Raw genomic sequence first — 57,671 nt, forward strand, 5'->3', positions numbered from 1 at the left:
CTCGCGGACGGGCTGCCTTCCCTGGTCGGTGCCGTGGTCGGCGCCGCTGTGCTCTACGTACTGATCGGCAGGCTCACCGCACGGCGCCGCCCGGATGCTTCGCCGGGCGCCGACAACGGGTGGGACCGGCGAGGATTCCTGATCGCCGCCTCGCCCGCCCAGGTGGCCCTCCCCTGGCCGCTTCACCCGCACCGCCCGTGCCCTCCGGCGCGCAGCTGCGGATTCCGGGCATCAGCTCCTTCACCACGCCGAGCAAGACCTTCCACCGCGTCGACACCGCTCTCGTGGTGCCCAAGGGCGATGCCATGTACTGATCCGCGAGGTGGGGGACGCGGCTTGCGGGTGGTTGGTCCTGGAGCGCGGTGTCCGCGGTGGTGATTGCAGGTGTGGGGCCAGGCGGGGCATGCCTCGCATCGCTCGGTCTCGGTCTCGGTCTCGGTCTCGGTGCGGTATGGCTTGGCGTAGGCCCGTTCGTCCAGCAGTGCGCGGTTGAACCGCTCCACCTTCCCGTTCGTCCGGGGCCGGTAGGGGCGAGTGCACTCGCGTGAAATCTCCTGCCGTGCAAGGGAGTTGAGCCAGAGATGTGATTCTTGACAGGCACCGTTGCCGGTCAGGGCCCGCTGGACGGTGATTCCGGCAGTGGTGAGGCAGCCGTGCGCGCTGCCGGAATCCGACGGCGGTTTCCTTCTTCCCGCCTGCGTGGATCTCGCTCCAGGCGAGGCGGGAGTGGGCGTCGACCGCGTTGGGCGGATGGCCCATGCATGCCTTGGCCCGGTCTTGCGGCCCGCCTGCCGACCGAGGGCCTTGTGGCCGCCGTCGGGGATGTCGCCGAGCCTTTCGATGTCGACGTGGACCAGATCGGGTCTCGGTTCCTGAGGCGGAGCTGAAACTCCCATCGGGCATCGGGCCGATGGAGGACGACGGGTGCCGGATCAGCCCCGGCCCCTTCGAGACCTTCGTCAATGCCCTGCTGACGGCACACCGAGGAACGAGCCACGCCATCCGGCTCGCGCTCTCCGAAGGCTTCACTGCCACAGCCGCGCTGGGTGCCCGCGTCATCGGCACCGCGAGCGAGGGCAACCATGACTTCCTCCGTCCGCTGGGCGCCGAACCGGTCACCTACCGCGGAGACTTCGCGGAACGCGTGCGCGCCCTCGCGCCCGACGCCCTGGACGCCGTCCTCGACGCGGCGGGCAAACGCACTCGGCGGGCGTCACCGGGCCTCCTACGGGCCGGCGGACGCCTGGCGTCGGTTGCCGATCCGCAGGACAAGGCGTCCGGTGGGGACTACGTCTTCGCGCGCCCCGGTTCCGGCGACCTGGCAGAGCTCGGCCGCATGGCCGAAGCGGGCCTGGTGAGGGTGGAGATCGCGCAGGCTTTCCCCCTGGAGAAGGCCGCCGAAGCGCAGCAGCTCGTACGCGAGGGACACACACGAGGCAAGCTCGTGGTGGTGGCTGACTGAACGTCCTGGACGGTCCGCTGTTGCACATATGCGGCTTGGGGGGACGGCCGTCCCCATGGCGAGTTGCCCGTCAAGCGCCCAGGAGAGGCGGGCGGCGGCTGCGGCCGGTCGCTTTGCGCCTCATGAGCGGCGCGCCGGCTCCGGCCCGCGGCAGCTGCCCGGTCCCTGCGGTTCAAACATCCCGACCGCGACGTCCACGTGGTGGTCGACGCCACTGCGCGCCACGACGTGGCCGCCGGAGAACGGCCCCGGGTGGAGACGGCCATCGCCGCGGGAACCGTCGTTCAGCCTCCGGCCGGGACCGAGGGCCGGGGTGACGCGCTGGTGATCGGCATCGCCGAGGAGGTCGGCGGGGTCATCGTCTCGGACGACGGCTTCACGCCGTTCCAGCGGGCGAACCCCTGGCTTCGGGAGTCGGGACGCGTCATGGGGCCACGCACTCCCAGGGCGTGCGGGTCTTCAGCCGGCGCGTTCTCCCTGCGCCGACGCCTGCTCAGCGGAGATGAGGCGCCCGCCCCGGGAGGTGGGCGGTCCAGGAGGCACCCGCCCCGGGAAGCGCCCGCCCCGGGAGGTGGCGGTCCAGGAGGCACCCGCCCCGGGAAGCGCGCGGCCCAGGAGGCCCGCGTCGGTCAGCCCTGTGGCTCCGGCGGCTTGGCCTCGGCCTCGCGCACGGCCCGTTCCGTGGACTCGGCCCGTGCCTCCGTGCGGTGGCCGCGGGCGATGTAGTCGCGTACGACCGCCTCGACGGCGTCCTGGGGCGAGCCGATCCCGGCCAGGACCATCACTTCCACCACCAGTTCCGCGTCGAGACTGATGTTGACCTTGGCCACAGCGCCCCCCTTGTCGGTCTTCCGTCGGGCCGGAACTCTAGCCGCTCAAGGCCGGCGCGTACCCGCACCGTCGAGGAGGCAGCCGGCCCTTCCGGCGCCGGGCCACGGCCGAGCGGGTCGTGGGGGACGCGGGCCACCCGGTACAGTCACCACGCTGCGGCGGCCCGCGCCGGACCGGGATCGCAGTTCCCGCCCCCCGTCTGCGCCGGCCAGGTGACGCCATGACCAGCACACAGGACCGGCCGGAAACGAATCCCGGCACCGCCCTCCCGCAGGCCGCCCGGACCCTCGAGGACCGCGCCGCGCGGATACGGCGACGTCTGGAGAGACTGATCGGCATCGCCGCCACCGAGGGCAACATGCTGGTCCCGCTCCGTAACGGGGACGAGATCTTCGCGGCGATGCTGGCCGGGATCCGCTCCGCGCAGCACACCGTGGACATGATGACGTTCGTGTACTGGAAGGGCGACATAGCCCGCGAGTTCGCCCAGGCGCTGGCCGAGCGTGCCCGCCAGGGGATACGGGTGCGGCTGCTGCTGGACGGCTTCGGCAGCCGGCTGATCGAGAAGGACCAGCTGGAGGCGATGGAGCGGGCCGGGGTCCAGGTCGCGTGGTTCCGCAAGCCCCTGCACCTCTCGCCGTTCAAACAGAACCACCGCTGCCACCGCAAGGTCCTCGTCGTCGACGAGGACACGGCCTTCACCGGCGGTGTGGGGATCGCCCAGGAATGGTGCGGCGACGCCCGCAACGAGAACGAGTGGCGCGACACCCACGTGCAGGTCCGGGGCCCGGCGGTGGACGGCATCGCCGCGGCCTTCTCCCAGAACTGGGCCGAATGTCACGACAACCTCTTCGACGACCGCGACCGGTTCGTCGAGCACCGCTCGCAGGGCGACGCGGTCGTCCAGGTGGTACGCGGATCGGCCAGTTTCGGCTGGCAGGACATGCAGACCCTGATCCGGGTCGGGCTGGAGTCCGCCGAGGAAAGATTCCGTCTGGCCACCGCCTACTTCTCCCCCGACGCGTACTTCATCGAGTTGCTCTGCGCCGCCGCACGCCGCGGGGTCGAGGTGGAGATCCTGCTGCCGGGCCCGCACACCGACAAGCGCGTCTGCCAGCTGGCCGGGCAGCACTACTACGAGGACCTCACCGCCTGCGGCGTGAAGATCTTCCAGTACCAGCCGACGATGATGCACGCCAAGGTCATCACCGTCGATCACGTGCTCTCCCTGATCGGGTCCACCAACTTCAACCGGCGCTCTCTCGACCACGACGAAGAGGTCATGCTCGCCGTTCTGGAGGAGGGGTTCACCGCCTCCCTGGACCGTCACTTCGACGAGGACCTCGCCGTGAGCGAGCCCATCAGCGCGGCGCGGTGGAAGAAGCGTTCACTCGTCCAGCGCGCGCAGGAGGCGGTCGTCATACCGATCCGCCGGTACCTGTGACCCCGCTCGCGCTTCCCGTGGGGCCCCGGTCGCCCGTACGGGCCGGTTCAGGTCTTTGCCTCGTCCCAGGAGGATGGTTCGAAGCTGCGGACCAGCAGCGGCAGCGCGGCGGCGAGCCGTCGGCCGACCCCTCCTCGTGCACCCGCACTCCGTCGTCACTGGACCGGGACTCCAGCGGCGTGTCCTGTCCGGCGCAGCGGTCTGCGCGACCGTCCAGCGGGTGCGCAGACCGCTGCCCGAAAGGACCTTCTCGCGTGTGAGCGTGCCGATGGTCTCGCCCTGCTCGCCCAGGAATCGGCAGGTGGTGACGCCGCCGGAAGCGGTCATGGTGATGATGGTGGCGGTCCGGCGTTGGCGGTACCGGTCGGCCCACAGGACGAAGGAGCGTATGCCGTTCCTGCGCGCCGCGAGGGAGACCGGGACGCCCCCGGGCGGCAGTTCACGTTCCGCATGGGCCACCACGCGCGGGGCTCCGGTCCCGGCTCCGGTCCCGGCATCCGCGTACCTCACCTCGTGTTCCACCTCGTGCGGGTCGGCCCTGGGCGCGGTCCCCAGGCGTAGCGTCGCGCTCACCGGCGCTCCCCTCATGTCCGTTCGTACGGGCGCGGGGCCGTCCCCCGGCCGGGAGAGGAAAGTCGCCGGATTCAAGCGCTGCCCCGGTGGCGAACCAGACTGTGAGGTGGAGGCCGAAGGGCAGGAGTGGCAGCAACGGAGACCACGGGGACGGGGCATACCGGCAGAGGGGAACTGCCTCACGTGGACGTTGCCGGTCAGGACCCCGGGCCTGGACTCCGTACGCGGGTACGGGCCGCGGGGCCCGCGTCGCCGGCCCCTCCTGCTCCCGGTTCTGCTCCTGGTCCTGCTCGGGTGCGGCGGCTCGCCGGACAGCGATGCCGAGCAGTACCGGAAGGGCTACCGCTACGCTCAAGGAGCGCCCGCTGCCCATGTCGGGATCCCCGCAGCCGGCGAGTCCACCGCCGGGGCGGAGGCCGAATGCGGTGAGCACGCGGAAACCGACGGGGCGGAGCCCTTCCCGCCCTCCCGGGCGTGGAGGGCGGGCCGCGTGGACTCAGCGAGGGGACGGCCGGCCGCACCACCGGAGGATCAGCGGCGCTGACCGGCAGAGCTGGGCAGGCCGGAGGAGTGTTCGAGGCCCGGCGAAGACGCTCGGTCCGCGTCCGGCGTCCGGCTCATCGGGCCTCGACCGCGGCGAGTGCCAGAGCGGTCGTCCGCCCGGGCGTTCCGTCGATGGGAACGGCCGCGCCGGGCTCGTCGGGCTCCAGCGGTTCCAGGGCGTCGATCTGGGACCGCAGGAGGCTCGTCGGCATGAAGTGGTCCTCGCGCCGCGCGAGCCGGCCGGCGATGAGTTCCGCCGAACCGTCGAGGTGGAGGAAGAAGACTTCGGACGACACGGCGGCGAGCCGGTCGCGATAACGCCGCTTGAGGGCCGAGCAGGTGACCACGCCTCCCCGTCCGGCGTGCTCGGCGAGCCAGGTGGCGATCGCGTCGAGCCACGGGCGGCGGTCCTCGTCGTCCAAGGGGACGCCGGCCCGCATCTTGGCCACGTTCTGCGGCGAATGGAAGTCGTCGGCTTCGGCATAGGGCACAGCGAGCCGCTGGGCGATCGCCTGGCCGACTGTTGTCTTTCCCGATCCTGAGACACCCATGACGACGATCAGGGGAGCAGCGTTGTCAGACATCGGGTCAGGCTAGTACAGCTTCGACGGCTCTCGCGGAAGTACCGCATGGGTCCGCCCGGGGCGGGACTACCCTGAGAACAAGGGGTCCTTCGCCGCTGGAGGCGTCGATGCGCGACCACAGTCCCGAGCCGGGCGAGCTGCGCCATGAGGACGGCGCGGGCCCTCCCCCGCCCCGGGGTGGTCCCCCGCCCCAGGGCCGGCACGACGCCGGGGCGGCGGTGGCCGCACGCCGTGCGTACAGGCTGAGGCACGTGCTCGCGAAGATCCACACGCCGCTGTTCCTGGCTCTCGCCGTGCTGTTCGGGGTGTGGGCGTCGCGCTCGCACGGGGGCAGTGCTCCGAATCCGTGGGCGCTGGGAGCCGTCGCGATACTCTTCGCCGTCCTGGCTCTGCTGGCGCTCGCGGACAGCGCGATGCTGCGGGAGCACCGTCGTCGCGAGAGGACGCGCCGCTGACCGCCCGGCCGGTGCGCAGGCGCCGCGAGGCCGGGGGCGGGTTCTGGCCCTGCCTCGGGGCCTGGCCGTACCTCGGGGCCTGGCGGAGTCCCGCGTCCGCGCTCAGGATCATTCGGCCCCTGGACCGAGGTCCACGACGACCTTGATGTCGTCGGACCGTGCCGTGAACGCCTCCTCGGCACGGTCCAGCGGAACCCTGCGGGTGATGAGCCTCTCCAGCCACGGAAGGTCCGCCCCGGCCAGCGCGTCCGCGGCCTGCCGGTAGTGGCGCAGGTTGGCGTTGACCGAGCCCACCACCACGTCGTTCTCCAGCACGATCTCCCGGTTGATGGTGCCGCCCTCCACGTTCAGGCTGCGGCCGGTGGGCGACACACCGGTCAGGCAGACGATCCCGTAGGGCGCGGTGCCGGACATCGACGCGAACACCACCTCGGCCGCTCCGGTGGCTTCGATGATGACGTCCGGGCCGAGGGCGGGGATCAGCTTCTCGGCGCTCTCCGCGTGGTACGTCGCGCCCAGAGCCTCCACCAGCGCCGGCTTGGGACCTCCGGTGACGCGGTCCAGCACGTGTACGTCCAGACCGCGCTGCACGCCCAGCAGAGCGGCCAGCGCCCCGATCGGACCGGCGCCCGTCACCAGCACGCGCCGCGGCTCGAACCAGGACCTGCCGCCGACCCGTTCCACCTGCTCCCACGCCTTGGCCACCACGCTCGTCGGCTCCAGCAGCGTCCCCACCCGTTCGAGGCGTGCGTCGAGCCTGACCGCGTACTCCGCTTCCACGCACCACACCTGCGAGCCGTAGCCGTCGATCTGCTTGATGCCCCGCTCGGTGTACCGGCCGTTGCGGCACATGTCGAACTCACCGCGCGCGCAGGCGCCGCACGGCTCCGGATCGGGCCGGCGGACCACCCCGACGACCAGGTCACCGGCCGAGAACCCGCTGCCCGGTGGCGCATGGCGGACCCGGCCGAGCGACTCGTGCCCCAGCACCAGCCAGTCACGGCCCGGAGGCGCCCAGCCGTAACCGCCTTCGACGATTTCCTTGTCCGTCCCGCAGACCCCCACCGCGAGGCCGTCCACCAGCAGCTGCCCCTCCTGGGGCACCGGCGCGGGCAGGTCGCGGACTTCCAGCGATTCCTTTGCATGCGGGCGGACGGTCAGTGCGCGCATCGGCTTCCCTTTTCCGTCGGACAGAGCGGAAGATCACCGCGAACGGGTATCCCGCACCAGGCGTCGAAAACTCCGGACGAGCCGGAGACCGGAGGAGAGGGCCTCCGCCGGAGTGTGCCTGCCCGCCCCGAAGGCCGGCACGCCACGGGCGGGCTCAGGAACCGGCCCCGTGGCCGCCCTGGAGGCGTTCCAGGTCGGACGGGCGCACCTGAATGGCGAACAGCGCGATGACCGCGGCCACCACGGTGAACACCGCGGCGGCGACGAAGGCGGCGGAGACCCCCGAGGTGAGCACCTCGTCGCCCCACGGCGGCGGGAGCTGCCCGGTCCGTTCGAATCGCGCGCGTTCGGCGGGGCCCGCCCGGGCGAGGAACCGCGGTATCTGGCGGTCGGCCTCGTCGCCGCCGGCCGTACCGAACACCGTGACGAGGATGGACAGGCCCAGGGAGCCGCCCACCTGCTGCGTGACGTTGAGCAGGCCCGAGGCCGCGCCCGACTCGTGCGGGGGCACACCGGAGACCGCCATCAGCGTCAGCGCCACGAAGTTCATGCCCATGCCGAGGCTGAAGACGAGCATCGGTCCCAGGACGCTGCCCAGGTACGTCGAGTGGACATCCGTCAGGGTCAGCCAGGACAGCCCCGCCGCGGCCAGGACCGAGCCGGTCACCATGAAGGGCTTCGGGCCGTACCTCGGCAGGAGCCGGGAGGCCAGCCCGGCGCCCACCGCGATGACCGCGCTGACCGGCAGGAAGGCCACACCCGCCCGGAGCGGGCCGAAGCCCAGCACGTTCTGGACGAACAGCGTGAGGAAGAAGAACATGCTGAACATCGCGGCGGCGAGGGTGAGCATGATGCCGTACGTGCCCGCCCGGTTGCGGTCGGCGAACATGCGCAGCGGTGTGATCGGCTGCTTCGAGCGCCGCTCCACCAGGACGAAGGCCGCGAGGAGCACCACCGCGGCGGCGAACGACGTCGGTGTGAGGCCGTCGCTCCAGCCTTCCTGCGCGGCCCGGATGAAGCCGTAGACCAGGCACACCATGCCGAGGGTGGAGGTCAGCGCCCCGGTGAGGTCGAAGTGGCCGGGGCGGCGGGGGGACTCCCTGATGACGCGGGGCGTGGCGAGGGCGATGAGCAGCCCGATCGGTACGTTGACGAACAGCACCCAGCGCCAGTCGAGCCATGCGACGAGCATGCCGCCGGCCAGCAGGCCGATCGCGCCACCGCCCGCGGAGACCGCGGCGAAGACGCCGAACGCCCGGTTGCGGGCCGGGCCTTCGGTGAAGGTGGTGGCGATCAGCGCGAGCGACGTCGGGGAGGCGATGGCGCCGCCGACCCCCTGGAGGGCGCGGGCGGCGAGGAGTTGGCCGGAGTTCTGGGCGAGACCGCCGAGCAGGGAGGCGAGCACGAACAGCAGGACGCCGAAGACGAAGACCTTCCGGCGTCCGAGGATGTCACCGGCGCGGCCGCCGAGGAGCAGCAGCCCGCCGAAGGTCAGGGTGTAGGCGTTGACCACCCACGAAAGGCTCGTGGTGGAGAATCCGAGATCGCTCTGGATGTGCGGCAGAGCGATGTTCACGATGGTGATGTCGAGGACCACCATCAACTGGCACGAGGCGATGACCAGCAGGGCGAGGCCGTTCCTGTCGCCCCGGCCCGGAGCGGACGCCGCCTGTGCCGACGGCGGTTTCGGTGTCGGCTGCGAGGTCGTCATGGTGGATGGCCCTCACGGGAGGGGGCGGTGGGGCGGCTGTGCCCACCATTCGACCGTAAGCCCGGAGTCTGCGGGGCACCAGTCGATCCGCCCCCCTGCCGTCAGGGACGTACGAGGCGGGCGGTCAGCGCCTCGCGCGCGGGCGGCCACTCGTCGCACAGCATCGAGTAGACGACGGTGTCGCGCACGGTCCCGTCGGGCCTCGTCCGATGGCCGCGCAGGACGCCCTCGCGCCGTGCGCCGAGGCGCTCGATGGCCCGCTGCGAGCGCTCGTTGCGGTGGTCGGTGTGCCAGGTGACGCGCCGCGCGCCGAGGCCGTCGAAGGCCCGGCCCAGCAGGAGCAGTTTGGCCTCGGTGTTGATGCCGGTGCGCTGGAAGCGGCTGCCGAGCCAGGTCGAACCGATCGCGATGCCGCGGTGGGCGGGCTCTATCTCGTAGTACGAGGTGGAGCCCGCCACTTCACCGGTGGCGACGTCGATCTGCGCGAGCGCGACGCTGTCGCCCTTCTCCTGCTTGGCCAGCAGCCCCTCGACGATCTTCCGCATCCCCGCGGCGCCGGCGGGCTGCTTCTTGGACAGCCAGGTCCAGACGGCGGGGTCCTTGAGCGCCTCGAAGAGCCCCTCGGCGTGGCCGGTGGTCAACGGCTCAAGACGTACGTAACGGCCCGTCAGGGTGGGCCGTTCGAACCAGGCACTGCTACTACTCATGGGGGGTGTCCTCGTTTCCGTCCATGGACCCGGCCGCGTACGGAGGGTGGGTGCGGCCTTCTGTGCGCACAGCCTCCCATCCGGGGCGGGACGGGGCGGGACGGGGCGGGGTTTACCGCGTTCCGGCGACGGACGGGCAAGGGGGCCGAGGAGCCGAAGCCGTACGAGGAGTTGTCGCCGTCAGGGCAGTACGGCCACCCCGTCCAGCTCCACCAGGCACTGCTCGTCCCAGAGGCGGACCGCGCCGATCACCGCCATGGCGGGGTAGTCGCGGCCCGCCAGCCGGCTCCAGATGCGGCCCAGTTCGCGGGCGTGGGCGCGGTAGTCGGCGACATCCGTGGTGTAGACGGTGACGCGGGCCAGGTCGCCGGGGGCGCCCCCGGCGGCGCGCAGGGCGGTGAGGAGGTTGCCGAGGGCCGTCCCGAACTGGGCGGGGAGCGTGTCGCCGACGGGCTTGCCGTCCGTGTCGAGGGCCGTCTGGCCCGCCAGGAAGACCAGCCGGGAGCCGGTGGCGGTGACGGCGTGCGAGAAGCCGGTGGGCGGGGAGAGTTCGGCCGGGTTGACGCGGTGCAGGTGGTGCGGGGGGTGCGAAGGGCGCAGGTGGTGCGGAGGGCGCAGGTGGTGCGGGAGATCCGCGGGGACCGGGGAGCCCGGGGAGCCCGGGGAGCCCGGGGAGTGCGGGGAGTGCGGGGAGTGCGGGGAGTGCGGGGTCATCGGTACAGCTCCTTCGCGATGATCGTGTGCTGGACCTCGGTCGCGCCTTCGTAGATACGGGGGGCGCGGACCTCGCGGTAGAGGTGTTCGAGGAGGTGGCCGCGCTGGAGGGCGCGGGCGCCGTGCAGCTGGACGGCCGCGTCGACGACGTACTGGGCGGTCTCGGTGGCGAACAGCTTGGCCATGGCGGCGCTTCGCGGGACGCCGGGTGCGCCCGCGTCGTAGGCCGAGGCGGCGGCGTACACGAGCAGGCGCGCGGCCTCCGTGCGGGTCGCCATCTCGGCGACCCGGTGAGCCACCGACTGGAGGTCCTTGAGGGGGCCGCCGAAGGCGGTGCGGCTCGCGGTGTGCGCGAGAGCCGCGTCGAGGGCGGCCTGGGCCATGCCGACGGCGAAGGCGCCGACGCTGGGGCGGAAGAGGTTGAGGGTGTCCATGGCGACGCGGAAGCCGCGGTCCACCTCGCCGATCACATCGGCGCGGGTGACCGGGACGCCGTCGAAGGCCAGGGCCCCGATGGGGTGCGGCGCGAGCATGTCGAGCGGGGTGCCGGTCAGACCGGGACGGTCGGCGGGGACCAGGAAGGCGGTGACGCCGCGGGCTCCCGCGCCTTCGGTGGTCAGGGCGAAGACGGTGTAGAAGTCGGCCTCCGGAGCGTTGGAGATCCAGCACTTCTCACCGGACAGGCGCCATCCGTCACCCTCCGGTGCGGTCATGAGCGAGAGCGCCGCGGCGTCCGATCCCGCGCCCGGCTCGCTGAGCGCGAAGGCGGCGACCGCCCGCCCCGCGGTCACTTCGGGCAGCCAGCGCGCTCGTTGTCCGTCCGTGCCGGACCTGGCCACCGGGCTCGCTCCGAGCCCCTGCAGGGCGAGGGCGGTCTCGGCCTCGGTGCAGACCCGGGCGAGGGATTCACGCATCAGGCAGAGGTCGAGCGCGCCGGAGCCGAACAGGCGCCGCAGCAGGCCGTGTTCCCCGAGGGCGGCGACCAACGGGCGGTTCACCCTGCCCGGTTCGCCTTTCTCCGCGAGAGGGCGCAGATGGTCGGCGGCCAGCGTGCGCAGTCGCTCGCACCACTCCTGCTGCTGAGGTTCCAGCGCGAATCCCGGCATGTCCTCGCACCCCACTTTTATCGCGGACCGTTGACTGTCGTCATCCAAACGATACGCTCCAGAGGCGACAAGGGGGCGATCCCGTCATGGAGCTGAAGACCTCAGCGCACGTCGACACCTTTCCCCGCGACCGGCTGCCGCCCGCCCATCAGTGGCCGCGGCTGCTGCTCGACCGTCCTGAGCTGCGCTATCCCGATCGCCTCAACTGCGGGGCGGAGCTCCTGGACCGTACGGTCGAGCGCTTCGGCCCGGACCGGCCCGTATTCCGTACCGGCGCGGGCGAGGTCTGGACGTACGGCGAACTGCTCGGCCGCGTCGACCGGATCGCGCACGTCCTCACCACCGACCTGGGTGTCGTGCCCGGCAATCGCGTCCTGCTGCGCGGGCCCACCACGCCGTGGCTGGCGGCCTGCTGGCTCGCGGTGATGAAGGCGGGCGCGGTGGCGGTGACGGTGCTGGCACAGCAGCGGGCGGCCGAGCTGGCGACCCTGTGCGAGATCGCGCGGGTCAGCCACGCCCTGTGCGACGTACGGGCCCTCGACGACCTCGTGAAGGCCGGGGTGCCGGGGATGCGCATCACGGCGTACGGCGGCGGCGCGCCCGACGACCTGCTGCGGGTGGCGGACGGCAAGCCGTCGCGGTACGCCGCCGTTCGGACGTCCGCCGACGATGTCGCGCTGATCGCCTTCACCTCGGGGACCACCGGGCGGCCCAAGGGCTGCATGCACTTCCACCGCGATGTGCTGGCCGTCGCCGACACCTTCTCGCGCCACGTGCTGAAGCCGGAACCCGACGACGTCTTCACGGGCAGTCCACCGCTCGGTTTCACGTTCGGGCTCGGCGGGCTGGTGATCTTCCCGATGCGGGCGGGCGCGTCGGCGCTGCTGCTCGAACAGGCGGGGCCCGGGCAGCTGCTGCCCGCCCTCGCCGAGCACCGGGTGTCGGTGCTGTTCACCGCACCGACGGCGTACCGGGCGATGCTGGACGACGTGGGCGCGTACGACCTGCGCGCCCTGCGCCGCTGCGTCTCGGCCGGCGAGAACCTGCCCGCCGCCACCTGGCACGCCTGGCACGAACGCACCGGACTGCGCATCATCAACGGCATCGGCGCGACCGAGCTGCTGCACATCTTCATCTCGGCGGCGGACGAGGCGGTCAGGCCGGGCACGACGGGCGTGCCCGTGCCGGGCTGGGAGGCGCGGGTGGTCGACGGATCGGGCCTGCCCGTGCCCGACGGCGAACCCGGGCTGCTGGCGGTGCGCGGGCCCGTGGGCTGCCGCTACCTCGCGGACGACCGCCAGACGCAGTACGCGCGAAACGGCTGGAACCTCACCGGCGACACCTACGTCCGCGACGGCGACGGCTACTTCCGCTACGTCGCCCGCGCCGACGACATGATCATCTCGGCCGGGTACAACATCGCGGGCCCGGAGGTCGAGGACACGCTGCTGCGCCATCCCGACGTGGTGGAGGCGGCGGTGGTGGGACGGGCCGACGAGCTGCGCGGCCAGGTGGTGGTGGCGTACGCCGTGCTGCGCGGCGGGGCCGTGCGCGGGGAGGCGACGGCGGCGCGGCTGCGCGACTTCGTCAAGGCCGAGCTGGCGCCGTACAAGTGCCCGCGCGACATCGTCTTCCTGGACGCGCTCCCCCGCACCCCGACCGGCAAGCTCCAGCGCTTCCGGCTGCGGGCGGCCGTAGAGTGATCACGTGGCCGAGCAGCACACCCCCCGTTCCCTGATCGTCTCCCTCTACGGCGCGTACGGACGCACTCCCGGCGCGGGCGCGGAGTCCGCGCCGGTGGAGTCCGTGCCGGTGGAGCCCATGCCGGTGGCCGAGCTGATCCGGCTGCTGGCCGCCGTCGGGGTCGACGCGCCGTCGGTGCGCTCGTCGGTCTCCCGGCTCAAGCGCCGCGGGCTGCTCGTGGCCGCCCGCACGCCGGAGGGCGCCGCCGGTTACGCGCTGTCCGGCGACGCCCACCAGCTCCTCGACGACGGCGACCGCCGCATCTACGACCGCCCCGCGCCACGGCTGTCCGACGGCTGGGTGCTCGCCGTCTTCTCGGTCCCCGAGGCCGAGCGCGCCAAGCGGCACGTGCTGCGCTCCCGCCTCGCCCGGCTGGGCTTCGGGGCGGCGGCGCCGGGTGTGTGGATCGCGCCGGCGGGGCTGTACGAGGAGACCCGGCACACGCTGGAGCGCCTCCAGCTCGCCCCGTACGTCGATCTGTTCCGCGGGGAGCACCTCGGCTTCGCCGTGACGGAGGATGCGGTGGCGCGCTGGTGGGACCTGGCGGCGATCGCCAAGCAGCACGAGCAGTTCCTCGATCTGCACGAGCCGGTGCTGCGGTCGTGGACGGGGCGGGGTGACACGGCGCCGGATCCGCGGGAGGCCTACCGGGACTACCTCCTGGCCCTCGACTCCTGGCGCCGCCTTCCGTACGCCGATCCCGGCCTTCCGGCCGAGCTGCTGCCGGCGGACTGGCCGGGGGTGCGCTCGGCGGAGGTGTTCGCGGGGCTGCACGCGCGGCTGCGCGATGCGGGGGCGGAGTTCGTACGCGGCGGCGGTGACTGAACGAGAAGCAGGTGCCGAGAAGCAGGTGCCGAGAAGCAGGTGACGAAAAGCGGGTGACGAACCCCGGCGCCGCCGGGCAGCATGGGGCATGACCTGGACTTTCAGCGAAGACCTCGACGAGTACCTGACAGTGGCGGGCGCCGCCGTCGCCGCCCGGCCGGCGGAGAACACGCTGCTGCTCACGGTCGCCGAGACGCTGAGGCGGCGCGGCAGCGACGCGTACGGCGAAGGCACCCCCCGGTACGGCTGGTGGCGCGGCGCGGACGGCCGCGTGGACGGTGCGCTGCTGTGGACGCCGCCGTACGCGGTGCTGGTGGGGGCCGTGCCGGCGGAGGCGGTGGCGCCGCTGGCCGGGGCGTGCGTGACGTTCGGCAGCCCGGCGGTCAGTGCGGAGCGGGGCACGGCCGAGGCGCTGGCGGCCGAATGGCGTCGCAGCGGCGCGGAGGTCACCACCGTGGTGGAGCAACGGCTGTACCGGCTCGGGGAACTGACCCCGCCGGACCCCGCGCCGCCGGGCCGCGCGCGGGTGGCGACCACGGCAGACCGGGCGCTGCTGGTGGAGTGGGTCGACGCCTTCCGCCGGGAGATCGGCCGGCCCGCGCCGGGCGCCGGCCGGGCGGTCGACGACCGCATCGCCTACGGCGGTCTGACCCTGTGGGAGCACGACGGCGTCCCCGTGTCGATGGCGGGCGTCTCTCGGCCCGCGGCGGGCACGGTGCGTGTCGCACCTGTCCGTACGCCGCCCCAGTGGCGTGGGCGGGGGTACGCGGCGGCGGTCACGGCCGCGGTGAGCGGGGCGGTGCGGGGCGCGGGGGTGGGTGAGGTGCTCCTGTTCACGGACCTCGCGAACCCGACGAGCAACGGGGTGTACCGGCGGATCGGCTACCGGGCGGTGGCGGACCGGGTGGAGATCGCGGTGGGGGGCTGGACGCCTGCGGCGGGACTTTCCCCTGCCTGCCCCTTCCCGAACCGGGACCCCGCTCCGGTTCGGGAAGGGGCAGGCAGGGGGCGGCAGGCAGGAAGCGTCGGGCAAGGGGCGGCGGGCAGGGGAAAGCCCCCCGCAGGGACGCCCGCCCTACGACAGCGTCAGCCTCGGTTTCGGCGCGTCCGTGCGCCCGGTCGGCGGGGTCCGGCTGCCCGCCCGGTACGGCAGGGGCCACGGCGCGCCCGGCCCCGTGTAGCCCTGCTCGGCCGCCGCGTGGAGCGTCCAGTGCGGGTCGTAGAGATGCGGGCGCGCCAGCGCGCACAGGTCGGCGCGGCCCGCCAGCAGCAGTGAGTTGACGTCGTCCCAGGACGAGATCGCGCCGACCGCGACGACCGGCACGCCCAGGGTGTTGCGGATGCGGTCGGCGTACGGCGTCTGGTACGAGCGGCCGTACTCGGGGGCTTCGTCGGGCACGACCTGCCCGGTCGAGACGTCGATCGCGTCGGCGCCGTGCGCGGCGAAGGCGCGGGCGGTCTCCACCGCGTCCTCGCCCGTGGTGCCGCCGTCCGCCCAGTCGGTGGCGGAGATACGGACCGTCATCGGCCGGTCGTCCGGCCAGACGGCCCGTACGGCGTCGAAGACCTCCAGGGGGAAGCGGAGGCGGCCGGCGAGGGAACCGCCGTACGCGTCGGTCCGTCGGTTGGTGAGGGGGGAGAGGAAGCCGGAGAGCAAGTAGCCGTGCGCGCAGTGCAGTTCGAGGAGGTCGAAACCTGCTTCGGCCGCCCGCACCGCCGCCGACACGAACTGTTCCCGGACGGCGGCGAGTCCGGCCGGACCGAGTTCGCGCGGCACCTGGTTGACGCCCGCGCGGTACGGCAGCGGGGAGGCGGCGGACACGGGCCAGTTGCCGTCGTCCAGCGGCTGGTCGATGCCCTCCCACATCAGCCGCGTCGAGCCCTTGCGCCCCGAGTGGCCGAGCTGGACGCCGACGGCCGTGCCCGGTGACTGCCGGTGCACGAAGTCGGTGATCCGGCGCCAGGCGGCGGCCTGCCCGGGGGTGTAGAGGCCGGTGCAGCCCGGGGTGATGCGGCCCTGTGGGCTCACGCACACCATCTCGGTCATGACCAGGCCCGCTCCGCCCAGGGCCCGGGCGCCGAGGTGGACGAGGTGGAAGTCGCCGGGGACGCCGTCGGTCGCCGAGTACATGTCCATGGGCGACACGACGACCCGGTTGCGCAGGGTCAGACCGCGCAGCCGGAAGGGGGTGAACATCGGGGGTGTGCCGGGCGGGCAGCCGAAGTCGTCCTCGGCGGTCTCCGTGAAGGCGGGGTCGCGCAGCCGCAGGTTGTCGTGGGTGACACGGCGGCTTCGGGTGAGCAGGTTGAAGGCGAACTGCCGTGGCGACTGGCCGAGATACGTGCCGAGTTCCTCGAACCAGCGCAGGCTGGCGGCGGCCGCGCGCTGCGTGGAGGCGACGACGGGGCGGCGCTCGCTCTCGTACGCCGCCAGGGCGGCCGGCAGATCGGGCTGCTCCCCGACGCACGCGGCCAGCGCCAGGGCGTCCTCGACGGCGAGCTTGGTGCCCGAGCCGATGGAGAAGTGGGCGGTGTGGGCGGCGTCGCCGAGCAGGACCGTGTTGCCGTGGCTCCAGCGGTCGTTGACGACGGTGCGGAAGGCGGTCCAGGAGGAGGAGTTGGAGCGCAGGGGGCGGCCGCCGAGCGCTCCGGCGAAGAACGCGGCGCAGCGCTCCGTGGATTCGGCCTCGTCGCAGCGGTCGAGGCCGGCGGCCCGCCAGACCTCCTCGCGCATCTCGACGATGACGGTCGACGCGTTCTTCGCGTAGGGGTAGCCGTGGAGCTGCATGACGCCGTGTCCGGTCTCGGCGATCTCGAAGCGGAAGGCGTCGAAGGCGAAGTCGGCGGCGAGCCAGAGGTAGCGGCAGCGGTGGGTGGTGACGCGGGGTGCGAAGGCATCGGCGTACGCCGCGCGGGTGCGGCTGTGCACACCGTCCGCGGCGACCACCAGGTCGTACGCCGCGGAGAGTTCGGCGGCGGGCGGCGCCTCCTCGCGGACGCGCAGGCCGACGCCGAGGGAGCGGCAGCGCTCGTGCAGGATCTCCAGGAGCCGGCGGCGGCCGAGGGCGGCGAAACCGTGGCCGCCGGAGGTCAGGGTCCGGCCGCGGTGGACGATGTCGATGCCGTCCCACCGTACGAACTCGCCCTGGAGCGCGCGGTGGACCACGGGGTCGGCGTGCTCGATGCCGCCCAGCGTCTCGTCGGAGAGGACGACGCCGAAGCCGAAGGTGTCGTCGGGGGCGCCCCGCTCCCAGACGGTGACCTCGCGTGCGGGGCCGAGCCGCTTGAGGAGGGCGGCGGCGTAGAGCCCGCCGGGGCCGCCGCCGACGACCGCGACGCGCAGGGCCTGCGGTCGGGGGACGCCGGCCGCCGGCACCGCTAACGCCCCTGCCACTTCGGGGGGCGCTTCTCGGTGAACGCCGCGTGGAATTCGGCGTAGTCCTCACCGTTCATCAGCAGCGCCTGGGTGGCGGCGTCCAGCTCGACGGCGGCGGCGAGCGGCATGTCGAGCTCGGCGGTGAGCAGCGCCTTGGTCTGCGCGTGCGCCAGGGCCGGGCCGTCGGCGAGGCGCCGGGCCAGTTCGGCGGCGCGGGTGTCCGCCTGGCCCTCGTCCGTCATCTCGCTGACCAGGCCGATCCGCTCCGCCTCGGGGGCGCGCACCGGCTCGCCGAGCATCAGCAGCCTGGTGGCGTGCCCGAGCCCGACGACACGCGGTAGCAGGTACGCCGCGCCCATGTCGCCGCCCGAGAGGCCGACCCTGGTGAAGAGGAAGGCGAAGCGGGCGGAGGGGTCGGCGATCCGGAAGTCCGCGGCGAGGGCGAGGACGGCGCCGGCGCCGGCCGCCACTCCGTGCACGGCGGCGATCACCGGGAAGGGGCATTCGCGCAGCGCCCGTACGACCTGACCGGTCATCCGGTTGAAGTCGAGGAGCTGGGCGGTGTCCATGGAGAGCGTGGCACCGATGATCTCGTCGACGTCGCCGCCCGAGCAGAAGCCGCGGCCCTCGCCGCCGAGGACCAGGGCGCGCACGGCGCGCTCGCGGGACAGCTCGGCGAGGAGGTCGCGCAGATCGGCGTACGCGCCGAAGGTGAGCGCGTTGAGTTTCTCGGGCCGGGCGAGGGTGACGGTGGCGACGCCGTCCTCGACGGTCAGCCGCAGATGGTGCCACTGTTTCGTGCGGGGAGCTGAGCTGGGAAAGGGGCTCATGGGGCGGGGCTCCTTCGACCGGCGGCCTGCTGTCTGTGCCGTGCGCTCGCGCCTGTACTGCCTGTACTGCCGGTACTTCCTGCACCTGCTTGTGCCTGCCACTCGAAGGTATCACTTGTCTGTGACTTCCGTCACGAGTACGCGATATCGCCTGCGCGGCCAGTGTCCTGCCCGGCCGAGGCGGAGGTCCCGCGCCCGGCGGCCGGGCAGGACTACGCACCACGTCCTTGAAGTCCGTATGGTTGAACAACCGACTGCTTGCTCCCCGAAGGGGCATTACGCCGTGCTGGAAACCGCACGTCCCGCCACCTGGCGCGTCACGCTGCCGCACACCACCGCCGCGGTGCCGATCGCGCGCGCCCTGATCCGTACGGCCCTCTCGGACATCTCGGCGCCCGAAGCCTCGGCTGACGCCACCGACACGGCAGAGCTGCTCACCGCCGAACTCGTCGCCAACGCCGTGGAGCACACGAGCGGGGAGCAGCCCATAGAGCTGGTGGTGGAGCTGTCGCCGACCGGCTGCCAGGTCGAGGTGCACGACCGCGACCCGGGACCGCCGGGCGATCTGGACCCGGCGGCGGACATGCAGCCGCCCGACCCCTGGCAGGAGCACGGCCGCGGGCTGCTGCTGATCCGCATGCTCAGCTCGGCCTGCGGGCACCGCCGCACCGAGCACGGCAAGGCCGTCTGGTTCACGCTTCCCGCGCTGCCCGCTCCCGTGTACTGACGACGAGACGGGAGTGGCGGCGGCCGTAGAGGGCGTACACCAGGGCGCCGGCCACCAGGAACACCGCGAACTGGACCCAGGTGGTCCAGCCGGTCCCGTACATCAGGTAGAGGCAGAAGGCCACGCCCAGGACCGGGCTCACCGGGTACAGGGGGACCCGGAAGGAGCGCCGCAGGTCCGGGTTGCGGCGGCGCAGCGCGATGACGGCGACGTTCACCACCGCCATGACCGCCAGGGTGCCGATGGTCGTCAGGTTGATCACGACGTCGAGCGGCACGACGGCGGCCGGCACCGCGAAGACCGCGGCGACGATCCAGGTGTTGGCGACGGGCGTCGAGGTCTTCGGCGAGACGTGCTCGAAGACGCGCGGGACGAGGCCGTCGCGGGACATCGACATCAGGACGCGGGTCTGCCCGTACATCACGGCGAGTACGACGGACGCGATGGCGACGATCGCGCCGAAGGCGATGACGCCGCCGCCGAGCGTCGAGTCCGTGACCCGGTTGACGATGAGCGAGAGCGCGGCGGGCTGCGACGCGACGTCGGCGGCGGACATCGCGCCGATGGCGGCGATCGCGACCAGGCAGTACAGCAGCGTGACGATGCCGAGGCAGATCATGATCGCCAGCGGGACGTTCCTGCGCGGGTCCTTGACCTCTTCACCGGCCGTGGTGATCGCGTCGAAGCCGATGTACGAGAAGAAGGCGAGCGAGGCCCCCGAGGTGATGCCCGCCAGGCCGTGCGTGGTGAACGGCGAGAGGTGGTCGGAGGTGAAGGCCGTGAACGCGACGGCGCAGAAGAGGATCAGTACGGCGATCTTCACGACGGCCATGACGGCGGTGGCGCGGGCGCTCTCCCGGACGCCGCGCACCAGCAGCAGCGCGGCGAGCAGTATCACGACGACGGCGGGGACGTTCACGACGCCGCCGTCGCCGGGCGGGCTGGAGAGCGCGGCGGGCAGCTGCCGTCCGACGAGGCTGTCGAGGAGTTCGTTGAGGTACTGGCCCCAGCCGACGGCGACGGCGGAGACGGACACGCCGTATTCGAGCAGCAGGCACCAGCCGGTGAGGAAGGCGGCGCGCTCGCCGAGGGTGGCGTAGGCGAAGGAGTACGAGCTGCCGGAGACCGGGATCGCGCCGCCGAGCTCGGCGAACGAGAAGGCGGTGAAGACGCAGGTGATCGCGGCGAGGGCGAAGGAGACGACGACGGCGGGGCCCGCTTCGGCGACGCTGTCGGAGAGGCCGACGAAGATGCCGGTGCCGACGATGGCGCCGACGCCGAAGCACACGAGCTGGAAGAGCCCCATGGTGCGCTTGAGACCGTGCCCCTCAAGGTCCGCGCCCGATTCGGCGACGAGCTGGTCGGGGGACTTGATGCGCTGCATGGGGGTGGTTCTCTTCTCTTGCGCTCACAACGAAACGGGGTCCGAGCGTGCGAGCTCGGACCCCACCAGTCGGCGACCATACCGGCCGCCGTCGCGCATGTTCACCCGAACAGGCTCATAGCTCTATTCCGGACCGGACATGGTGGCGACGAGCACGGCCTTGATCGTGTGCATACGGTTCTCGGCCTCGTCGAAGACGACCGAGTGAGCCGACTCGAAGACCTCGTCGGTGACTTCGAGCTCGGTCAGGCCGTACTGCGCGTGAATGTCGCGGCCGACCTTGGTGCCGAGGTCGTGGAAGGCCGGCAGGCAGTGCAGGAACTTCACGTCCGGGTTGCCGGTGGCGCGCAGTACGTCCATGGTCACGGCGTACGGGGAGAGGGCCTCGATCCGCTCGGCCCAGACCTCCTTGGGCTCCCCCATCGACACCCAGACGTCGGTGGCGACGAAGTCGGCGCCCAGCACCCCCTCGGCGACGTCCTCGGTGAGGGTGACGCGGGCGCCGCTCAGCTCGGCGGCCCTGCGGGCCTGCGCGACGATGCCGTCGGCCGGCCAGTAGGCCCTGGGCGCGACGATGCGTACGTCCATGCCGAGCAGGGCGCCGGTGACCAGGTAGGAGTTGCCCATGTTGAAGCGGGCGTCCCCCAGGTAGGCGAAGGCGATCCGCTCCAGGGGCTTGGCGCAGTGCTCGGTCATGGTGAGCACGTCGGCGAGCATCTGGGTGGGGTGCCAGTCGTCGGTGAGCCCGTTGAAGACGGGGACGCCGGCGTACGCCGCCAGCTCCTCGACGGCGGCCTGGCTGTCCCCGCGGTACTCGATGCCGTCGAACATCCGGCCCAGCACGCGCGCCGTGTCCTTGACCGACTCCTTGTGCCCGATCTGGGAGCCGGAGGGGTCGAGGTACGTCGTCGACGCGCCCTGGTCGGCGGCGGCGACCTCGAACGCGCAACGGGTGCGGGTGGAGGTCTTCTCGAAGATCAGCGCGATGTTCCTGCCGCGCAGCCGCGACACCTCGGTGCCCGCCTTCTTGGCCGCCTTGAGCTCGGCGGCGAGGTCGATCAGGCCGCGGAACTCCTCCGCGGTGAAGTCCAGCTCCTTGAGGAGGTGGCGGCCTGCGAGGTCTATCGCCATGGTGGCTGCTCCTGAGTCGGGTCGCACATGCGGGAGGTGGAAGTCTATACGAATGAGCGCATCACTATACAGCGTCGCGTTCGACCGGGCAGCTCATGCACCGGGGGCCTCCCCGCCCCCTGCCCAGCTCGTTGCCCTTGATCTCGATGACCTCGATGCCCTGCTTGCGCAGATGGGTGTTGGTGGTGACGTTGCGCTCGTACGCCACGACCACGCCCGGCTCGACCGCCAGCACGTTGCAGCCGTCGTCCCACTGCTCGCGCTCCGCCGCGTGCACGTCCTGGGTGGCCGTCAGCACCCGGACGGAGTCCAGGCCGAGGGCTGCGGCTATGGCGCGGTGCATGTGCTCGGGCGGATGGTCGGTGACCTTCAGCTCACGCTCGCCGTCCCCCGGCTCGATGGTGTACGAGCGGAGCATGCCGAGCCCGGCGTACTGGGTGAAGGTGTCGCCGTCGACCATCGTCATCACCGTGTCGAGGTGCATGAACGCCCGGCTCTTGGGCATGTCGAGCGCCACGATGGTGGTGGCGGAGCCCGCCTCGAAGAGCCCGCGGGCGAGCATCTCCACGGCCTGCGGGGTGGTGCGCTCGCTCATACCGATCAGCACGGCGCCGTTGCCCAGGACCAGGACGTCGCCGCCCTCGATGGTGGAGGGGTAGTCGTGCTGGCCCTCCGACCAGTGGTGGAAGTCCCCCGCCTCCGGACTCCTGAAGAGCGGGTGGTGCTTGTAGATCGCCTCGAAGTGGATGGTCTCGCGCTGCCGGGCCGGCCAGCGCATGGCGTTGATGGACACGCCGTCGTATATCCAGGCGGAGGTGTCCCGGGTGAAGAGATGGTTCGGCAGCGGCTGGATCAGGAAGTCGTCCAGGTCCATGACGTGGAAGCGGACCGAGGTCGGCTCGGGGTGGCGCGCCAGGAACTCCCGTTTCGTCATGCCGCCGACGAGCGCCTCGACCAGATCGGTCACGGGCAGGTCGTCGAACGCCTCGCGCAGGTGGCCGGTGGCGAGCGGACCGTACTCCTTCTCGTCGAAGACCCGGTCCAGGACGAGGTTCCTGGCCGCCGGGACCTCCAGCGACTCGCGCAGCAGATCACCGAAGAGGTGCACCACGACGCCCCGGTCGCGCAGGACGTCGGCGAATCCGTCGTGCTCCTGGCGTGCGCGGCGCACCCACAGCACGTCGTCGAAGAGCAGCGCGTCCTTGTTGCTGGGAGTGAGGCGCTTCAGCTCCAGATCCGGTCGGTGGAGGATGACGCGGCGCAGCCGCCCGGTCTCGGAATCGACATGGAATCCCATGCCCCCATCCTGGCCGAGCGAGGCCGGGCGCGCGGCCCTACGGGCAAGTGCGGCCGTCCGGCGCGCCGTCACGGTGGCGCCGCGCGGCGGCCGGGGGAGAGAACGCCAGGTGCCCCGCGGGGACCTGCCCGTGCGGCCGTGAGGACCGGCCGCCCCCCGCGCGACAGGGTCCGCAGCGCGCAGGGGACGTACCTTCAGGTCACAGCCGCGGGTCGACCGGCTCCGACTCCAGCGCCAGGACCGCGAACACCGCCTCGTGGACCCGCCACAGCGGCTCCCCCTCGGCCAGCCGGTCCAGCGCCTCCAGCCCCAGTGCGTACTCGCGCAGGGCGAGCGAGCGCTTGTGGCCCAGGAACCGGTTGCGCAGCTTGGCGAGCTGCTCCGGGCGGGTGTACTCGGGTCCGTAGATGATCCGCAGGTACTCGCGGCCGCGCACCTTGATGCCCGGCTGCACGAGCCGGTTCTTCCCGTCCCGTACGAGGGCCTCGACCGGCTTGACGACCATGCCCTCGCCGCCCCGGCTGGTCATCTCCAGCCACCAGTCGGTGCCCGACCGCACGGACTCCGGGTCGCCGGTGTCGACGATCAGCCTGCGGGTGGTCTGGAGCAGTGCGGTCGGGTCGTGCTCGACCAGCCGGTCCAGCCAGGCCAGCTGCTGGTCGTGCGGTACGCCCGCGAGCGAGCGGCCCTGGACGGCGAGCAGCTGGAACGGCGCGAGCCGCACGCCCTCCAGCCCTTCGGTGGGCCAGCAGTAGCGCCGGTACGCGTCGGTGAACGCGGCCGCGTCGGCGGCCCGTTCGCGCTGCGTCGCCAGCAGCCCGTCGACGTCGACCCCGCGGGCAGCCGCCCCTTCGAGGGCCGCCAGGGCGCCGGGGAAGACGGCGCGCGACGCGGCGCCCACGGCGGCGTACTGGTGGCGCAGCAGTCCTGACGCCTTGAGCGACCAGGGCATCAGCTCCGCGTCGAGCAGCAGCCAGTCGCTCTGGAGCTCGTCCCAGAGGCCGGCCTCGGTGACGGCGGTCCGCAGCCGGCTGATGATCAGCTCGGTGACGGTCGGGCCCTCGGCGCAGCCGCTGAGGGACTCCGTGAAGAAGGGGCGGCCGGTGCGGGTGTGGATGACGCCGGTGGGGCCGTCCACACCGAACCGCTCGCGCGCCACGTCCGCGTCGCGGCAGACCAGTGCCACCGCCCGGGAGCCCATGTGCTTCTCCTCGCACACGACCCGCGCGACACCGTCCGCCTTGTACGAGGCGAAGGCCTCGGCGGGGTGCTCCAGGTAGCCGTCCACCGCCGACGTGCCGGTCGGGGACATCGTCGGCGGCAGGTAGGCGAGCAGACGCGGGTCGACGGCGAAGCGGCTCATGACTTCGAGCGCGGCGGCCGCGTTCTCCTCGCGTACGGCGACCCGGCCCATGTGACGCGTCTCGACGACCCGGCGGCCGTGCACGTCGGCGAGGTCCAGCGGACGGCCGTCGTGTCCGCCCGGCGCCTCGGTGGTGAGCGGCCTGGCCGGCTCGTACCAGACCTTCTCGGCCGGTACGTCGACGAGTTCGCGCTCCGGCCAGCGCAGCGCCGTCATCCTGCCGCCGAAGACCGCGCCGGTGTCCAGGCAGATGGTGTTGTTGATCCAGGAGGTGTGGCGGACGGGGGTGTGGCCGTAGACGACGGCGGCGCGGCCGCGGTAGTCCTCGGCCCACGGGTAGCGCACGGGCAGGCCGAACTCGTCGGTCTCGCCGGTCGTGTCGCCGTACAGCGCGTGCGAGCGGACCCGGCCGGAAGTACGGCCGTGGTACTTCTCGGGCAGCCCGGCGTGGCACACGACGAGGTTGCCGCCGTCGAGGACGTAGTGGCTGACGAGCCCGTCGATGAACTCCCGCACCTGCGCCTTGAAGCCCTCGTCCTCCTTCTCCAGCTGCTCGATGGTCTCGGCGAGCCCGTGCGTGTGCTGGACGTTCCTGCCCCTGAGGTGACGGCCGAGCTTGTTCTCGTGGTTCCCGGGCACGCACAGCGCGTCGCCGGAGGCGGCCATGCCCATCACCCGGCGCAGCACGCCGGGGCTGTCGGGGCCGCGGTCGACGAGGTCGCCGACGAAGACGGCCGTACGTCCTTCGGGGTGCGACCCGTCGACGTAACCGAGCTTGCTCAGCAGGGTCTCCAGCTCGGAGCGGCAGCCGTGGATGTCACCGATGATGTCGAAGGGGCCGGTGAGGTGGGTGAGGTCGTTGTAGCGGCGCTCCAGCACGACTTCGGCGGCGTCGACCTCCTCCACGCTGCGCAGGACGTGCACCTTGCGGAAGCCCTCGCGCTCCAGGCTCCGCAGCGAACGGCGCAGCTCGCGCCGGTGCCGCTGGATGACGTGGCGGGGCATGCCGGCCCGGTCGGGGCGTACGGCGTTGCGCCCGGCGCACACCTCTTCCGGCAGGTCGAGGACGATCGCGATGGGCAGGACGTCGTACTTCCTGGCCAGCTGGACGAGCTGCTTGCGGCTCTCCTGCTGCACGTTGGTCGCGTCGACGACGGTCAGCCGGCCGGCCTCCAGGCGCTTGCCCGCGATGTAGTGCAGGACGTCGAACGCGTCACGGCTCGCGCTCTGGTCGTTCTCGTCGTCGGCGACCAGGCCGCGGCAGAAGTCGGAGGAGATGACCTCGGTGGGCCTGAAGTGCCGGTGCGCGAAGGTGGACTTGCCGGATCCGGTGGCACCGACCAGGACCACGAGGGACAGGTCGGTGACGGGCAGCGTGCGGGTGGTGGTGCTCATGCGGCTTCCGCCTCCTTCTTGCCCTTCTCGTTCCGCTTGTCCTTCTTGTCCTGCGCGGTCATGGTGAACACGGCCATCTGGGTGGGCGGTCCGACCTCACGGTCCTCGGCCCCGACGGGCACGAACTCGACGCCGTACCCGTGCCGCCGGGCCACGCGCTCCGCCCACTCGCGAAACTCCGCACGCGTCCACTCGAAGCGGTGGTCTCCGTGGCGCGCGTGCCCGGCGGGCAGCGTCTCCCAGCGCACGTTGTACTCGACGTTCGGCGTGGTCACGAGCACGGTCCGCGGACGCGCCGAGCCGAACACGGCGTACTCCAGGGCCGGCAGCCGCGGCAGGTCGAGGTGTTCGACGACCTCGCTGAGCACGGCGGCGTCGTACCCCTTGAGCCGCTTGTCGGTGTACGTGAGAGAGCCCTGCATCAGCTTCACGCGCCCGGCCTGCCGCTCGCCCATGCGGTCCGGCTTCAGCCGTCGCGAGGCGATGGTCAGCGCGCGCATGGACACGTCCACCCCCACGATCTCGGTGAACTTGACGTCCTTGAGCAGTGCCTGCACCAACTGGCCCTGCCCGCAGCCGAGGTCGAGCACCCGGTTCGCCCCGGCCGCGCCCAGCGCCCGGAGGATCGCGTCGCGCCGCTGCACGGCGAGCGGCACCGGCCTGTCCTCCGTGTCGGTCGTCTCGTCGACGGCGTTGTCGATCTCCTCGACCTCCAGGTCGTCGGCCTCGGCGAGGCGCACGAGTTCGAGACGCTCCATGGCCTGCCGGGTCAGCCCCCACCGGCGCGACAGGTACCGGCTGGTGATCAGCTTCTGTTCGGGGTGCTCGGCCAGCCAGCCCTCACCCGCCCGCAGCAGCTTGTCCACCTCGTCGGGCGCGACCCAGTAGTGCTTCGCGTCGTCCAGCACCGGCAGCAGGACGTACAGCTGGCGCAGGGCGTCGGCGAGCCGCAGCTCCCCCTCCAGCACGAGCTGTACGTACCGCGAGTCGCCCCACTGCGGGAACTGCTCGTCCAGCGCCACCGGCTCGGCCCGCACCGTCGTCCAGCCCAGCGGGGCGAACAGCTTCGTCACCAGCTCGGCGCCGCCCCGCGCGGGCAGCGCGGGCACCTCGATGCGCAGCGGCAGCGGGGCCGCCGCACGCCCGGGGCGGGCGTTGCACACGCCGTGCAGGGCGGTCTTGAAGACCGTGCTCAGCGCGACGGCCAGCAGCGACGACGCGGCGTACGGCCGGTCGTTGACGTACTGCGCGAGCGCGGAGTCGGGCGAGCCGCCGCGCCCCTTGCCCTTGCCGCGCCGCACCAGCGCCACCGGGTCCACCTCCAGCAGGAGCGCGGCCGTGCACCGCTCGGCGGACGCCTCGGGATAGAGGACGTGCGCCGTGCCGTGGGAAGTGGAGAACGTCTGCGCCTTGTCGGGGTGCTTGTGCAGCAGAAAACCGAGGTCGGTCGCGGGACGCTCCTGGTTGCCGGTTGTACTGATCGTCAGGAACACACATCCGAGTATCGTCGGCCGAACCCACTCCGACCACGGGTTTAAGCGTCCGGCCCGTCCGGCCCGTCCGCCCCGGCCGCCCCGGCCAACTCGGCGATCTCCGCGGGCCCGACCCGGCAGCAGCCGCCGACCAGCCGGGCCCCGGCCGCCCGCCACTCGCGCACCCGCGCCGGGTCGTACGTGCCCCCGCCGCGCCAGCGCCTGCCCCGCGCGTCCCACTGCTCACCGCTGTTCGGGTAGACGACGACCGGCTTCCCGCTCACCGAGGCCGCGAGCTCCACCGCCGCGTCCGCATCGCGCGGCTCGCAGCAGTTGATGCCCACGGCGATCACCTGGTCGTTGCCCGCCGCGAGGGCGAAGGCCGCGTCCAGCGGCTGGCCGGCCCGGGTCCGCCCGCCCGCGATGCTGTACGACAGCCAGACCGGCGCCCCGGACCCCTCGACGGCCCGCAGCAGCGCCTCGGCCTCGTCGGTGTCGGGCACCGTCTCCAGTGCCAGCACATCGGGCGCCGCCGCGACGAGCGCTTCGACGCGCGGCCGGTGGAAGCGTTCCAGTTCCCGCACCGAGAGCCCGTACCGCCCCCGGTACTCGCTGCCGTCGGCGAGCATCGCCCCGTACGGGCCGACCGAGGCCGCCACCCAGATCTCCCGGGCCGCGGACTCCCCCGCCGCACGCGCCAGTTCGACGCTGCGCGCCAGCAGCTCCGCGGCCCCGGCCGGACCGATGCCCCGCCGGGCGAAACCCTCGAACGTCGCCTGGTAGCCGGCGGTGATCAGCACCTGCGCGCCCGCCCGCACGTACGCCGTGTGCGCCGCCGCGATCTGCTGCGGCCCGTCGGCGAGCAACCGGGCCGACCACAGCGCGTCGGACAGGTCGCAGCCCTGCGCCTCCAGCTGGTTGGACAGGCCGCCGTCAAGGACGACGGCTCGCCGGGCAGCGGCGTCGAGCGCGGCGGCGAGCGGACGGACGGGCTTCACGGTGGGGCTCCTGAATCGGTCGGCCGTACGGGTCAGTTCAGCTGGGACAGCACGTGCGAGGAGATCAGCTCCAGGTGTTCGATGTCGTCCAGGTCCAGCATCTGGAGGTAGACCCGGGACGTTCCGATCGCGGCGTACTGCCCGATCTTGTCGACCACCTCGGCGGGCGATCCCGCCAGCCCGTTCGCCTTGAGCTCCTCCACGTCCCGCCCGATGGCCGCCGCCCGGCGCGCCACCTCCGCGTCGTCCTTGCCGACGCACGCCACCAGCGCGTTGGAGTACACCAGGTCGTCCGCCCTGCGCCCGATCTTCTCGGCGGCCGCCCCGACCCGCCCGAACTGCCGCTCGCTGTCCTCCAGCGAGGCGAACGGGATGTTGAACTCGTCGGCGTACTGCGCGGCCAGCCGCGGCGTACGGACCGCGCCGTGCCCGCCGACCAGCACCGGCACCTTCGCCTGCGCGGGCTTGGGCAGCGCGGGCGAGTCCGTCAGCCGGTAGTACGTCCCGTCGTAGCTGAACGTCTTGCCGGCCTCCGTCGCCCACAGCCCGGTGACGATGGCCAGCTGCTCCTCCAGGCGGCCGAACTTCTCCTTCGGGAACGGGATGCCGTACGCCCGGTGCTCCTCCTCGAACCAGCCTGCTCCCAGCCCGAGTTCGACCCGGCCGCCCGACATCTGGTCGACCTGCGCGACCTGGATGGCCAGCACGCCCGGCAGCCGGAACGTACCCGCGGTCATCAGCGTGCCGAGCCTGATCCGCTTGGTCTCGCGGGCGAGCCCGGCCAGCGTGATCCAGGCGTCGGTCGGCCCGGGGAGACCGTCGCCCGGCCCCATGCGCAAGTAGTGGTCGGAGCGGTAGAAGGCGTCGAAGCCGAGGTCCTCGGTGGCCTTGGCGACGGTGAGCAGGGTGTCGTAGCTCGCCCCTTGCTGGGGCTCGGTGAAGATTCGAAGATCCATGCCTCCATCCTGCACCGCCCGGCTGCCGCCGACCCCACCTGCCGCACCCGGCCCGCGCCCGCCCCGCCGGATGAGTCCCCGTCGGCCGGGCGGGGCCGAACCGGTCACAGCGGCTCCGCCGCCGAGCCGTGAGCCGCGCCACGGCGCCTGTCCTCCTCCCGCACCGCGAGCCGGCGCAATAACCCACGCACCCGGTCGCTCGACTCGTCGGCGGCGTCGATGGCCTCGATGCACTGCCAGTAGAGCGCCTCCTCGTCCGTGGCGCACGCGACCCCGACGAGGGCGATCCCCACCTCCCCGAGCAGCCCGCCGAGCCGGACCAACGCCGTGCGTGCGTCTCCCAGTTCGGAAAGCTGCGCGGCCCGCGGCCGCGCGTCCGGGGGCAGTCTGACGGCAGACTCCACCCCTCCCGCGTACAGCGCGGGGAGGTCGAGGACTCCGCAGCCCCGCCCGCCCGTCTCGCTCAGTCCGCGCGCCTCGCCCCTCAGCTCCGCCGGACCGGTCAACGCCAGTTGGCCGCCGACCGCCTGCGTCAGTGCCTGCGCCTGCCATGCCTCCACCAGAATGTCCGGCGCCGACCGGCTCTGCGCGAGCGCGTACCGGCTCTGCCCGATGAGCCTCACCGCGTCCATGTGCCCGCCCCCGTCCCTGCCATGGCCCGCCTCTTCCGCGCACCACTCTCCTGTCCACTACCCAGAGTGAAGGCGTGGGGCCCGGAAAGCCAGAGCTGTGGCGAAATCTGTGGACAGAATTACGATTCTGGATAGGTTCATCACTCCGGAGAGTGACGATCCTTGATTTTCGGCACCGGAAAGCGCAGTTCGTTCCGGTCGATCTTCGCCGCCAGCGCCGCCAGCACATCGATCCCGAGCACCTCACTGAACTGCAGCAGGTACGCGAGGACATCGGCGACCTCGTCCGCCACCCGGTGCGCGGATCGCGGGTCCTCCATCACCCGCGCCGACTCCTCGGGCGTCAGCCACTGGAAGATCTCCAGCAGTTCGGACGCCTCCACGCTCAGCGCCGCCGCCAGGTTCTTCGGCGTGTGGTACGGCCCCCACCCCCGAGCCGCCGCGAATTCGGCCAGCCGCCGCTGCAGTCCCGCTACATCCGGTTCAGTCACGGCCCCAGGTCTACCACCGCCACTCCGTCCACCCCGCGCGCGTACGAGGCGTCCGTGACCGTCCCCACCAGCCTGATGTGCCCCTCGGCGCAGACCGAGGCCGCCAGCGCCACCAGTTCCCGCACCTGCCGCCCGTCCATCGACCGGTCGAAGCCGTCCGCGAGGACCGTCAGCGCCTGCATCGCCGCGGGCACCTCGGCGACGGTGTCCACGGCCAGCACCCCCGGCCCGGTCAGCAGCACGAGCGCGAGTGCCAGGTACCTCAGCTCGCCGTCCCCCAGCCGCCCCAAGGGCGTGGCCCACGGGCCGCCCCGGCCCACCAGCGCCCGTACCCTCCCGTCCGCGAGCTCCTCCACGGCCAGCGCCTCCACCGGCCCGGGGCACCCCGACCGCACCGTCGCGGCCAGCCGCGCGTGACGCCTCGCGCACTGCTGGTGGGTGCGCCACAGCACCTCCGCGAGGTTGTCGCAGCCACGCCGCAGCCGGGCGTCGCCCCGCGCCACCGGCTCCCGCATGCGCGCGGGCTGCGGGTCGCACGCGAACACCGACCGCAGCGCGAGAACCACCTGTTCCGCGGCGGCCAGCACCCGCAGCTGCCCCGCCGTCTTGCCGGCCACCCGCAGCGGCAGCAGCGCCGTACCCAGCCGGTCGCCGGGCAGCGGCGCCCGTGTCACCGGAGCCGTGCCCGCCGTGTACCAGGCCGCCTGCACCGTGCTGCGCCCCGGATCGCGCAGCGCGGTGGTCAGCAGCGTCTGCCCGTCGCAGGTCAGCCGCTCGCCGACGACGCGCAGCTCGGGTTCGGCCTGGACGGCGAGATCGAGGCGGACGGGGCCCGCGGGTCCCTCCACGGTGCAGCCGATCCTGAAACCCCGCCGCCCCTGGGCGTCGGGCCCCGTCCGTTCCGGCACGCATCCCGCCGGATCCCGGAACACCTCGCCCAGCGCGGCGCCCCCGCCGAGGCGGGCCAGTGCGCCGTACACCTCCAGGACGCTCGACTTGCCGCTGCCGCTGGCGCCCGTGAACAGGGTCACCGGGCCGAGCGGGAAGGTCGCGCCGCGGTGCGACCTGAAGGCCGAGAGGCGCAGTTCGGTGACCGTGGGGACGCCACGGTCGTCGGCCGGAGGTCGGGGGCGCTGCCCCGGGGAGAGCACAGTCATGGCCGGGACGGTACGCAGTCCCGGCCATGACGAACCGTTACCTCTGACGGACGTTCCTACCTTTGAGGGACTGCTGCCGCCTCGGCCCCCTCGACCTCCATGCCGGCCGGCGACAGCAGGAAGACGTTCCGGTCGACCCGGTGCATGCCGCTGCCGAGCCCGAAGACCACACCGCTGCTGAAGTCGAGGATGCGTTTGGCCACATCGGTGTCCGCCGCGGTCAGGTCCAGGAGCACCGGTACCTGCGCGATCAGGTACTCCGCGACCTCACGGGCGTCGGAGAAGACCTGCACGCGCAGCACGATCATCCGCCGGTGCTCGGCGGCCTCCTGCTCCTGCGACATCGTGCGGTGATCGACCCTGGAGGGCCACTCGTTCCTGCTGCGCAGCGGCACTACCTGAGCGAGCCCGGCCCACTGTTCGTCGGTGACGTCGTACCTGCTCACCGGACCACTCCGCTCACGTGCTGTGTCTGCATCGGGCCATCTTCCCGCGACTCACCCGTTCGGCCCAACAACGACACGGACCGGATGACGGGACTCACACCGGCGTGACGGTTTCCCGTACCTCTTCCCGTACGGCTTCCCGTGCCGAGACCACCGCGCGGGCGGCAGCCGAGCCCGCCGGCTCCGACTCCGGCCGGTTCACTCCGGCCGGTTCACTCCGGCCGGTCCTCGGCTCTCCTGGACGCGCGCAGGAGCAGCAGCGATGCGACGGCCACCACCACCAGGACGATGCCGGCGGCCACGTCGAAGACCTGTGCGCCGTCGAAGACCACGGTGTTCTGCAGGCTCAGCACCCACGGTGATGCGATCAGCCAGGCCCCCGCCACCAGGACGACCAGGTCGGACCACATTCCGAAGTGCCACTTGAACCGCATCAGGGCGACGAAGAACACGATCAGCCCCACGGCCAGCTCGTTGCGGTGGATGTCCTTGGCCGAGTCGGGCAGGCCCACGACCCAGGGGGCGACGAACAGGGCGATGCTGACCAGTACCGTCAGCAGCCCGAGGAGCTGTTCACGCTGGTCCCGCCTGAGAGAGCTCTTGGTGCCGGGCGGCACGGACGCGCGTGAAGACGTCGAAGACATGGGGTTCCCAGCGTTCATGGTCCACTCCTCGTATCGGCGGAGAACCGGAGAGCCGTCCGCACCGCCCCGGCCGGCGGGAGACGGCGCCGGAGCGGGGCCCTGCGGTTCCGGCCGCCCCTGGTCCGTGCCGCCGCGGCGGACACCCCGCGGTGGAGCGGCGCCGTCATTGCTGCGAGGTCCGGTACGGCGGGCGGGGGACGGTAGCGGCGGCCCCCGCCCGCACCGCTGCCACCACGGCGTCGTGCAGGATCCGGCTGTCGGCCTCCGAAGGGCAGCGCGTGGGACTGCCCGACATGGTGAACCAGTCGGACGACCCGCTGTACTGGACAGCGATGCGCGCTTCCCCGCCTGCCCACGTGGTGTGCACGGTGAGGTCGCCCGCCAGGACGCCCGCCTCGTCGGTGAGCACCCCACCACGGCCCGACAGCACCCCGAGCGTTGTCCATGAAGCCCAGTCCATATTCTCCAGCTTCACACCGGCGGTCCGTATCCGCGACTGACGAGGGTCGCGGTACGCACCTGGCGCGGCGTACCGCCGCCGGCGCCCGCCCCCGACCGCACCGCCCCGGTCAGCCCTCCGCGATGCCGCGGCCCGTACGGTGGCCGTTCCCCGGGCCCGCTTCCTCCAGGTCCAGGTCCCGGAGCCGTGCTTCCACGCGGCCGCCCACGATGCGCGTGTCGAACGCGGGCTGGGGGGCGGTCGCCGGGCCGCCGACGTTCCAGCCGTCGGACAGCCGGAAAGTACTGCCGTGCCAGGGGCACCGGACGCATCCGTCGATGATCTCCCCCTCCGACAGGGGGCCGGCCAGGTGGCTGCACTGGTCGGCCAGAACGTGAACGGCCCCGCCTGCCTCGCGGACGACCATGACCGGCACCTCGTCCATGTGGCGCCGTACCGGCTTGCCCACCGGGAGGCCGGCCAGCTCGCCCAGGGTGTGCCAGCCGGGTTTCACCAGGTGAGGGACCTGTTCGGCGTGGTTGGCACCGGATGCCTGGCGGTAGGCCATGTGGCCGCCCAGCGCGCCGCCGGCACCGATCAGGCACAGCCCGGCGAACCCCAGGGCCTTCCCGCGGCCGTCACGGCCGCGGGAACGCGCGGCGAAGGAGCCGGCATAGAGCGCGACCGCGCTGATGTTGGCCGCGGCGTGGACCAGGCCGACGCGCATCTGTGGACGGCGCAGTTCCGCCCAGTCGGTCCAGCCCGCCACCGCGGCGGGCAGCGCGGTCATCAGGCCCACGCCCACCAGGGCGCGCGCCGCCCGGCGCTGCCCGGGCAACAGATCCAGAACCGCTGCGGACATCCAGGTGCCGATGGGCACCTGCACCATCAGAGGATGCACCGGATGCCCCAGCCAGCGCCCGTGCAGGGCGTCCCGGCCGCGCCCGAGCGGCGCCGCACGCACCGCCCGCCGCACGGCGTCGATCAGTGGGTCGGCTCCGGGCCGGCGCTCCAGGCGGTCCACGGCGGACAGAATCCGGCCGGGGCCTTTCCTCGACGTATCCATGAAACCCATGTAACCCGCGCGAACCCGTCGGAAACGAACCGAGCGGGCGAGCGGGTTACGGGGGTGGTCGAACCACCTGAGGGCGGTGCACCGGCGAGGGGCGGTTCAGCCGTCGTGCCCCATGGCCTTACGAACGGCGTCCTTGGTGCGGTCCATCAGCGCGGCGACCGGACCGAGCGCCATGTTGGCCGCGCCGGACTGCACTCCGGGATGGGGCCGGGTGGGCGCCATCGCTTCGGCGGCCTTGACGCCCTTGGCCATGGAGGCGAGTTTGGCCGCGTCGGTGCTGCGCCGGATGTGGGTGAACTCGTAGCGCTCCTCGGCGCGCGCGTGCTCCTGGACGTCGGCCCGCAGGGCGATCAGCCGGGGCAGGAACTTCGGGTCGTCGGTGTCCATGTCGTCGAGCGCCGCGAGAGTCTCCTTGGCCTCCCGCTCCTCCCTCAGCCGGTCCTTGACGACCTGCTCACCGCCCGGGAGATTGCGGCGGGCGAAGGGGTGGACCACTTCCTCCTCGGCGGTCTCGTGCACGGCGAGGAGACGTACCAGACGGCGGAAGGCGTCCTTGCGGGCGTCACCCGTCGACTGCTCGACCTCGTCGAAGAGGTTGCGGATGTCTCCGTGCTGGCGCATGAGCAGCGCCACCACGTCGGTGTCGGCCGCGTGGTCGTCGCCGGCCTGCGGAGTGTGCGTCTCAGTCATGCCGAACCTTCCGTCAGTTGTTCTCTCGCATGGCGGGATCGGGGTGCTCGCCCTCGGTCTCCAGCCGGTACTCGCGGCCGAACATGGCGTCGTGCTGGGTGATCACCTGCTCGCTGGGGGGCTCTTCGCCGCCGTGGATCTGTTCCTGCATCTGCTCGAAGCGCTCGTGCGCGTCGCGGACGTAGCCGGCGCCCAGGGTCGTCAGGTCCATCTGGGTGTCGAGCAGCTCGCGCAGGTACGCCTTGTTCGGCTCGAAGGTCAGGACGTTGGGCAGCTGCGGCGCGAGGATCTCCGCCGGATCGCGGCCGTCGTGACGCCGCATCAGGTCACAGGCGATGTGCAGGTGTTCGAGCTCCATGTTCAGATGCAGCTCCCAGATGGCCTTCACCCTGGGGTCGCTCTCCTGCTCCATGAAGGAGTGGTAGAGGTAGCACTCGTTGTACTCGTGGTTGACGAGCTGCTCCCACCACGTCTCGCCCGGGTCGACGAGCGACTCGTAGTGGGTGACGTGCTCCTCCTCGATCAGCCCGATCTCCTGGTAGAGCTGACGGGCGATCGGCTCCATGTAGGTGGGGCCGGTGTTCATGTAGAAGTTCATCGTCTGCTGCTCCGCCGACAGGACCGTCAGCGCGTGCAGCTTGGACAGGGGGTCGGTCCGGGTCCGGTCGTACGGATCGCGGACGTTGTCCACCGGGTTCCGGTGGTGGTACTTGGTCGGGCGGCCCGGCATGACCTCCGTCAGGCCGTCGACGATCGACTCCGCCTTGCGGTGCTCGATCATCTCGTACAGGTTCGCGTACCGGTACAGGTGGTCGAAGTCCTCCAGTACGCCGAACTGGTAGGCCTGCTTGAGGTACGGGTCCGGCTCCATCCGCGCGATCCACGCGGTGAGGTCGACCGCGACCTGCTCATAGGCGATCGTCGTCTCCAGCACCGAAGACACCCCGGGCAGAAGCCAGTTCACGACTTTCTGCTGCTGTGCCTCGATGTAGCGGGTCCTCGCCAGCTGCCTCTTGATCTCCGGATCGACGGTGTGACGAGCGAGCTGGTGGCTGAACAGGATCGCCTCCACCTCGATCCCGTTCATGGTGATGATGCGGCACCGGGTGTACGGGTCACAGTGATCGGGGTCGATCGGTTCGACATTCAGCTCCCGCCAGTTCCTGAGCTGACGGTCCAGCGGGATACCGCGCTGCTCCAAAGGGTTGAACGTCATCTGCGCCTCCTTGGCGGACTTGACGGACCGGGTTCGAACTGCCGGAGTACCCCGATGAACCTTGTCCACACGGACGTACGGCAGAACGCTGGCCATGCTCCGGGCGCCATGGGCCGCGACCCCGGCACCGCGCCGGAGCAGGCGCACTCTCACCCGTCCGGGCCAGCCGCGCCGCGCGAATTCCCGCTCCCGGCGGGGCGGTCCGTCCGGATTCAGTTTCCGCACCGCACAAGGCAATTGGGATATTAGATGTCTATTGTGAAACCTGGTTCGGCGGCGCGCCACTGCGGCGCGCAGTGCATAAAGTTTGGGATAGCGACGAGGGGGTACTTCGCCGCGCGACCTGCCCACGCATGAGCCCATAAGGATTCGTATGGCCACCTCGACCGAGCCGGTCGCCCCTGTCCCCGTAGCAGGCCGCGGCGTCGGCCGTGTGGTGGTGAACTGGCTGACCACCACGGATCACAAGAAGATCGGGCATCTTTATCTGATCACGTCGTTCACGTTCTTTCTCTTCGGCGGGCTGCTCGCCCTGGTGATGCGGGCCGAGCTGGCCAGGCCGGGCATCCAGCTGATTTCGAACGAGCAGTACAACCAGGCGTTCACCATGCACGGCACCGTGATGCTGCTCCTGTTCGCCACCCCGACCTTCGCCGGATTCGCCAACGCCATCATGCCGTTGCAGATCGGCTCGCCCGACGTGGCGTTCCCGCGGCTGAACATGCTGTCGTACTGGCTTTTCCTCTTCGGCGGGCTCATCGTGGTCGGAGGTCTTCTGACCTCGAACGGCACGGCCGACTTCGGCTGGACGGCCTACACCCCGCTCAGCCGTGCGGAACGCTCGCCCTCCATCGGCTCCGACATGTGGATCATGGGGCTGGCGCTCTCCGGCTTCGGCACGATCCTCGGCGCGGTCAACTTCATCACCACGATCATCTGCATGCGCGCCCCGGGCATGACGATGTTCCGCATGCCGCTGTTCACGTGGAACGTGCTGCTCACGTCCGTCCTGGTCCTGCTCGCCTTCCCGGTCCTCGCGGCCGCGCTGCTGGTCCTGGAATCGGACCGCCGCTTCGGCTCCCACGTCTTCGCTCCCGAGAACGGCGGAACACTGCTGTGGCAGCACCTGTTCTGGTTCTTCGGGCACCCGGAGGTCTACGTCCTGGCGCTGCCGTTCTTCGGCGTGGTGACCGAGATCTTTCCGGTGTTCTCGCGCAAGCCACTGTTCGGTTACATCGGACTGGTCGGCGCCACCATCGCCATCACCGGGCTCTCGCTGACCGTATGGGCGCACCACATGTTCGCCACCGGCGCGGTCCTGCTGCCGTTCTTCTCCTTCATGACGTTCCTCATCGCTGTTCCGACCGGTGTCAAGTTCTTCAACTGGATCGGCACGATGTGGAAAGGGTCCATCTCCTTCGAGACACCCATGCTGTGGGCTGTCGGTTTCCTCGTGACGTTCCTGTTCGGCGGACTGACCGGCATCATCCTCGCCTCGCCGCCGATGGACTTCCACGTCACCGACTCGTACTTCGTCGTGGCTCATTTCCACTACGTACTGTTCGGCACGATCGTTTTCGCGATGTTCGCCGGATTCCACTTCTGGTGGCCGAAAATGACCGGCACCATGCTCGACGAGCGCCTGGGGAAGATTCATTTCTGGACGCTCTTCGTCGGCTTCCACATGACGTTCCTCGTACAGCACTGGCTGGGCGCGGAAGGCATGCCCCGCCGCTACGCCGACTACCTGGCCGCCGACGGGTTCACCGGGCTCAACACCCTGTCGTCGGTCGGTGCGTTCCTTCTGGGCCTGTCGACGCTGCCGTTCCTCTACAACGTCTGGAAGACCGCGAAGTACGGAAAGCGGATCGAAGTCGACGACCCCTGGGGGTACGGGCGTTCCCTGGAATGGGCGACCTCCTGCCCGCCGCCCCGCCACAACTTCCTCACCCTGCCGAAGATCCGCTCCGAATCCCCCGCCTTCGATCTGCACCATCCCGCTGTGGCCGCCATTGACCGGGTGGAGAACGAGGGCCTGCGCGACGTGGCCGAACCCGGCGAAGGCGTGGCCTCGCCCCTGTCCGACCGCGAGAACGGGAAGTGACGCCGGGGAAGCCACGCCCGGCCCGGGGAACGTCACCGGGGGGCGTCAAACGGGAAGCGGGACTCCCTCACCGGAAGCTTCCTCACCCCACACCCTGTGGGCGGCCACAGAAGCGGCACCCCCGCCCCGCGCCCACCAGGGAACCGCGGTCCACCCTCCTTGGCTCCGTCTGCGCCGCACCGGGCGACCGGCCCGAAGAGCGCCCACACACCGAAGGCCGGACCGAACAGTGCGAGGCTCGCCAGGTCAGTGATCGTGACCCCTGTGAAGGCATGGTCTCGGCAGCGCGCGAACAGCCCCTTGTGCCTGCGGCGGCACGGCCGGTGGAAGGTTGTCGGCCCTCCGCGACGCGACACCAGCGCGACCCCGCCGATCACCAGTGATGCCCTGACAGGCAGCATCGAGCCCTGTTCCCCGACCTGGCCTTCATAAATATCGGGGACGCCTCCGCACCGACCAGTACGTCTTCGGCCGAACCAGCGGAAGGAGCGGGGCGCGTGGGTGCGCCGGCAGCGGACTTCTCCTCGTTCGTCCCCCCTGCGCGCCCCCGGACCGACGACTCCGCGGCTTGACGCACGGCATTACCCGCTGTCGTCGGCCGCGGCTAGGATTCACCGGGTCCGTGATGTGGTGGAACCGCACGTGAAACCAGGGAACGGACCGGCCGGGGACAGAACCAAGAGGCGGGGACAGCACATGCGGCAAGGCCGGTGGACCACGGTCACCGAGTCCGAGTTCGACCATGAGCACCGTGGCCTGGAGGCCATCCGGGAGAAGCTTCCGGATGCCGATCCCTGGCGGGCCTGGTCGAACTTCACCTTCACCGCCCACACTGGTCACGTCCGTGAGGTGGACCTCCTCGTCGTCGCCCCGGGCGGCGTCTTCATGATGGAGCTCAAGGACTGGCACGGCGCCGTGACCAGCGAGAACGGCACCTGGATCCAGACCACCCCCGGCGGCCACCGGCGCCCTCACGGCAATCCGCTCCACCTCGTCAACAGGAAGGCGAAGGAGCTGGCCTCGCTGCTCGGCCAGAACGGCAGGCGGGTGTGGGTCGGCGAGGCCGTCTGCTTCACCGACGACGGCCTGCGCGTCCGCCTGCCGGCCCACGATCAGAACGGTGTGCACAGCGTCGACGAGCTGGTGGCGATGTTGAAGCAGCCGCCGCGCGACGAGCGACGGCGGATCACTGCCGTCGAATCCCGCGAGATCAAGGCCGCCCTCGACCGGGTCGGCATCCGGCGCAGTGAGGCCGAGTACAAGGTCGGCCCCTACCAGCTCGACCGGAAGTCCTTCGACTCGGGCCCGACGTGGGCCGACTACAAGGCGAGTCACAGTGAGCTGCCCGAGGTGGCCCGCGTCCGCGTCTACCTGAGCGAGCGCGGGTCGGACGCGTCGATCCGGCGGTCGGTGGAGAACGCCGCCCGCCGCGAAGCGGCCGTACTGCAGCGGTTCAAGCATCCCGGCGTCGTCCAGCTCAAGCAGTACTACCCGTCCGGGCACTCCGCGGGCCCCGCCCTGATCTTCGACTACGACCCACGCACGCTGCGCCTCGACGAGTACCTGCTCCAGCACGGCAAGAACCTCGACATCCTCGGTCGGATGGCGCTGGTCCGCCAGCTCGCCGAGACGATACGTTCCGCGCACTCGGTCCGCATCCACCACCGGGCACTGGCCGCCCGTGCCGTGCACGTGATCCCTCGCGACCGGGGGCGCCGCGGCCGGACGGTCGGTGAGGACGCCGCCTGGCTCGCTCCTCGCCTGGAGATCTCCGACTGGCAGATCGCCACCCAGCGCGCTTCCGACACCGCGGGCGACAGCGGGCAGGGCATGACCCGCTTCGCACCCACCGCCCTCTCGGCGATGCACCTGGCGGAGGGTTCCGACCCCTATTTCGCCCCGGAGCTGACCGCTCTCAAGGCGGACCCGGTCTACCTGGACGTGTACGGCCTCGGCGTCCTCACCTACCTCCTGGTCACGGGCAGGGCTCCGGCCGCGAGCCAGGCCGAGCTGCTGGCGCGTCTGGAGGCCGGTGAAGGGCTGCGACCCAGCTCGCTGGTCGACGACCTCTCCGAGGACATCGATTTCCTCGTGCAGGCGGCGACCGCCTACCGGCCCGGACAGCGCCTGTCCTCGGTGGACGAGTTCCTGGAGATGCTGGAGATCGTCGAGGACGGCCTGACCGCGCCGGCCTCGCCACCCGAACCCGAACCGGCCGAGGATCCCGAGAAGGACCCGCTGGAGGCGGTGGCCGGTGATGTGCTCGGCGGCCGCTGGGAGATCCGCCGCCGCCTCGGCACCGGCTCCACCAGCCGCGCCTTCCTCGTCCGCGACCTCCAGGCCGAAGCACGCAGGACCCGGCCGCTCGCCGTCCTGAAGGTGGCCCTCTCGGACAGCAGGGGCCAGGTGCTGGTGCACGAGGCCGAGGTGATGAACCGACTGCGCCCCGACTCCCGGGTGATCCGGCTCGTCGAACCGGAACCGCTGCGCATCGGGCCCCGTACCGTCCTCGCCCTGGAATACGTGGGCGACGAGCGCGAGGCCACCGACCAGGACGCCGAGACCGCGGACTCGGGCACCGGCACACGCACCCGACGCCGCGAGGAGACGGTCGCCCGCCAGTTGCGCGAACACGGCCGGCTGAAGATGGACCAGTTGGAGGCGTACGGCGACTACCTGTTCGGCGCCGTGGACTTCCTGGAGGGCGAGGGCGTCTGGCACCGCGACATCAAGCCGGACAACATCGCCATCCGCATCCGTCCCAACCGCACCCGTGAGCTGGTCCTCATCGACTTCTCCCTGGCGGGCTACCCGGCCAAGGACTACGAGGCGGGCACCGACGGGTATCTCGACCCGTTCATCGGCACCCTGACCCGCACCGCCTACGACTCGCACGCCGAGCGGTACGCGATCGCCGTCACCCTGCACCAGATGGCCTCCGGCGAGCTGCCCAAGTGGGGCGACGGCTCGGTCCCACCGAGGATGACGGACGCGAAGGAGTTCCCGTACCCGACTGTCCAGGCGGATGCCTTCGAACCCGCCGTGCGGGACGGTCTGGTCGCCTTCTTCCGCAAGGCCCTCCACCGCGACGCGACGAAGCGCTACGCCGAGCTGAAGCCGATGCGGGACGCCTGGAAGAAGATCTTCCTGGACGCCTCGCAGACGGTGCCGTCCAGCCACCGCTCGCGCCACCCCGAGCCCGCACCCCCGGAAATCGTGGCGGGCGAGCGCGCGGCGACGATCTCGGACGCCGAGCCGCTCACGGCCGACGAACAGCGTGAACGCCTGGCGTCGGCCGTCACTCGCGAGACCCACCTGTCCGCGGCGGGTCTCACCCCGGCCGCGGAGTCCTTCCTCTACGGCCTCGAGATCACGACCGTCGGCGGTCTGCTCGACTACAGCCGCAGCAAGCTCCTCAACGCGCCGGGCCTGGGCACCAAGACCCGCACCGAGGTGCAGCGCCGTCAGCGCCAGTGGGGCAGGCTGCTGCGCGAGGCACCCCTCTCCCCGCTCACTCCGAAGGGCCGCGCCGAGGCGAAGGAGGAACTCGCCCAGCTCACCGCCGCAGAGTCGGCGATCGCCGGAGTCCTGGCCACAGGTGAGGGCGCGGCAGGCCTGACGGAGTCCGCCCTCCGCTCGGTGAGCCTGGACACGCTGGCCACCCTGTTCGTCCCGGAGCTGAACAACAACCGCTCCAACAGCAACAAGGTCGAGATGGTACGGCTGCTGCTGCGCCTGCCGAACGAGCGCGGCGAGCTGCCCGGCATCGGCGTCTGGCCCAAGCAGAAGGATGTCGCGGAAGCGCTCGGCCTGTCCGCCGGACGCATCCCGCAGATGCTGAAGGAGGAGCGCAAGCGCTGGAAGAAGCATCCGGCGGTCCAGGCCCTGCGGGACGAGATCGTCGGCCTGCTGGGGGGCCTCGGCCGGGTCGCCTCCGCCGTGGAGATCGCCGACGCGTTGGCGGTACGGCGCGGTACGCAACTGCCGGGACGTGAACAGCGGCGCGCACTGGCCCTGGCCGCTGTCCGGGCCGTCGTCGAGGTGGAGCAACTCCAGCCGGAGGAGGCGGAGTTCCAGCACCAGCCCAACCGCAGGGCAACGGAGGACGTACTGGCAGCGGGCCTGCTCGCGCTGGACGTACGGGAGGTCGACGCCCCGGACACCCCGACGGCTCCCGGGCTCCTCGACTACGCCATGCGCCTGGGCAGGACCGCCGACCGCCTGACCCGCCTGGACACCCTGCCGACCGCCACGACGGTGCTGAGCGAGCTGGGCGCGCTGACCCCGCCGCCCGGTGTCGTGGACTGGGACGAACGGCGACTGGTCGAACTGGCCGCCGCCGCGTCCGCGAACGCGGCGGCCACGCCCCGCCTGGAGATCTACCCGCGCGACCTGCCCCTGGTGCGGGCCCTGCGCCTCACCCAGGCCGGCCTGGTGCGGCTGATCCCGGGCGTGCCGGAGGCCCGGCAGCCCGGCCTGACGGGCGAGGACGTCCACGAGCGGGTACGGGCCCGCTTCCCGGAGCTGGTCATCAGGGACGGCCGGGGCGCGAGCACGTACGAACTGCCGACCGGCGGCCCGCTGACCAAGGCGCTGCGCGACGCGGGCTTCGACCTCACCCTGTCGACGCGCGAGGACACGAGGACGCCGCGCTACCTGCCGACGCGGATGGACAGTGCGTCCACTTATCTGACGGGCGGAGACTGGCGCCGGTCGACGCAGGCCGGCGCGGTGACGCGTTACTCCGACGACCCGCTCGTGGCGGGCGGAGTCCGCGCGGACGAACGGCTGCTGGCCTCGGCCCGCCGGGACGGCTACCGCGTCCTGACCGTGCACCACGCCCGTACCGTCGAGGCGGTACGGCGACTGGCAGGCCAGCGCATCGGCGCGCAGGCGGTGTCCGTGACCGAGCTCTTCCTGGAGTCGATGCACGCCCTGGTCCCCCCGGCCACGAAGCCGACGTGGGAGACGCTGCTGAAGGCGGACGTGGCCGAGCCGGGCTCGCGGGGAGCGCTCAAGTTCAGCGAGTACGCGCGGACCGCCTGGGGCACGGTGGAGCCGCGGGTGCGGGAACTGCTCACCCCGGGGGCCGGTTCCGGCCCGGTCCTGCTGACCGAGGTGGCCGTGTTCGCCCGGTACGACGGGATGGGGGTCCTCGACCGGCTCGCGGAGGCAGCCCGCCAGGGCGGACGCGGACTGTGGCTGCTGGTGCCGCAGGCGGACCCGGCGCGTGAGCCGAAGCTGGGGCACACGGCGGTGGCGTACCAGGCCGGCCTGGGTGAATGGATCGACCTGCCGGACTCGTGGGTGAAGAAGAACTACCTGTCCGGTGTGACGGACGTGAGTGCCGTGGGCATGAACGCAAACGTGAACGGTAACGAGGGGGACGACAAGTGATCGACCGCAAAGCCCTGTTGGAAGACCTGAAACAGCAGGTGAAGGCGGTCGAGGTCGACCTCGGCAAGCAGGTCAAGGTGGTACCGGAGGGCGAGAAGCTGCGCGCCGAGTACGACCGTGCGCGCAAGCTGGGCCGTACGGCGGCCACGTGGAACTCCTGGCTGGACGACCGGGTCACGCAGGTCGCGGTGGCGTGGGTGCTGGGCACGGTCTTCGTCCGCTTCTGCGAGGACAACGAGCTGATCCCGGAGCCGTACCTGACGGCCCCGGAGGGCGACCGGCGGGACTTGGCACTGGCCCGGTTCGAGGACTACATCGGCAGGTCCGAGGACCCGACGTACCGGGGCTGGCTCGAGCAGGCGTTCGAGGAGCTGGGGGCGGGGCAGGCGGGACGGCTGCTGTTCGACCGGCGGCACAACCCGCTGTTCCAGATCCCGTTGTCGCACGACGGCGCGCGGGAGCTGGTGGACTTCTGGCGCAGGCGGGATGCGGACGGTGTCCTCGTCCACGACTTCACGGACCCGCTGAAGGAGGACGGGGACGGCACACGGGGGTGGGACACGCGGTTCCTGGGTGACCTGTACCAGGACCTGAGCGAGGCCGCCCGGAAGACCTACGCGCTGCTTCAGACACCGGAGTTCGTGGAGGAGTTCATCCTCGACCGGACGATGGACCCGGCGGTACGGGAGTTCGGGTACGAGGGCCTGAAGATGATCGACCCCACGTGCGGGTCGGGGCACTTCGTGCTGGGGGCGTTTCGGCGGCTGGTCCGGCTGTGGGGGGAGGGTCGGCCGGGCAAGGACGTGCACGAGCGGGTACGGGAGGCGCTGGACTCCGTGCACGGGGTGGACCTGAACCCGTTCGCGGTGGCCATTGCTCGGTTCCGGTTGCTGGTGGCGGCTATGGCGGCGAGTGGGGTGCGGACGCTGGCGGAGGCGGCCAAGTACGAGTGGCCTATTCATCTGGCGGTGGGTGACTCGCTCATAAAAGCACGGCAGTTGGAGCTGACGCTGGGTGGGAGCGAGGACGGGGAAGACGATGCGCTGGCTTCCTTCGCCTACATCACGGAGGATGTGCACGAGCACCCTGGGATTCTGCAGCCGGGCCGGTATCACGTGGTGGTGGGGAACCCGCCCTACATCACAGTGAAGGATAAGAAGCTTAACCAGCTATACCGGGAGCTATACGACGCTTGCGGAGGCGCGTACGCCCTTTCAGTTCCTTTCGCCCAAAGGTTCTTCGAGCTTGCCAAGCGAGGCAACCAAGACGACTTCGGTTATGGAATGGTGGGCCAAATCACGGCGAACTCTTTCATGAAGCAAGGATTCGGCGCAAAACTTATCCACGACTTCTTTGCCCATAAAGTTGAGTTGACAGAGGTGATTGACACCTCTGGAGCTTACGTTCCAGGCCACGGCACACCGACTGTGATTCTCATCGGCACACGGCGTTCGGGCCACGACCGAACGCCCACCATCCGAACTATCCGTGGGATTCAGGGGGAACCTGGCGCACCAGCAATTGCCGAGGAAGGCTTTGTTTGGAAATCGATCGTGGATCAGATCGACCGCCCTGGATCTATTAGCAAGTGGGTATCTGCCGACGACCTTGAACGCAGTCGCTACTTCGGCAAACAACCCTGGATTCTCCTTGACGGTGGTCTTGAGCTTGTCGAACAGGTGCAATCTGCAAGCGCACAGGAATTGTTGCGCGTTGCACACGACATCGGCGCGGGTGCCGTACCTCGCGAACACGAAGCCTACGAAGTGGGCGCGGGAGCGCTTCGCCGATACGGAATCGCCCCTGAGTACCAGCGACCGATCGTTGCTGGAGCAGAGATTCGCGATTACATGACCTGGGACCCAACCGTTTCACTTTGGCCTTACTCCAGTAAGGATCTTACTGCCGAAGCCCCGCCCTCCGTCGAGCGCGCGCTTTGGCCTCGGAGGTTTCACCTCCGAAATCGAGTAGCGTTTGGAAAAGACCAACTGGCTCGGGGGCTGACATGGTTCGAATACTCCATGTTCTTCACAGAACGATACAGAATTCCGCTCTCGATCGCGTACGCAGTCGTGTCAACAAACAATCAGTTTGTCCTTGACCGAGGAGGGAGAATCTTCAAACAATCGGCACCAGTGATCAAGCTCCCAGATGGATCATCGGAAGAGACTCACCTCAATCTCCTCGGATTGCTTAATAGTTCCACAGCCTGCTTTTGGCTACAGCAAATGAGCCACAACAAGGGAGAAGGCGGCGGGGCGCGAGTTGACGCAGGATATGCCGCATTGGGTAGCGAATCCTGGAAGAACAATTACGAGCTAACGGTTGCCAGGCTGCAGCACTTTCCGCTCTCAGTCAGCTTCCCCACCGATCTCGCCGCAGCTCTCGACAAACTTTCCCAAAGGCTTACATCCATCTTGCCCTCTACCCTTGCAAGAGAGACCACCCCCACTGCCTCCGCCCTACGCAACGCCCAAGCCGGTTGGCGTTCGGCTCGCACCCGGATGGTCGCCCTCCAGGAAGAGTTGGACTGGCAGGTCTACTCGCTTTACAACTTGCATCCCGAAGACCTTCGAGTTTCCGAGGATCCCGACTCTCCCTATATCCCCGAACTCGCCCTCGGTGAGCGCGCCTTCGAGATCGTCCTCGCGCGGCGCGTTGCCACAGGTGAGGCCAGTAACGAGTGGTTCAAGCGGCATGGGTCCACACCTATCACCGAGATTCCAACCCACTGGCCCGCCGCCTACCGTGAGGTCGTCCAGAAGCGGATCGATGCCATCGAGTCGTCGCGCGCCATCGGCATGATCGAGCGGCCGGAGTACAAGCGCCGCTGGGCCACCGAAGGGTGGGACTCGCTTCAGGAGAAGGCTCTGCGGAGCTGGTTGCTCGACCGGATCGAGGACCGTGCGCACTGGTTCGACGAGAACGGGATGCCCTCGCTCGTCAGCCTCTCTCGGCTTACCGACAACCTGTCCCGTGACGAGGACTTCGTCTCTGTCTCCAAGATCTACGCACCCCGCAAGGAACTGCCCGCCGTCGTATCTGAGCTGATGACCGACGAGCACGTGCCGTTCCTCGCCGCCCTGCGCTACAAGCCCGCCGCTCTCAAGAAGCGCGCGGACTGGGAGCACGTTTGGGATCTTCAGCGGCAGGAGGACGCTGCTCCGGACGAGCCGGCCAAGCGGAAGATCCGGGACAGCATCCCCGTACCGCCGAAGTACACCTCCGCCGACTTCCTGCGCCCCTCCTACTGGCGGGCGCGCGGCAAGCTGGACGTGCCCAAGGAGCGGTTCATCTCGTACGCGCGGTCCAACGTGCCCACCCCCGATTTGTACGGCTGGGCCGGCTGGGACCACCGGGAGCAGGCGATCGCTCTTGACACGTACATCGCCACCCACGAGGGCTTGACCACTGAAGAGGTCACCCCGCTCCTCGCCGGGCTGCTGGAACTCCAGCCCTGGCTGACCCAGTGGCACAACGAGCCCGATGCGCTCTTCGCCCCGACCCCCGCCAAGTTCTTCGAGAGCGACCGGCAGATGGAACAGGGCAAGCACGGCCTCACCGACGACGACCTGCGCGCGTGGCGCCCGGCCGCCGCGACCAGAGGACGCCGTACCAACAAGAAGTAACCCGCGCGAGAACGCCAACGGCCCCCGCGATCCCAACAGATCGCGGGGCCATTGATTTGCGTGTTCAGTCGCTCAACTGCCCGTCCCTGATGGCCGAAACGAAGGAAGTCCAGCCAACAGCCGGGAACACGAGCACCGGGCCGTGCGGGACCTTGCTGTCCCGCACTGGAACGACGGTAGCGAAGTCGTCAGAAACCTCGACGCACTCGCCTCCGTCCTGATTGCTGTAGCTGCTCTTGCGCCAAGCTGCGGCACTCAGGTCGATGGGTCGCACAGCACTTCCTCCAACGTGGCCAAGACGAACTTCCGCGACTCAGCCGGGGGCAACGCCAGGTCGCGCATCGCATCGTACGCACGCTGCAAACGCTCAACCGGAGCATTTTCCTCGATGAGATCGCCTCGGTAGCCGTTCTCTGTGTAAGCCACCGTACGTGCGTTCGCCAGCCGCAGGAACATCACAGTGGCGTTCATCAAGCCATGCAATCCGGTGCTCAGCGGAAGCACCTGCAACGTCGCATTCGGCCGCTCCGCGATCTTCGCCACGTACTCCAACTGCTCCCGCCACTCCCCCACATCCCGCAACGGCGTCCGCAGCACCGCCTCCGACAGGATCGTCCGGAACGGCGGCGCATCCTCCCCCTCCAACAACTCCCGCCGCCCCATCCTCGCCTCCACCTGCTGCTCAAGCTCCTTCCCCTTGAGCCCGCCCGCCGCCAGCACCTCCCGCGCGTACCCCGGCGTCTGCAACAACCCCGGCAGCACGCTCACCGCGAAGTGCCACAGGCTCACCGCCTCCGCCTCCAGCGCCATGTACCGCCGGTACCGCTCCTTGAACTGCGTATGGTCCCCGGCGGCCAGCTCCCACAGCGCCAGCAGCAGCCCCGGCGTCCCGTAGTGCGTGTCCAGCGCCTGGACGACCTCCGGGCTGCCGAGCGTCTCGCCCTTCTCCATCTTGCCGAACAACGACCAGTCCCAGCCGAGCCGTTCGCCGAGCGCCCGCAGGCTCGTGCCGCTCGCGGTCCGCAGGGTGCGCAGTTCCTCTGCGAACCGCTGACGGGGTTCCTGGCTGCGGCCGGTGATGACGCGTCGCTGCGGCATACCGCTCCCTCCGAGACGTTCGTGTGACCGATGTGGAACGTGTGGAACCGCCTCCGCACGGCGGGGAAGCACCACCCCGACCACAACCCGGCCGCCCACATCCGGGCGCATCCTCGTAACGACCGGACTACGCAGCGTAATTCAGCCGGCGCAGCCGGGTCATGGAATCAGCGGAACCTCACCGCACGCCACACCACACCGACGAGGACCCACATGACCCCCACACCTCACGCTCCCCGCACTCCCAAGACCCAGGAAGCCCTCGAAGCCCGTGACGCCCTCGCCGCCGCCCTCACCCAGGCCGGCATCCAGCTCCCCGCGATGGACATCCGCACCCCCTGGGCCGACGACCGCAAGGCCGACGCCCAGTACGCGCTCGTCCACCTCGGCGTGTGCTCGGCCCCCATCGCCCACCTGCTCGCGGACGTGATCACGAAGGGGCTCGCCAGGTGACGGAGGACTCCGACGGGGCCCCCGCCCTCGGCGAGGCCGTACACGACAGCGCCCGTGACCGCGTCGGACGCGTCACGGGCCACGAGGGCCCGTACGTCCAGGTCCGCCCGCTCGCCGGGGGCCGGACATGGGACGCCGAGCCCGACCACCTCCGTCCCCTCACCCAGGACGAGCTGCTGAGCGCCCTCGTCGCCGAGGTGAACGCCCGGAGCAGACAGCCCAGATGACGGCACCACTCAGCCGGCGCCACTCGCCGCCCGAAGCCGCACCCCGCCCCCGCCCCCGCCCCCGCCCCGTCATGACCGAGTCCGTACCGATCCCCTCCCCGTGATCGGCACCCTCACCTAGGATGGCGAGAACCATCTCAGCGGCCCGACGGGCTTCCTGATCCGTTTCGCCAGAGCGCGCGGCGGACCTCGAAGGACATGCCCCCACCCGCACGAGTCTTCTTCGTGCTGCCTGGGGGCATCTCCTTGCTGTTCCGTGAATCCGCGGCGTCCGTGGCCGCCCGCATCCTCGAAGGGTCGCTGGCGCTGCACCTGACCGAGAACTTCCGTCACCTGCACGGCCGGAGCGCCGGGCAGTCGGAAATACGGTCCTGGGAACGCAGCCTCCCGGCTCTCGTCAACGCCCTCATGGAGGCCGGGCTCGACGACGTCGAGGTGCTCATCGAGTACAGCCTGCCCCTCACCAGCAAGCGCGCGGACGCCGTACTCGCGGGCGTGCACCCGACCACGGGTGAACCGTCGTACGTCGTGGTCGAACTCAAGCAGTGGAGCGCGGCCCGCCCGGAGGAGGACGAACCGCTGCTGTGCCGGATCGACGCGTACCCGGACCCCGTGCTCAACCCGATCGAGCAGGTCCGGGGCTACTGCGAGTACCTGCTGTCGTTCAACGGCGCGCTGGAGCGGATGCCGAAGTCGCTGGCCGGGGTGGCGTTCCTGCACAACGCGGCCGAATCCCGCATCGCCGGTCTGCGGGGCGTCGAGGAGGACCAGCACGGCCGCCTCTACACCGGCGAACAGCGCGGCGCCTTCCTGGACTTCCTGCGCTCGCGGCTCGCCGCGAAGCCCGGTGCGGAGGCGGCGGACGTACTGCTCGGCGGCAAGATCCGGCCGTCCAAGCAGCTGATGGCCGTCGCGGCGGCCGAGATCCGCGACCGCGAGCAGTTCGTGCTCATCGCCGAGCAGCGGGTCGCCTACGAGAAGGTGATGTCCGCCGTACGCCGGGCCAAGCGGTCCCACCACAAGCAGGTCGTCGTGGTGACCGGCGGTCCCGGCTCGGGCAAGAGCGTCGTCGCCCTGTCGCTCCTCGGCGAGCTGTACCGGCGCGGGATGACCGCTCTGCACGCCACCGGGTCCGCGTCGTTCACCAAGACCATGCGCAAGGTCGCCGGGGCGCGGAAGCCCGCCGTGCAGAAGCTGTTCATGTACTTCAACAGCTTCATGGACGCCGAGCCGAACGACCTCGACGTACTGATCTGCGACGAGGCCCACCGGCTGCGCAAGACCTCCGCCAACCGCTACACGAGGGCGGAGCTGCGCACCGGCCGTCCCCAGGTGGCGGAGCTGATCGAGGCCGCCCGGGTGCCCGTGTTCCTGCTCGACCAGCACCAGGTGGTGCGGCCCGGCGAGATGGGCACCACGGCGGAGATCCAGCGGGCCGCCGCCGCTCAGGGCCTCGAGTGCACGGTCGTGGAGCTGGACGGGCAGTTCCGGTGCGGTGGCAGCGACGCGTACGAGAAGTGGGTCGTCGACCTGCTCGGCCTGGAGGGCGGCACGCCCGGCCCGTGGGAGCCGGACGGCAAGCTGGAGCTGCGGACCGCCGAGAGTCCGCAGGAACTGGAGGACTTCCTCGTCGCCCGCCGGGCGGAAGGCTACGGCGCGCGGATCTCGGCCGGCTACTGCTGGAAGTGGACCACCAAGGTCACCCCGGGCATGACCGAGCTGCCCACCGATGTCGTCATCGGACCGTGGGCGCGGCCCTGGAACGTGTACGGCGACCGGTCCGTGCTCGGTGCGCCGCCCGCGCCCCTGTGGGCCACCGACCCGGACGGCTTCGGACAGGTCGGCTGCGTCTACACCGCGCAGGGCTTCGAATACGACTGGTCGGGCGTGATCATCGGGCCCGACCTGGTGTGGCGGACCGACCGCTGGGTCGTGGACCGGTCGGCGTCCAAGGACCCGATCTTCACGAAGACGACGCCGGACAGCGAGATCGACCGGCTGATCCGCAACACCTACAAGGTGCTGCTGACGCGGGGCATGGTCGGCACGATCATCTACTCGACGGACCCGGAGACGCGCGACAAGCTGCGCTCGCTCGTGCATCCGGCGTCCGGGGTGGAGGCACCCGTCCTCGTGTAGTCGGGCATGTGCGAAAAGTGGTCATCTGTTGTCAGTGGTACGCCATACGATCGGATGAGCCCGCGCAACCGCCCGTCGGAGAGTGATCGTTCATGGCCCAGCAGCCGCCCCTGCTCCGCGATGTCATCGACATCAAGGAGTCCATCTCCACTTCGGACTTCGTCCTCCAGCTCTCGGAGGCGACGACCCCGGCGGGCGCCGAGCGGGCGCTGCGGGACTACGTGGTCACGGAACGGCTGCTGGAGAACTTCGACGAGGCGCTCGGGCTGATCCGGGCCGCGCTCGACGGGCACACGTCGAAGGCGGCGTACCTGCACGGCTCGTTCGGTTCCGGTAAGTCGCACTTCATGGCGGTGCTGCACGCGCTGCTCAGCGGGGCCCCGGCGGCCCGCGCGCGGACGGACCTGGACCCGGTGCTCACCAAGCACGAGTGGCTCGGCACGGAGGGCAAGCGGTTCCTGCTCGTGCCGTACCACATGCTCGGGTCGAAGGCCCTGGAGCAGCGGATCCTCGGCGGGTACGTCAGCCACGTCAAGAAGCTGCACCCCGAGGCTCCGACGCCGCAGGTGTACCGGACGGACGCCCTGTTCGAGGACATCCGGGCGATGCGGTCCCGCATGGGCGACCAGGCGGTGATCGGCGGTCTCACCTCGGCGGACGGCGGCGACGGCACGGCGGACGAGGAGGACGAGTGGGGCGAGGCGTTCGGCTGGACGCCCGAGCTGCTCGACACCGCCCTCGCCGCCGAGGAGGTCCACGAGGGCGGCCAGGCGCTCAACCTGGTCAGTCCGTCGACGCCCGCCGAGCTGCGGGCGCGGCTGGTCCAGGACGCGAGCACGCACCTGCTGCCGGGCTTCGCGAAGAACGCCGCCGAGAACGAGCACGGGTTCGTCTCCCTCGACGCCGGCCTGTCCGTGATCGCCGAGCACGCCAAGTCGCTCGGTTACGACGGGCTGATCCTCTTCATGGACGAGCTGATCCTGTGGCTCGCGACCCTCATCCACGACCAGAAGTTCGTGGCCCGCGAAGCCGGCAAGATCACCAACTTCGTGGAGGGCGGCGACGCCCGCCGTGCCGTGCCGGTGATCTCGTTCATCGCACGTCAGCGCGATCTGCGGGAGTTGGTCGGCGAGGAGGTGTCCGGCGCGGCCGAGGCTTCCATCCAGGACACCCTCAACCTGGCCTCGGGCCGGTTCGACAAGATCACGCTGGAGGACCGCAACCTTCCGCAGGTCGCGCACGCCCGCCTGCTCAGGCCCAAGGACGAGGCGGCCGCGGCTCTCGTCGACGCGGAGTTCGAGAAGACCCGCAGGATCCGCCAGGAGGTGTGGGACACGCTCCTGGGCTCCGACCGCGGGGCGGACGGCGTGGGCGCGGACGAGGAGAGTTTCCGGTTGACGTACCCCTTCTCGCCCGCGTTCATGGACACCCTCGTACACGTGTCGTCCGCGCTCCAGCGCAACCGGACCGGCATGAAGCTGATGGGGCAGCTGCTCGCCGACCACCGGGCCGAGCTGCGGCTGGGCGACCTGATCCCGGTCGGCGACCTGTACCCGCTGATCACGGCGGGCGGCGACAAGCCGTTCACCGACAGCCTCAAGGTGGTCTTCGAGACGGCCGACAAGCTGTACCGGACCAAGCTGCGGCCGTACCTCCTGCTGACGCACAACGTGACGGAGGAGGCCGTCGAGCAGCACGCCCACCGGCCCGACAGCATCACGGACCCGGAACTGCGCACCCGGATCAAGCAGTTCACCGGGGACAACCGGATCGTCGGCACGCTGCTGCTGTCGGCCCTCGCCCCGAGCGTCCCCGCCCTGTCCGACCTGACCATCCGCCGCCTGTCCGCGCTCAACTACGGCTCGGTGGTCGCCCCGATCCCGGGCCGTGAGTACGGCATCCTGAAGAACAAGGTCGCCGAGTGGGCGGGCCGCTTCCCCGAGATCAAGGAGACCGGCACCGAGGCCAACCCCGGCGTCCGGCTCGAACTGTCCGGCGTGGACGTGGATTCGGTGATCGCCAACGCCAACGTCAATGACAACCCCGGCAACCGCGAGGCCCTCGCCAAGCGACTCCTTGTCGAAGAACTCGGCATCGAACAGGAGCAGTTGATCAACGAGCTGCGCTTCGCGTGGCGGGGCACCGAGCGCAGTGTCGAGGTGGTGTTCGGCAATGTCGCCGACGAGGACGAGCTGCCGGACCACGACCTCATGCCCCAGCAGGACGGGCACTGGCGGATCGTGATCGACCTCCCCTTCGACGAGAGCGAGTATGGGCCGCGCGAGGACGCCATGCGGATGCAGCGGCTGCGTGAGCGGCAGGGCGAGCCGTCCCGCAGCGTCGCCTGGCTGCCCACCCACCTCTCCAGTCAGCGGTACGCCGACTTCCGCCGCCTCGTCGTCATCGACAAGGCCCTCTCCGACAGCCAGCGGTTCGACGGCCAGTACGCGGGCCACCTGAGCCCCGACAACCGGGCCCGCGCGAAGGGACTCCTGGAGACCCAGCGGGAGTCGCTGCTCAAGAACGTGAAGGCCGCCTTCAAGCAGGCGTACGGCCTCGCGGACAAGAAGGCCACCGACGTGGAACTCGGCTTCGGCGACCATCTGCAGTCGCTGCGCGAGGTCGAGGGGCTGACCCTGTCCTTCGGCCAGTCGCTGCGGGACGGCATCCGGCACATCGCCGGCAAGCTGCTCACGAGCCAGTACCCGGACCACCCGGACCTCGACCGCGAGGGCAACGGCGCCGTCGTCAAGCCCGCCGACGCCAGGAAGGTGTTCACGCACGTACGGGCCGCCGCCGAGGCCCGCGACGGTCGCGCCGAAGTCCCTGCCCCTGACCGGAGCCTGATGCGCAGGGTGGCTGCTGAACTGCGGCTGGGACAGCAGAAGGAGGCGTACTTCGAGCTGTCGCACTACTGGGCGGACCACTTCCGGCAGCTCGCCAGCGGCCAAGGCGTGACCGGCGACCTCAGCCTGATCACCCTCACCGACTGGACCGACCGGCCGAGGCCGCGCGGCCTGCCGGGCTTCCTCGCCCGCCTCGTCGTGGCCTCGTTCGCCGAGATGGACGACCGGGTGTGGGTGCGCGCGGGCACGCCGCTCGACCCGGCACCGGCACTGAACGAGATCAAGGACCACGACGCGCTGCGCAGTCAGCCGCTGCCGTCCGAGGAGGACTGGTCGGCCGCCCGGCAGAGGTTCACGGCGGTCTTCGGCGAGCCCGCCCCCACGCTGCGGCGTGGCCGCATGGTCAACCAGCTCGCCCGGCAGATCGCCCAGCAGGCCGGCGCCCACCAGGAGGCGGCCCGTGAGCTGGTGACCCAGTTGGAGCGGCATGCCGGCTTCCTCCGGCTCGACGAGACCGCCGAGGGCGGGCGCATCGCGATCGCGCGGCGGTCCGTCGAACTGCTCCAGGAACTCACGCGCTCGGCCGGCCAGGGCGCCGCCGGAGCCCGGAAGACCGTGGAGGCCCTGGCTGCCTTCGACTTCGGCGAGGTCGGCGCGGACCGGTTCGGTACCTCGGTCAAGCAGGCCCGCGCGGTGGCGCAGGCGCTGGACTCGGCATCCTGGACCACCCTCGACCTGGCCACCTCGGAGGGCCCGGAGGGAGAGGCGCTGCTGGAGTCCCTGCGCAACACCGCCCAGAGCGACCAGCGGACCAACGACCTGAAGGAGGCGCTGGCCCGGACGCAGCGCGAGGTGCTGGCGCTGGTGAAGCGCAATCGCGCGACGCCGACGCCACCGGCCGCTCCCCCGGCCACGCGCCCCGGTGACGTACCGCTCGACACCCCGACGAGCCACCCGCCGGTCCCCGAGCAGACGCCGGACGCGCGCCCGGCCGTCCCGGGACGGGTGAAGCGCTCCGGCGGCGGACGGACGACCGCGGCGAAGGCGGCGGCCGAACTCCAGGCGGAGATCGCGGAGCTGGCGGCGCGCGAACCCGGCACCGAGGTCGAGATCACCTGGCGGGTCGTCGAAGGATGAGCACGGCGACGACCAGCGCGGTCGCGGTACGGCTGAACCTCGCGACGATCACCCAGTACCTGTCCGCGCAGAGCTCCCTCGCCGACACCCTCGCGGGCCGGGACCGACGACGGGCCGTGCTGTTGCGCTCCGCACCGCAGTGGGACGGTCCCGCCGAACACGCCTGGGGCGACGGGTTGTCGGCGCGGATCACGGCGGCGCCCTCCCCGCTCGCCGTACACGAGCTGCTGCTCGGTCACCTTGCGGACACGGCGACCGGGCCTGCCCTGCTCGTCGTCCTGACCGACCGCGAGCAGAACGAGCTCGACCCCGCCATCCTGGCCCGCGCCCACAAGAAGCGCATCGACACGGTGGACAGCTGGGATGTGGTGCGGGACGCCTTCGGGGCACATCAGGTCGACCAGCGGCTCAGGGACGACAAGTGGGCCGCGGAGGCACTGCTGGACGCGGCGCCGCCGAGGGGCGGCTGGCCCCGACTGGGCGGCGGAATCCTGTCGCGCGGCACCGCGCTGTCCGCGCTCGCGCTGCGACGGCTGCGGCTGGGCCGCTACCAGGACGAGGCAGCCCGTCAGGACCACACAGCGTCCGCCGACCGACTGGACACCCACGCCCTGCTGGGCTGGTCCCTGCTTCCGGGGCGTCCGGAGCGGTTCCTGGCACTGCGCGGACCCGAACGTGCCGGCCTCGCGGAGTTCCTCGGCGAGAAGGACCGGGCCGGACTCGCCGGGCGTGCGCTGCTCGCCCTGGTCGAGGCCGAGCACGGGCCGGACGCGGTGGCCTTCGGGCTCGTCTGCGCCGCGCTGTGGTGCCATGCCCCACCGGACGCGGCCGTCTACACGGCGCGCGGTCGCGCGGAGCGCTGGTTCGGTGAGCGCCCCCCGGCTCGAGGTGAACAGCTCGACGCCATGTCGGCAGCCTTCGGCCGCGCCTCGGAGGAGTACATCGGCACGCTGCTTGCCGAAGCCGCCAGGGAGGGCGTCACGGGCCGGGAGGAGGCCCGCGAGGCCCGCCGGACCAGCGACACCGTGCTGGAACGTGCCACGGTGCTGGTCCGTCAGTTCGGCGCAGAAGCCGCCGCCCGGACCAGCCCCCTCCTGCCGGTCGGCCTGGACGCCAGGTTCACGGCCGTCGGCGCGGCCCTCGCGGCCGGTGATCCGGAATCCCTCGACGCGGCCGTGCGCTCCCTGAGCGAGCACCGGCGGGCCCAGGGAGCGGAGATCCGGGCACGGATCGAGCGGACCCGCATGGCCCAGCGGCTCGTCCAGTGGCTGGCTTCCGAGCCCGCCGTCGAGGTGTTGCACGTCGGGGGTGCCATAGAGCGCCATCTCGAAGAGACCGGCTGGGTGGACCGCGCTCTGGAGCACATCGAGGCCGGTGGGGACCCCGACGAACAGTTGAGAGCCGCCTACGACGGGCTGGCCGCGCGCGTACGTGAACGGCGCCACGAGATCGACCGCGCATTCGCCCCGGTCCTGGCGACCTGGATCGCGTCCGGTACCGATCCCGGCGGGATGCTGACGGTGGAGTCTTTCCTGGAGCGGGTGGTGAAGCCGGTGATCCGGCAGGCGCCCGACCGGCGGGTGCTGCTGATTGTTCTGGACGGAATGAGCGTGGCCATCGCCACCGAACTGGGCGAGGAACTGCGCGCGTCCTGGGCAGAGTTCGATCCGGTGCCCGAGGGAGCGCCGCGCCGCCGCGCCATGGCGGCGGCCCTTCCCACCGTCACGTCCGTCTCCCGCACCTCGCTGTTCGCGGGCAGGCTGGCCCAGGGGTCGCAGAACGACGAGGCCCGGCTCTTTCCCGCCCTGCCGCTCTGGAACGGAGCGCCGGCTGCAGTGTTCCACAAGGACGACCTGCGGGCCGACAGCGCGGGGGACACGTTCGGGCCGGCGCTCACCGAAGCGCTCATGGACGGCCGTACGCATGTGGCGGTCGTCCTCAACGCGATCGACGACCGGCTGGCCAAGGAGCAGAAACTGGGGGACGGCGCTTGGCAGGCCGGGCACATCCCCGGCCTGCCGGATCTGCTGCGGATCGCCGCCTCGCAGGGCATGGCAGTGGTGCTCACCAGCGACCACGGGCATGTCGTCGACCGGCACGGTGCGAAGGTCGAGGCCAACGCCCCGCTGTCCGCCCGGCACCGTGGCCCCGAGGGCGAGGTGGGCCCGGCCGAGGTAGCACTGCACGGCACCCGGGTGGTCGCACCGGAGCCTGGGGGCTCGATCGTCGCGCTGTGGGACGCCGACTCGCGGTACACGGCCCGCAAGGCCGGCTATCACGGCGGGGCGTCCCTCGCCGAGTTCACGATTCCGGTCCTTGCCTTTCTGCCGTTCGGGGCACCGCCTCCCCCGGCGTGGCGGGAGCTCGGCGATCAGCGACCCGTCTGGTGGTCGCTGGAAGAGCCGTCGTCCAGTCCAGCCTCCGCTGCACCTCTCGACGCGGCAGCCGCTCCCAAGCGGCCGGCACGACAGAGGCCGGGCAACTCCCGAGCGCGACTGGCCCGTACTCATGACTCATTGTTCGACGTCGCCATGATCCCTGCCACGGAGGACGAGGACACGCTGGTGACCGCCGCCCTCGTCAGTCCTGGTGACGCCCTCGTCCCGGCGCTCTTCGGTTCGGAGGCGTTCCAGGGCCAGATCGGTCTCCTCGCGCGCAAGCCGCCGATGGACAAGGTCGAAGGAGCGATCCGGGCCCTGCTCGACGCCGGAGGCACTTTGCCGGTGACCGCACTCGCCCAGCGTGTGTCCTATCCCGTCACTCGCGCGGACGGGTTCGCCGCGATCCTGCGCCAACTGCTGAACTACGACGGGGTGCAGGTTCTGGAGACATTGCCGGACGGCCGTACCGTTCGTCTCGACCTCTCCTTGCTACGGCTGCAGTTCGATCTGACCTGACGTTCCGTCCACCGTGTCACCCACCGATGAGCCGGGAGCCATGAGCGCCAACGACCGTGTACTGATCAACCAGATGATCGAGGAACATCGCAACACCCGCGCCGTCCCTCTCTCGTTCGACGCGGCCTTCGAAAGGTTCGCCAGCGAACACGCGCTG

The 57,671-nt window shown here is 71.0% G+C and carries 43 protein-coding genes and 3 pseudogenes (1 of these 46 running past the window's edge); 17 read left to right on the forward strand and 29 right to left on the reverse strand.

What is annotated here, in order from left to right; all coding sequences use genetic code 11:
- A pseudogene (locus ACWDZ4_RS27470) lies at positions 1–305 on the forward strand (molybdopterin-binding oxidoreductase); the annotation flags it as partial.
- Positions 306–362: 57 nt separating this feature from the next.
- On the opposite strand, the pseudogene ACWDZ4_RS27475 reads toward ACWDZ4_RS27470, so the two are convergent.
- Positions 363–857, reverse strand: a pseudogene (locus ACWDZ4_RS27475) (integrase core domain-containing protein); the annotation flags it as partial.
- Between ACWDZ4_RS27475 and ACWDZ4_RS27480 the strand changes: the two are divergent.
- Positions 758–1,462 (forward strand): DUF6086 family protein, encoded by a 705-nt coding sequence (locus tag ACWDZ4_RS27480; RefSeq protein ID WP_451511068.1) that lies wholly within the window; start codon positions 758–760, stop codon positions 1,460–1,462. The pseudogene ACWDZ4_RS27475 and the gene ACWDZ4_RS27480 sit on opposite strands and share 100 nt — an antisense overlap.
- A 284-nt stretch (positions 1,463–1,746) precedes the next feature.
- Here the strand turns inward: ACWDZ4_RS27480 and ACWDZ4_RS27485 are convergent, their stop codons facing one another.
- Together ACWDZ4_RS27485 and ACWDZ4_RS27490 are read right to left on the reverse strand one after the other, a co-directional pair.
- Positions 1,747–1,890 (reverse strand): hypothetical protein, encoded by a 144-nt coding sequence (locus ACWDZ4_RS27485; protein ID WP_451511069.1) that lies wholly within the window; start codon positions 1,888–1,890, stop codon positions 1,747–1,749.
- 201 nt (positions 1,891–2,091) lie between these two features.
- Positions 2,092–2,292, reverse strand: coding sequence for a type II toxin-antitoxin system VapB family antitoxin (locus tag ACWDZ4_RS27490; protein WP_451511070.1), 201 nt, complete (start codon positions 2,290–2,292; stop codon positions 2,092–2,094).
- A gap of 221 nt (positions 2,293–2,513) precedes the next feature.
- On the opposite strand from ACWDZ4_RS27490, the gene ACWDZ4_RS27495 reads away from it, so the two are divergent.
- Positions 2,514–3,737: a phospholipase D-like domain-containing protein gene (locus ACWDZ4_RS27495; RefSeq protein ID WP_451511071.1), complete on the forward strand. Its 1,224-nt coding sequence runs from the start codon at positions 2,514–2,516 to the stop codon at positions 3,735–3,737.
- A 1,190-nt stretch (positions 3,738–4,927) separates the two neighbouring features.
- Here ACWDZ4_RS27495 and ACWDZ4_RS27500 read toward each other — a convergent pair.
- A complete protein-coding gene (locus ACWDZ4_RS27500; RefSeq protein ID WP_451511072.1) occupies positions 4,928–5,437 on the reverse strand; it encodes a gluconokinase in 510 nt (169 codons plus the stop codon).
- Positions 5,438–5,544: 107 nt separating this feature from the next.
- Between ACWDZ4_RS27500 and ACWDZ4_RS27505 the strand changes: the two genes are divergently transcribed.
- Positions 5,545–5,892 carry a hypothetical protein gene (locus ACWDZ4_RS27505; RefSeq protein ID WP_451511073.1) on the forward strand — a complete coding sequence of 116 codons (348 nt, stop codon included), beginning with the start codon at positions 5,545–5,547 and terminating at the stop codon, positions 5,890–5,892.
- A 108-nt stretch (positions 5,893–6,000) separates the two neighbouring features.
- Here ACWDZ4_RS27505 and ACWDZ4_RS27510 read toward each other — a convergent pair whose 3' ends face one another.
- From ACWDZ4_RS27510 to ACWDZ4_RS27530, 5 genes are all read right to left on the reverse strand, one after another.
- Positions 6,001–7,062 (reverse strand): glucose 1-dehydrogenase, encoded by a 1,062-nt coding sequence (locus ACWDZ4_RS27510; RefSeq protein WP_451511074.1) that lies wholly within the window; start codon positions 7,060–7,062, stop codon positions 6,001–6,003.
- A gap of 154 nt (positions 7,063–7,216) precedes the next feature.
- The gene (locus ACWDZ4_RS27515; protein WP_451511075.1) at positions 7,217–8,773 is read right to left on the reverse strand and encodes an MFS transporter; all 1,557 of its coding nucleotides are present in this window, start codon (positions 8,771–8,773) and stop codon (positions 7,217–7,219) included.
- A gap of 101 nt (positions 8,774–8,874) precedes the next feature.
- Positions 8,875–9,480 (reverse strand): GNAT family N-acetyltransferase, encoded by a 606-nt coding sequence (locus tag ACWDZ4_RS27520; RefSeq protein ID WP_451511076.1) that lies wholly within the window; start codon positions 9,478–9,480, stop codon positions 8,875–8,877.
- Positions 9,481–9,660: 180 nt separating this feature from the next.
- Positions 9,661–10,053, reverse strand: a complete 393-nt coding sequence (locus ACWDZ4_RS27525) for a RidA family protein (protein ID WP_451511115.1) — start codon at positions 10,051–10,053, stop codon at positions 9,661–9,663.
- Positions 10,054–10,190: 137 nt separating this feature from the next.
- Positions 10,191–11,300 carry an acyl-CoA dehydrogenase family protein gene (locus tag ACWDZ4_RS27530; protein WP_451511077.1) on the reverse strand — a complete coding sequence of 370 codons (1,110 nt, stop codon included), beginning with the start codon at positions 11,298–11,300 and terminating at the stop codon, positions 10,191–10,193.
- Between the two features lie 86 nt (positions 11,301–11,386).
- Between ACWDZ4_RS27530 and ACWDZ4_RS27535 the strand changes: the two genes are divergently transcribed.
- From ACWDZ4_RS27535 to ACWDZ4_RS27545, 3 genes and pseudogenes are all read left to right on the forward strand, one after another.
- On the forward strand, positions 11,387–13,003 hold the full coding sequence (locus ACWDZ4_RS27535) for an AMP-binding protein (protein WP_451511078.1): 1,617 nt from the start codon (positions 11,387–11,389) through the stop codon (positions 13,001–13,003).
- A gap of 4 nt (positions 13,004–13,007) precedes the next feature.
- Positions 13,008–13,868: a PaaX family transcriptional regulator gene (locus ACWDZ4_RS27540; RefSeq protein ID WP_451511079.1), complete on the forward strand. Its 861-nt coding sequence runs from the start codon at positions 13,008–13,010 to the stop codon at positions 13,866–13,868.
- An 88-nt stretch (positions 13,869–13,956) separates the two neighbouring features.
- Positions 13,957–14,781 (forward strand): annotated as a pseudogene (locus tag ACWDZ4_RS27545) (GNAT family N-acetyltransferase); the annotation flags it as partial.
- A gap of 162 nt (positions 14,782–14,943) precedes the next feature.
- On the opposite strand, the gene ACWDZ4_RS27550 reads toward ACWDZ4_RS27545, so the two are convergent.
- Positions 14,944–17,262: a bifunctional salicylyl-CoA 5-hydroxylase/oxidoreductase gene (locus tag ACWDZ4_RS27550; protein ID WP_451511080.1), complete on the reverse strand. Its 2,319-nt coding sequence runs from the start codon at positions 17,260–17,262 to the stop codon at positions 14,944–14,946.
- Positions 17,247–18,074 carry an enoyl-CoA hydratase family protein gene (locus ACWDZ4_RS27555; protein ID WP_451511081.1) on the reverse strand — a complete coding sequence of 276 codons (828 nt, stop codon included), beginning with the start codon at positions 18,072–18,074 and terminating at the stop codon, positions 17,247–17,249. The genes ACWDZ4_RS27550 and ACWDZ4_RS27555 overlap by 16 nt, the downstream gene beginning before the upstream one ends.
- A gap of 238 nt (positions 18,075–18,312) precedes the next feature.
- On the opposite strand from ACWDZ4_RS27555, the gene ACWDZ4_RS27560 reads away from it, so the two are divergent.
- The gene (locus ACWDZ4_RS27560) at positions 18,313–18,801 is read left to right on the forward strand and encodes an ATP-binding protein (protein WP_451511082.1); all 489 of its coding nucleotides are present in this window, start codon (positions 18,313–18,315) and stop codon (positions 18,799–18,801) included.
- Here the strand turns inward: ACWDZ4_RS27560 and ACWDZ4_RS27565 are convergent.
- From ACWDZ4_RS27565 to ACWDZ4_RS27640, 16 genes are all read right to left on the reverse strand, one after another.
- Positions 18,767–20,185 carry an amino acid permease gene (locus tag ACWDZ4_RS27565; protein WP_451511083.1) on the reverse strand — a complete coding sequence of 473 codons (1,419 nt, stop codon included), beginning with the start codon at positions 20,183–20,185 and terminating at the stop codon, positions 18,767–18,769. The genes ACWDZ4_RS27560 and ACWDZ4_RS27565 overlap by 35 nt on opposite strands.
- 123 nt (positions 20,186–20,308) lie before the next feature.
- Entirely contained in the window at positions 20,309–21,316 is a 1,008-nt protein-coding gene (gene argF / locus ACWDZ4_RS27570) for an ornithine carbamoyltransferase (protein ID WP_451511084.1), read from the reverse strand.
- Positions 21,317–21,380: 64 nt separating this feature from the next.
- Entirely contained in the window at positions 21,381–22,613 is a 1,233-nt protein-coding gene (locus ACWDZ4_RS27575) for an arginine deiminase (protein ID WP_451511085.1), read from the reverse strand.
- Positions 22,614–22,812: 199 nt separating this feature from the next.
- On the reverse strand, positions 22,813–25,371 hold the full coding sequence (locus tag ACWDZ4_RS27580) for a polynucleotide kinase-phosphatase (protein ID WP_451511086.1): 2,559 nt from the start codon (positions 25,369–25,371) through the stop codon (positions 22,813–22,815).
- Positions 25,368–26,864: a 3' terminal RNA ribose 2'-O-methyltransferase Hen1 gene (locus ACWDZ4_RS27585; protein WP_451511087.1), complete on the reverse strand. Its 1,497-nt coding sequence runs from the start codon at positions 26,862–26,864 to the stop codon at positions 25,368–25,370. Before ACWDZ4_RS27585 ends, ACWDZ4_RS27580 begins: the two co-directional genes overlap by 4 nt.
- Positions 26,865–26,905: 41 nt before the next feature.
- Complete coding sequence (gene mmuM, locus ACWDZ4_RS27590; protein ID WP_451511088.1) at positions 26,906–27,841, reverse strand: homocysteine S-methyltransferase; 936 nt, start codon at positions 27,839–27,841, stop codon at positions 26,906–26,908.
- Between the two features lie 32 nt (positions 27,842–27,873).
- Entirely contained in the window at positions 27,874–28,797 is a 924-nt protein-coding gene (locus tag ACWDZ4_RS27595) for an LLM class F420-dependent oxidoreductase (RefSeq protein WP_451511089.1), read from the reverse strand.
- Between the two features lie 104 nt (positions 28,798–28,901).
- Positions 28,902–29,429: a DUF6099 family protein gene (locus ACWDZ4_RS27600; protein ID WP_451511090.1), complete on the reverse strand. Its 528-nt coding sequence runs from the start codon at positions 29,427–29,429 to the stop codon at positions 28,902–28,904.
- 140 nt (positions 29,430–29,569) lie between these two features.
- On the reverse strand, positions 29,570–29,920 hold the full coding sequence (locus ACWDZ4_RS27605) for a nucleotide pyrophosphohydrolase (protein ID WP_451511091.1): 351 nt from the start codon (positions 29,918–29,920) through the stop codon (positions 29,570–29,572).
- Positions 29,917–31,077 carry an AAA family ATPase gene (locus ACWDZ4_RS27610; RefSeq protein WP_451511092.1) on the reverse strand — a complete coding sequence of 387 codons (1,161 nt, stop codon included), beginning with the start codon at positions 31,075–31,077 and terminating at the stop codon, positions 29,917–29,919. The genes ACWDZ4_RS27605 and ACWDZ4_RS27610 overlap by 4 nt, the downstream gene beginning before the upstream one ends.
- 56 nt (positions 31,078–31,133) lie before the next feature.
- Complete coding sequence (locus ACWDZ4_RS27615; RefSeq protein WP_451511093.1) at positions 31,134–31,523, reverse strand: cell division protein SepF; 390 nt, start codon at positions 31,521–31,523, stop codon at positions 31,134–31,136.
- Positions 31,524–31,735: 212 nt separating this feature from the next.
- Positions 31,736–32,185: an SPW repeat domain-containing protein gene (locus ACWDZ4_RS27620; protein ID WP_451511094.1), complete on the reverse strand. Its 450-nt coding sequence runs from the start codon at positions 32,183–32,185 to the stop codon at positions 31,736–31,738.
- Between the two features lie 145 nt (positions 32,186–32,330).
- Complete coding sequence (locus ACWDZ4_RS27625; protein ID WP_451511095.1) at positions 32,331–32,627, reverse strand: hypothetical protein; 297 nt, start codon at positions 32,625–32,627, stop codon at positions 32,331–32,333.
- 109 nt (positions 32,628–32,736) lie between these two features.
- The gene (locus ACWDZ4_RS27630) at positions 32,737–33,672 is read right to left on the reverse strand and encodes a DUF2231 domain-containing protein (protein ID WP_451511096.1); all 936 of its coding nucleotides are present in this window, start codon (positions 33,670–33,672) and stop codon (positions 32,737–32,739) included.
- A 105-nt stretch (positions 33,673–33,777) separates the two neighbouring features.
- Entirely contained in the window at positions 33,778–34,371 is a 594-nt protein-coding gene (locus ACWDZ4_RS27635; RefSeq protein ID WP_451511097.1) for a hemerythrin domain-containing protein, read from the reverse strand.
- A gap of 13 nt (positions 34,372–34,384) precedes the next feature.
- Positions 34,385–35,587 carry a hypothetical protein gene (locus tag ACWDZ4_RS27640; RefSeq protein WP_451511098.1) on the reverse strand — a complete coding sequence of 401 codons (1,203 nt, stop codon included), beginning with the start codon at positions 35,585–35,587 and terminating at the stop codon, positions 34,385–34,387.
- Positions 35,588–35,960: 373 nt separating this feature from the next.
- Here ACWDZ4_RS27640 and ctaD point away from each other — a divergent pair, with 373 nt between their 5' ends.
- The 3 genes from ctaD (at position 35,961) to pglX (ending at position 46,717) form a co-directional block, all read left to right on the forward strand.
- Positions 35,961–37,691 carry an aa3-type cytochrome oxidase subunit I gene (gene ctaD, locus ACWDZ4_RS27645; protein WP_451511099.1) on the forward strand — a complete coding sequence of 577 codons (1,731 nt, stop codon included), beginning with the start codon at positions 35,961–35,963 and terminating at the stop codon, positions 37,689–37,691.
- A gap of 696 nt (positions 37,692–38,387) precedes the next feature.
- Positions 38,388–43,088 carry a BREX system serine/threonine kinase PglW gene (pglW, locus tag ACWDZ4_RS27650; protein ID WP_451511100.1) on the forward strand — a complete coding sequence of 1,567 codons (4,701 nt, stop codon included), beginning with the start codon at positions 38,388–38,390 and terminating at the stop codon, positions 43,086–43,088.
- Complete coding sequence (pglX, locus tag ACWDZ4_RS27655; RefSeq protein WP_451511101.1) at positions 43,085–46,717, forward strand: BREX-2 system adenine-specific DNA-methyltransferase PglX; 3,633 nt, start codon at positions 43,085–43,087, stop codon at positions 46,715–46,717. The genes pglW and pglX overlap by 4 nt, the downstream gene beginning before the upstream one ends.
- A 64-nt stretch (positions 46,718–46,781) precedes the next feature.
- On the opposite strand, the gene ACWDZ4_RS27660 is transcribed toward pglX, so the two are convergent.
- Both ACWDZ4_RS27660 and ACWDZ4_RS27665 read right to left on the reverse strand, forming a co-directional pair.
- Complete coding sequence (locus ACWDZ4_RS27660) at positions 46,782–46,991, reverse strand: DUF397 domain-containing protein (protein WP_451511102.1); 210 nt, start codon at positions 46,989–46,991, stop codon at positions 46,782–46,784.
- On the reverse strand, positions 46,973–47,815 hold the full coding sequence (locus ACWDZ4_RS27665; protein WP_451511103.1) for a helix-turn-helix domain-containing protein: 843 nt from the start codon (positions 47,813–47,815) through the stop codon (positions 46,973–46,975). The genes ACWDZ4_RS27660 and ACWDZ4_RS27665 overlap by 19 nt, the downstream gene beginning before the upstream one ends.
- Positions 47,816–48,028: 213 nt before the next feature.
- On the opposite strand from ACWDZ4_RS27665, the gene ACWDZ4_RS27670 reads away from it, so the two are divergent.
- The 6 genes from ACWDZ4_RS27670 to ACWDZ4_RS27695 form a co-directional block, all read left to right on the forward strand.
- Entirely contained in the window at positions 48,029–48,268 is a 240-nt protein-coding gene (locus ACWDZ4_RS27670; RefSeq protein WP_451511104.1) for a hypothetical protein, read from the forward strand.
- Complete coding sequence (locus tag ACWDZ4_RS27675) at positions 48,265–48,495, forward strand: hypothetical protein (protein ID WP_451511105.1); 231 nt, start codon at positions 48,265–48,267, stop codon at positions 48,493–48,495. Before ACWDZ4_RS27670 ends, ACWDZ4_RS27675 begins: the two co-directional genes overlap by 4 nt.
- Before the next feature lie 198 nt (positions 48,496–48,693).
- Positions 48,694–50,634 carry a DNA/RNA helicase domain-containing protein gene (locus ACWDZ4_RS27680; protein WP_451511106.1) on the forward strand — a complete coding sequence of 647 codons (1,941 nt, stop codon included), beginning with the start codon at positions 48,694–48,696 and terminating at the stop codon, positions 50,632–50,634.
- 92 nt (positions 50,635–50,726) lie between these two features.
- Complete coding sequence (gene pglY / locus ACWDZ4_RS27685) at positions 50,727–54,617, forward strand: BREX-2 system ATPase PglY (protein ID WP_451511107.1); 3,891 nt, start codon at positions 50,727–50,729, stop codon at positions 54,615–54,617.
- A complete protein-coding gene (pglZ, locus tag ACWDZ4_RS27690; protein ID WP_451511108.1) occupies positions 54,614–57,514 on the forward strand; it encodes a BREX-2 system phosphatase PglZ in 2,901 nt (966 codons plus the stop codon). The genes pglY and pglZ overlap by 4 nt, the downstream gene beginning before the upstream one ends.
- A 40-nt stretch (positions 57,515–57,554) precedes the next feature.
- A protein-coding gene (locus ACWDZ4_RS27695) for an AIPR family protein (protein ID WP_451511109.1) crosses the window boundary here: on the forward strand, positions 57,555–57,671 show its start. Its footprint extends 1,632 nt past the window's final position; 117 of the gene's 1,749 nt are visible here — the first part of the coding sequence; it begins with the start codon at positions 57,555–57,557; its stop codon lies off the right edge, out of view.

The organism is Streptomyces sp. NPDC003016 (assembly GCF_053591455.1).

What these genes read in the sequence shown, in the direction of transcription:
- ACWDZ4_RS27535 (WP_451511078.1), top strand. Translation starts at nt 11,387, where the DNA reads ATGGAGCTGAAGACCTCAGCGCACGTCGACACCTTTCCCCGCGACCGG.
- ACWDZ4_RS27505 (WP_451511073.1), top strand. Translation starts at nt 5,545, where the DNA reads ATGCGCGACCACAGTCCCGAGCCGGGCGAGCTGCGCCATGAGGACGGC.
- ACWDZ4_RS27595 (WP_451511089.1), bottom strand. Translation starts at nt 28,797, where the DNA reads ATGGATCTTCGAATCTTCACCGAGCCCCAGCAAGGGGCGAGCTACGAC.
- ACWDZ4_RS27600 (WP_451511090.1), bottom strand. Translation starts at nt 29,429, where the DNA reads ATGGACGCGGTGAGGCTCATCGGGCAGAGCCGGTACGCGCTCGCGCAG.
- ACWDZ4_RS27555 (WP_451511081.1), bottom strand. Translation starts at nt 18,074, where the DNA reads ATGAGCCCCTTTCCCAGCTCAGCTCCCCGCACGAAACAGTGGCACCAT.
- ACWDZ4_RS27665 (WP_451511103.1), bottom strand. Translation starts at nt 47,815, where the DNA reads ATGCCGCAGCGACGCGTCATCACCGGCCGCAGCCAGGAACCCCGTCAG.
- ACWDZ4_RS27500 (WP_451511072.1), bottom strand. Translation starts at nt 5,437, where the DNA reads ATGTCTGACAACGCTGCTCCCCTGATCGTCGTCATGGGTGTCTCAGGA.
- ACWDZ4_RS27575 (WP_451511085.1), bottom strand. Translation starts at nt 22,613, where the DNA reads ATGGGATTCCATGTCGATTCCGAGACCGGGCGGCTGCGCCGCGTCATC.
- ACWDZ4_RS27560 (WP_451511082.1), top strand. Translation starts at nt 18,313, where the DNA reads ATGGTTGAACAACCGACTGCTTGCTCCCCGAAGGGGCATTACGCCGTG.
- ACWDZ4_RS27495 (WP_451511071.1), top strand. Translation starts at nt 2,514, where the DNA reads ATGACCAGCACACAGGACCGGCCGGAAACGAATCCCGGCACCGCCCTC.
- ACWDZ4_RS27620 (WP_451511094.1), bottom strand. Translation starts at nt 32,185, where the DNA reads ATGAACGCTGGGAACCCCATGTCTTCGACGTCTTCACGCGCGTCCGTG.
- ACWDZ4_RS27510 (WP_451511074.1), bottom strand. Translation starts at nt 7,062, where the DNA reads ATGCGCGCACTGACCGTCCGCCCGCATGCAAAGGAATCGCTGGAAGTC.
- ACWDZ4_RS27485 (WP_451511069.1), bottom strand. Translation starts at nt 1,890, where the DNA reads ATGACGCGTCCCGACTCCCGAAGCCAGGGGTTCGCCCGCTGGAACGGC.
- ACWDZ4_RS27520 (WP_451511076.1), bottom strand. Translation starts at nt 9,480, where the DNA reads ATGAGTAGTAGCAGTGCCTGGTTCGAACGGCCCACCCTGACGGGCCGT.
- ACWDZ4_RS27610 (WP_451511092.1), bottom strand. Translation starts at nt 31,077, where the DNA reads ATGACTGTGCTCTCCCCGGGGCAGCGCCCCCGACCTCCGGCCGACGAC.
- ctaD (WP_451511099.1), top strand. Translation starts at nt 35,961, where the DNA reads ATGGCCACCTCGACCGAGCCGGTCGCCCCTGTCCCCGTAGCAGGCCGC.
- ACWDZ4_RS27635 (WP_451511097.1), bottom strand. Translation starts at nt 34,371, where the DNA reads ATGACTGAGACGCACACTCCGCAGGCCGGCGACGACCACGCGGCCGAC.
- ACWDZ4_RS27530 (WP_451511077.1), bottom strand. Translation starts at nt 11,300, where the DNA reads ATGCCGGGATTCGCGCTGGAACCTCAGCAGCAGGAGTGGTGCGAGCGA.
- ACWDZ4_RS27480 (WP_451511068.1), top strand. Translation starts at nt 758, where the DNA reads ATGCATGCCTTGGCCCGGTCTTGCGGCCCGCCTGCCGACCGAGGGCCT.
- pglY (WP_451511107.1), top strand. Translation starts at nt 50,727, where the DNA reads ATGGCCCAGCAGCCGCCCCTGCTCCGCGATGTCATCGACATCAAGGAG.
- ACWDZ4_RS27625 (WP_451511095.1), bottom strand. Translation starts at nt 32,627, where the DNA reads ATGGACTGGGCTTCATGGACAACGCTCGGGGTGCTGTCGGGCCGTGGT.
- argF (WP_451511084.1), bottom strand. Translation starts at nt 21,316, where the DNA reads ATGGCGATAGACCTCGCAGGCCGCCACCTCCTCAAGGAGCTGGACTTC.
- ACWDZ4_RS27630 (WP_451511096.1), bottom strand. Translation starts at nt 33,672, where the DNA reads ATGGATACGTCGAGGAAAGGCCCCGGCCGGATTCTGTCCGCCGTGGAC.
- pglZ (WP_451511108.1), top strand. Translation starts at nt 54,614, where the DNA reads ATGAGCACGGCGACGACCAGCGCGGTCGCGGTACGGCTGAACCTCGCG.
- ACWDZ4_RS27565 (WP_451511083.1), bottom strand. Translation starts at nt 20,185, where the DNA reads ATGCAGCGCATCAAGTCCCCCGACCAGCTCGTCGCCGAATCGGGCGCG.
- ACWDZ4_RS27640 (WP_451511098.1), bottom strand. Translation starts at nt 35,587, where the DNA reads ATGACGTTCAACCCTTTGGAGCAGCGCGGTATCCCGCTGGACCGTCAG.
- pglW (WP_451511100.1), top strand. Translation starts at nt 38,388, where the DNA reads ATGCGGCAAGGCCGGTGGACCACGGTCACCGAGTCCGAGTTCGACCAT.
- ACWDZ4_RS27680 (WP_451511106.1), top strand. Translation starts at nt 48,694, where the DNA reads ATGCCCCCACCCGCACGAGTCTTCTTCGTGCTGCCTGGGGGCATCTCC.
- ACWDZ4_RS27515 (WP_451511075.1), bottom strand. Translation starts at nt 8,773, where the DNA reads ATGACGACCTCGCAGCCGACACCGAAACCGCCGTCGGCACAGGCGGCG.
- ACWDZ4_RS27580 (WP_451511086.1), bottom strand. Translation starts at nt 25,371, where the DNA reads ATGAGCACCACCACCCGCACGCTGCCCGTCACCGACCTGTCCCTCGTG.
- ACWDZ4_RS27670 (WP_451511104.1), top strand. Translation starts at nt 48,029, where the DNA reads ATGACCCCCACACCTCACGCTCCCCGCACTCCCAAGACCCAGGAAGCC.